The organism is Streptomyces sp. CCM_MD2014, assembly GCF_000772045.1.
GTDB lineage: Bacteria > Actinomycetota > Actinomycetes > Streptomycetales > Streptomycetaceae > Streptomyces > Streptomyces salinarius.
The window spans coordinates 2,342,824-2,400,494 of the sequence record NZ_CP009754.1; the positions used below are offsets into that span (position 1 = coordinate 2,342,824).

General features: G+C 70.1%; 41 protein-coding genes and 2 pseudogenes (2 of these 43 only partly in view). 12 read left to right on the forward strand and 31 right to left on the reverse strand.

The genetic code is table 11. The annotated features are described in order from the left end of the window. On the forward strand, positions 1-1,207 hold the 3' portion of the coding sequence (locus NI25_RS10120) for an ATP-binding protein (protein ID WP_078884580.1). The gene continues 536 nt to the left of window position 1, outside the view; only the last 1,207 of its 1,743 coding nucleotides appear in the window; its start codon lies beyond the left edge, outside the window; the stop codon is at positions 1,205-1,207. Then, complete coding sequence (locus NI25_RS10125) at positions 1,204-1,884, forward strand: response regulator (RefSeq protein ID WP_061442148.1); 681 nt, start codon at positions 1,204-1,206, stop codon at positions 1,882-1,884. Before NI25_RS10120 ends, NI25_RS10125 begins: the two co-directional genes overlap by 4 nt. Before the next feature lie 38 nt (positions 1,885-1,922). On the opposite strand, the gene NI25_RS10130 is transcribed toward NI25_RS10125, so the two are convergent. From NI25_RS10130 to NI25_RS10140, 3 genes are all read right to left on the reverse strand, one after another. Then, positions 1,923-3,515, reverse strand: coding sequence for a cation acetate symporter (locus NI25_RS10130; RefSeq protein WP_061442149.1), 1,593 nt, complete (start codon positions 3,513-3,515; stop codon positions 1,923-1,925). Then, entirely contained in the window at positions 3,512-4,105 is a 594-nt protein-coding gene (locus NI25_RS10135) for a DUF485 domain-containing protein (protein ID WP_061442150.1), read from the reverse strand. Before NI25_RS10135 ends, NI25_RS10130 begins: the two co-directional genes overlap by 4 nt. Before the next feature lie 143 nt (positions 4,106-4,248). Further along, complete coding sequence (locus NI25_RS10140; protein ID WP_061442151.1) at positions 4,249-6,372, reverse strand: DNA gyrase/topoisomerase IV subunit B; 2,124 nt, start codon at positions 6,370-6,372, stop codon at positions 4,249-4,251. 440 nt (positions 6,373-6,812) lie between these two features. Here NI25_RS10140 and NI25_RS10145 point away from each other — a divergent pair, with 440 nt between their 5' ends. Next, positions 6,813-7,043, forward strand: a complete 231-nt coding sequence (locus NI25_RS10145) for a DUF7455 domain-containing protein (protein ID WP_007445070.1) — start codon at positions 6,813-6,815, stop codon at positions 7,041-7,043. Positions 7,044-7,155: 112 nt separating this feature from the next. Here the strand turns inward: NI25_RS10145 and NI25_RS10150 are convergent, their stop codons facing one another. From NI25_RS10150 to NI25_RS38445, 6 genes and pseudogenes are all read right to left on the reverse strand, one after another. After that, entirely contained in the window at positions 7,156-8,013 is an 858-nt protein-coding gene (locus NI25_RS10150; RefSeq protein ID WP_061442152.1) for a S1 family peptidase, read from the reverse strand. Positions 8,014-8,166: 153 nt separating this feature from the next. After that, positions 8,167-9,699, reverse strand: coding sequence for an RNA polymerase sigma factor (locus NI25_RS10155; protein WP_061446853.1), 1,533 nt, complete (start codon positions 9,697-9,699; stop codon positions 8,167-8,169). A gap of 428 nt (positions 9,700-10,127) precedes the next feature. Beyond that, positions 10,128-11,015, reverse strand: coding sequence for a sporulation transcriptional regulator WhiH (gene whiH / locus NI25_RS10160; RefSeq protein WP_061442153.1), 888 nt, complete (start codon positions 11,013-11,015; stop codon positions 10,128-10,130). A 161-nt stretch (positions 11,016-11,176) separates the two neighbouring features. Next, positions 11,177-13,258: an ATP-binding cassette domain-containing protein gene (locus NI25_RS10165; RefSeq protein WP_061442154.1), complete on the reverse strand. Its 2,082-nt coding sequence runs from the start codon at positions 13,256-13,258 to the stop codon at positions 11,177-11,179. A 122-nt stretch (positions 13,259-13,380) separates the two neighbouring features. Continuing rightward, positions 13,381-14,139, reverse strand: coding sequence for an NUDIX hydrolase (locus NI25_RS10170; protein ID WP_061442155.1), 759 nt, complete (start codon positions 14,137-14,139; stop codon positions 13,381-13,383). Positions 14,140-14,642: 503 nt separating this feature from the next. Continuing rightward, a pseudogene (locus NI25_RS38445) lies at positions 14,643-15,248 on the reverse strand (transposase); the annotation flags it as partial. A 259-nt stretch (positions 15,249-15,507) separates the two neighbouring features. Here NI25_RS38445 and NI25_RS10180 point away from each other — a divergent pair. Both NI25_RS10180 and NI25_RS10185 read left to right on the forward strand, forming a co-directional pair. Next, complete coding sequence (locus NI25_RS10180) at positions 15,508-18,930, forward strand: type ISP restriction/modification enzyme (protein WP_158508437.1); 3,423 nt, start codon at positions 15,508-15,510, stop codon at positions 18,928-18,930. A gap of 319 nt (positions 18,931-19,249) precedes the next feature. Then, on the forward strand, positions 19,250-20,719 hold the full coding sequence (locus tag NI25_RS10185; RefSeq protein ID WP_148315118.1) for a hypothetical protein: 1,470 nt from the start codon (positions 19,250-19,252) through the stop codon (positions 20,717-20,719). On the opposite strand, the gene NI25_RS10190 is transcribed toward NI25_RS10185, so the two are convergent. After that, a complete protein-coding gene (locus NI25_RS10190; RefSeq protein WP_233520709.1) occupies positions 20,716-21,600 on the reverse strand; it encodes a hypothetical protein in 885 nt (294 codons plus the stop codon). The genes NI25_RS10185 and NI25_RS10190 overlap by 4 nt on opposite strands. 203 nt (positions 21,601-21,803) lie before the next feature. After that, the gene (locus tag NI25_RS10195; protein WP_078884582.1) at positions 21,804-22,109 is read right to left on the reverse strand and encodes a helix-turn-helix domain-containing protein; all 306 of its coding nucleotides are present in this window, start codon (positions 22,107-22,109) and stop codon (positions 21,804-21,806) included. Between the two features lie 85 nt (positions 22,110-22,194). Between NI25_RS10195 and NI25_RS40755 the strand changes: the two genes are divergently transcribed. Further along, on the forward strand, positions 22,195-22,509 hold the full coding sequence (locus tag NI25_RS40755) for a transposase (protein ID WP_420710810.1): 315 nt from the start codon (positions 22,195-22,197) through the stop codon (positions 22,507-22,509). Positions 22,510-22,760: 251 nt separating this feature from the next. On the opposite strand, the gene NI25_RS37495 is transcribed toward NI25_RS40755, so the two are convergent. The 5 genes and pseudogenes from NI25_RS37495 to NI25_RS10215 form a co-directional block, all read right to left on the reverse strand. Further along, positions 22,761-22,985, reverse strand: coding sequence for a hypothetical protein (locus tag NI25_RS37495; protein ID WP_233520710.1), 225 nt, complete (start codon positions 22,983-22,985; stop codon positions 22,761-22,763). Positions 22,986-23,345: 360 nt separating this feature from the next. Then, the gene (locus NI25_RS10200; RefSeq protein ID WP_233520711.1) at positions 23,346-25,793 is read right to left on the reverse strand and encodes a tyrosine-type recombinase/integrase; all 2,448 of its coding nucleotides are present in this window, start codon (positions 25,791-25,793) and stop codon (positions 23,346-23,348) included. After that, complete coding sequence (locus NI25_RS10205; RefSeq protein ID WP_324610070.1) at positions 25,780-26,748, reverse strand: tyrosine-type recombinase/integrase; 969 nt, start codon at positions 26,746-26,748, stop codon at positions 25,780-25,782. Before NI25_RS10205 ends, NI25_RS10200 begins: the two co-directional genes overlap by 14 nt. Before the next feature lie 290 nt (positions 26,749-27,038). Continuing rightward, positions 27,039-28,136: pseudogene (locus NI25_RS10210) on the reverse strand (DUF4192 domain-containing protein); the annotation flags it as partial. 87 nt (positions 28,137-28,223) lie between these two features. Beyond that, positions 28,224-30,383: a RecQ family ATP-dependent DNA helicase gene (locus tag NI25_RS10215; protein WP_061442160.1), complete on the reverse strand. Its 2,160-nt coding sequence runs from the start codon at positions 30,381-30,383 to the stop codon at positions 28,224-28,226. A 286-nt stretch (positions 30,384-30,669) separates the two neighbouring features. Here NI25_RS10215 and NI25_RS10220 point away from each other — a divergent pair, with 286 nt between their 5' ends. Beyond that, positions 30,670-31,284 (forward strand): hypothetical protein, encoded by a 615-nt coding sequence (locus NI25_RS10220; protein ID WP_061442161.1) that lies wholly within the window; start codon positions 30,670-30,672, stop codon positions 31,282-31,284. 305 nt (positions 31,285-31,589) lie between these two features. Here the strand turns inward: NI25_RS10220 and NI25_RS10225 are convergent, their stop codons facing one another. The 3 genes from NI25_RS10225 to NI25_RS10235 all read right to left on the reverse strand — a co-directional run bounded on the left by NI25_RS10225 (position 31,590) and on the right by NI25_RS10235 (position 33,703). Further along, positions 31,590-32,231: a hypothetical protein gene (locus NI25_RS10225; RefSeq protein ID WP_061442162.1), complete on the reverse strand. Its 642-nt coding sequence runs from the start codon at positions 32,229-32,231 to the stop codon at positions 31,590-31,592. A 68-nt stretch (positions 32,232-32,299) separates the two neighbouring features. Continuing rightward, positions 32,300-33,001, reverse strand: a complete 702-nt coding sequence (locus tag NI25_RS10230) for a ribonuclease HII (protein WP_061442163.1) — start codon at positions 32,999-33,001, stop codon at positions 32,300-32,302. 81 nt (positions 33,002-33,082) lie between these two features. Continuing rightward, on the reverse strand, positions 33,083-33,703 hold the full coding sequence (locus NI25_RS10235) for a TetR/AcrR family transcriptional regulator (protein WP_061442164.1): 621 nt from the start codon (positions 33,701-33,703) through the stop codon (positions 33,083-33,085). Between the two features lie 187 nt (positions 33,704-33,890). Between NI25_RS10235 and NI25_RS10240 the strand changes: the two genes are divergently transcribed. Further along, entirely contained in the window at positions 33,891-35,438 is a 1,548-nt protein-coding gene (locus NI25_RS10240) for an MFS transporter (protein WP_061442165.1), read from the forward strand. An 86-nt stretch (positions 35,439-35,524) separates the two neighbouring features. On the opposite strand, the gene NI25_RS10245 is transcribed toward NI25_RS10240, so the two are convergent. The 3 genes from NI25_RS10245 to NI25_RS10255 all read right to left on the reverse strand — a co-directional run bounded on the left by NI25_RS10245 (position 35,525) and on the right by NI25_RS10255 (position 37,834). Then, positions 35,525-36,430 carry an ADP-ribosylglycohydrolase family protein gene (locus tag NI25_RS10245; protein ID WP_061442166.1) on the reverse strand — a complete coding sequence of 302 codons (906 nt, stop codon included), beginning with the start codon at positions 36,428-36,430 and terminating at the stop codon, positions 35,525-35,527. Between the two features lie 12 nt (positions 36,431-36,442). Continuing rightward, positions 36,443-37,102: a histidine phosphatase family protein gene (locus NI25_RS10250; RefSeq protein ID WP_061442167.1), complete on the reverse strand. Its 660-nt coding sequence runs from the start codon at positions 37,100-37,102 to the stop codon at positions 36,443-36,445. A gap of 117 nt (positions 37,103-37,219) precedes the next feature. Further along, entirely contained in the window at positions 37,220-37,834 is a 615-nt protein-coding gene (locus tag NI25_RS10255) for a YdbC family protein (protein ID WP_061442168.1), read from the reverse strand. Positions 37,835-37,992: 158 nt separating this feature from the next. Between NI25_RS10255 and NI25_RS10260 the strand changes: the two genes are divergently transcribed. Beyond that, positions 37,993-38,529 (forward strand): TerD family protein, encoded by a 537-nt coding sequence (locus NI25_RS10260; protein ID WP_061442169.1) that lies wholly within the window; start codon positions 37,993-37,995, stop codon positions 38,527-38,529. A 76-nt stretch (positions 38,530-38,605) separates the two neighbouring features. Here NI25_RS10260 and NI25_RS10265 read toward each other — a convergent pair whose 3' ends face one another. Together NI25_RS10265 and nrdR are read right to left on the reverse strand one after the other, a co-directional pair. Continuing rightward, positions 38,606-41,503, reverse strand: a complete 2,898-nt coding sequence (locus NI25_RS10265; protein WP_061442170.1) for a vitamin B12-dependent ribonucleotide reductase — start codon at positions 41,501-41,503, stop codon at positions 38,606-38,608. Between the two features lie 165 nt (positions 41,504-41,668). Further along, positions 41,669-42,217 (reverse strand): transcriptional regulator NrdR, encoded by a 549-nt coding sequence (gene nrdR / locus NI25_RS10270; protein ID WP_061442171.1) that lies wholly within the window; start codon positions 42,215-42,217, stop codon positions 41,669-41,671. Positions 42,218-42,815: 598 nt separating this feature from the next. Here nrdR and lexA point away from each other — a divergent pair. After that, positions 42,816-43,595, forward strand: a complete 780-nt coding sequence (gene lexA / locus NI25_RS10275) for a transcriptional repressor LexA (RefSeq protein WP_061442172.1) — start codon at positions 42,816-42,818, stop codon at positions 43,593-43,595. A gap of 145 nt (positions 43,596-43,740) precedes the next feature. On the opposite strand, the gene NI25_RS10280 is transcribed toward lexA, so the two are convergent. From NI25_RS10280 to NI25_RS10295, 4 genes are all read right to left on the reverse strand, one after another. Continuing rightward, on the reverse strand, positions 43,741-45,735 hold the full coding sequence (locus tag NI25_RS10280) for an ATP-dependent DNA helicase (protein WP_061442173.1): 1,995 nt from the start codon (positions 45,733-45,735) through the stop codon (positions 43,741-43,743). Between the two features lie 166 nt (positions 45,736-45,901). After that, the gene (locus tag NI25_RS10285; protein ID WP_061442174.1) at positions 45,902-46,594 is read right to left on the reverse strand and encodes a GNAT family N-acetyltransferase; all 693 of its coding nucleotides are present in this window, start codon (positions 46,592-46,594) and stop codon (positions 45,902-45,904) included. Positions 46,595-46,655: 61 nt separating this feature from the next. Then, the gene (locus NI25_RS10290) at positions 46,656-48,554 is read right to left on the reverse strand and encodes an IucA/IucC family protein (RefSeq protein WP_061442175.1); all 1,899 of its coding nucleotides are present in this window, start codon (positions 48,552-48,554) and stop codon (positions 46,656-46,658) included. A gap of 92 nt (positions 48,555-48,646) precedes the next feature. Further along, positions 48,647-49,918 (reverse strand): aminotransferase class III-fold pyridoxal phosphate-dependent enzyme, encoded by a 1,272-nt coding sequence (locus tag NI25_RS10295; RefSeq protein WP_233520712.1) that lies wholly within the window; start codon positions 49,916-49,918, stop codon positions 48,647-48,649. A gap of 854 nt (positions 49,919-50,772) precedes the next feature. Between NI25_RS10295 and NI25_RS10300 the strand changes: the two genes are divergently transcribed. Both NI25_RS10300 and NI25_RS10305 read left to right on the forward strand, forming a co-directional pair. Further along, the gene (locus NI25_RS10300) at positions 50,773-52,002 is read left to right on the forward strand and encodes a trypsin-like serine peptidase (RefSeq protein ID WP_061442177.1); all 1,230 of its coding nucleotides are present in this window, start codon (positions 50,773-50,775) and stop codon (positions 52,000-52,002) included. 122 nt (positions 52,003-52,124) lie between these two features. After that, the gene (locus tag NI25_RS10305; protein WP_061442178.1) at positions 52,125-53,342 is read left to right on the forward strand and encodes a trypsin-like serine peptidase; all 1,218 of its coding nucleotides are present in this window, start codon (positions 52,125-52,127) and stop codon (positions 53,340-53,342) included. An 80-nt stretch (positions 53,343-53,422) separates the two neighbouring features. Here NI25_RS10305 and hflX read toward each other — a convergent pair whose 3' ends face one another. The 3 genes from hflX to NI25_RS10320 all read right to left on the reverse strand — a co-directional run. After that, entirely contained in the window at positions 53,423-54,916 is a 1,494-nt protein-coding gene (gene hflX, locus NI25_RS10310; RefSeq protein WP_061442179.1) for a GTPase HflX, read from the reverse strand. A gap of 146 nt (positions 54,917-55,062) precedes the next feature. Beyond that, positions 55,063-56,601, reverse strand: a complete 1,539-nt coding sequence (locus NI25_RS10315) for a M1 family metallopeptidase (protein ID WP_061442180.1) — start codon at positions 56,599-56,601, stop codon at positions 55,063-55,065. Between the two features lie 116 nt (positions 56,602-56,717). After that, a protein-coding gene (locus NI25_RS10320; protein ID WP_061442181.1) for a RelA/SpoT family protein crosses the window boundary here: on the reverse strand, positions 56,718-57,671 show its 3' end. The gene runs 1,224 nt beyond the window's last position; the window shows 954 of its 2,178 coding nt (coding positions 1,225-2,178); its start codon lies off the right edge, out of view — the gene reads right to left on this strand; its stop codon occupies positions 56,718-56,720.

Consider the following 57,671-nt stretch of genomic DNA (forward strand, 5'->3'; position numbering starts at 1 on the left):
CCACGCCATCCCCGGCCTGTTCGCGTACGCCGGGGGCGCGCTGGCCGTCGGTGCCCTGGCGTCCTGGATCATCTCGCGCCGGGTGCAGCGGCAGACCCGGGACCTGGCCTTCTCGGACATCGCGGGGCTGCTGGCGGAGCGCGAGGCCATGCTGCACGGCATCCGGGAGGGTGTCGTCGCCCTCGACCGCGGGGGCCGGGTCCGCCTGCTCAACGACGAGGCGCAGCGCCTCCTGGGCATCGGCGGCGAGGCCGTCGGCCGTTTCCCCGACGAGGCGCTCGGCCCGGGCCGTACGGCCGACGTCCTGGCCGGCCGGGTGACCGGTACCGACCTGCTGACCGTGCGCGGCCAGCGGGTCCTGGTCGCCAACCGGATGCCCACCGACGACGGCGGGGCCGTCGCCACGCTGCGCGACCGCACCGAGCTGGAGCAGCTCGGCCGGGAGCTGGACTCCACGCGCGGCCTGATCGACGCCCTGCGCGCACAGGACCACGAGCACGCCAACCGCATGCACACCCTGCTGGGGCTGCTGGAACTGGAGATGTACGACGACGCCGTGGAGTTCGTCGGCGAGGTGGTCGGCGACCACCGGGTCACCGCGGAACAGATCACCGAGCGGATCCGGGACCCCCTGCTCGCCGCCCTGCTGGTCGGCAAGGCGGCCGTCGCGGCCGAACGCGGAGTCGCCCTGTGGGTCTCTGACCGGTCGCGGCTGCCCGACCGCCTGGTCGATCCCGGGGGCCTCGTCACCATCGTCGGCAACCTGGTCGACAACGCCCTCGACGCCACCGCCGGGACCCCGCACGCGCGCGTGGAGGTCGAACTGCGCACCGAGGGACGCGCCGCCACGCTCACGGTGCGGGACACGGGGCCCGGCATACCGGCGGACCACCGTGAGCTGGTGTTCACGACGGGCTGGTCCACCAAGGAGGCGCCGGCCCACCGCGAGCGCGGCATCGGACTCCCGCTGGTGCGCCGCCTCGCCGAGCGGCAGGGTGGCAGTGCGACGGCCGGGGAGGCGAGCGGCGGGGGCGCGGAGTTCGTCGTAGCCCTGCCGGAGGCTCTGACGGAACCCGAACCGGAACCGGGACCCGAACCGGAACCGGGAGCGAAGCCGCAGCCGGTATCGGCACCGGCGCCGGGCCCGGGCCCGGAAGCCGCCCCCACCACCTCTGTGACCACCGCTGCCGAGAAGGAGTCCCGATGATCGAGGTCCTGGTCGTGGACGACGACACGCGGGTCGCGCGCGTCAACGCCGCGTACGTCGAGAAGGTGCCGGGCTTCCACGTCGCCGGCGAGGCGCACAGCGCACTGGAGGCGCTGGCCGCGGTGGAGCGGCTGCCCCGCCTGGACCTGATCCTGCTGGACCACTACCTGCCCGACCGGACCGGTCTGGAGGTCGTCGGGGAGATGCGTCGGAGAGGACTCCAGACCGACGTCATCATGGTGACGGCCGCCCGGGACGTGTCGACCGTCCAGGCGGCGATGCGCCAGGGCGCTCTCCAGTACCTGGTGAAACCGTTCGCCTTCGCCGGTCTGCGCGCCAAGCTGGAGGCGTACGCGCAGCTGCGCCGCACCCTCGACGGGGGCGGTGAGGCGGAACAGGCCGAGGTCGACCGGATCTTCGGCGCCCTGTCGGCACCGTCCGAGCCCGGACTGCCCAAGGGGCACTCCCCCACCACCGCCGAGCTGGTCCGCCAGTGCCTGCTGAAGGCCGACGGGCCGCTCTCCGCCCAGGAGATCGCCGAGCGGACCGGGGTGAGCCGCCAGACCGCGCAGCGCTATCTGAAGCTTCTGGAACGCACCGGGCGGGCCGTACTGACCCTCAAGTACGGCGAGGCGGGCCGCCCCGAGCACCGCTACGCGTGGGCGACGCGCGCCTGAACCACTGTCGAGCACCCGGGTCCTGGGGGTCGCCGCCCCTACACGGCCCCCGCCCCGGTCAGCGACCGCACCTCGGTCTCGGCGTGCCTGGCCTCGTCCGGGACCTCCGGCGAGGTGGCCGTGCCGAGCCAGCCGGCGAGGAAGCCCAGCGGGATCGAGACGAGACCGGGGTTCTGCAGCGGGAAGTACTGGAAGTCGAGGCCCGGGAAGAGTGACTGCGGGCTGCCGGAGACCACCGGGGACAGCAGTACGAGGACCACGGACGGCACCAGACCGCCGTAGACCGCCCACACCGCACCCCGGGTGGTGAAGCCGCGCCAGAACAGCGAATAGAGCAGCACCGGCAGATTGGCTGAGGCGGCCACGGCGAAGGCGAGGCCCACCAGGAAGGCGACGTTGAGGTCGCGGGCGAGCAGGCCCAGCCCGATCGCGACGGCGCCGATGCCGACGGCGGCGACCCGCGCCACGGCGACCTCGCTGCGCGGCTCGGAGCGGCGCCGCCGCAGGGAGGCGTACAGGTCGTGGGCGACGGACGCCGAGGAGGCCAGGGTGATGCCGGCGACCACCGCGAGGATGGTGGCGAACGCGACGGCGGCGACGACGGCGAACAGGACCGTGCCGCCGGTGGACTGCGCGCCGCCGCCCAGGTCCAGGGCGAGCAGCGGCACCGCCGTGTTCCCGGCGGCGTTCGACGCGCGGACGGCGTCGGAGCCGACCAGAGCGGCGGCACCGAATCCCAGCACGATCGTCATCAGGTAGAAGCCGCCGATGAGGCCGATCGACCAGACCACGGACCGCCGCGCCGCCCGTGCGGTGGGCACGGTGTAGAAGCGGGACAGGATGTGCGGCAGCCCGGCCGTGCCGAGCACCAGGGCGAGCCCCAGGCTGATGAAGTCGAAGCGGGAGACCCAGTCCCCGCCGTAGGCCAGGCCGGGCGCGAGGAACGCGTCGCCGTGGCCGCTGCGCTCGGCCGCCGTGCGCAGCAGCCGGTCGACGTCGCCGTGGAAGCGCACCAGGACGAGCGTGGTCAGCGTCACGGTGCCGCCCAGCAGCAGGACCGCCTTGACGATCTGGATCCAGGTGGTGGCCCGCATCCCGCCCAGCGACACGTAGATCACCATGAGGGCGCCGACGCCGATGACGGTCCACGTCCGCGCTGCCTCGCTCGTCCCGCCCAGGAGCAGTGCGACGAGACTGCCCGCGCCCACCATCTGCGCCACGAGGTACAGGACGGAGACGGTGACCGAGGACGTCCCCGCCGCGATGCGTACCGGCCGCTCCCTCATCCGGGCGGCCACGACGTCGGCGAGGGTGAACCGCCCGCAGTTGCGCACGAGTTCGGCGACGAGGAACAGGACGACGAGCCAGGCCACGAGGAAGCCCACCGAGTAGAGCATGCCGTCGTAGCCGTAGAGGGCGATGAGCCCCGAGATGCCGAGGAAGGAAGCGGCCGACATGTAGTCGCCCGAGATGGCAAAACCGTTCTCCATCGGAGAGAAGAGGCGGCCGCCCGCGTAGAACTCCTCCGCCGAGCCGTGCCGGTGGCGGCCCACCCAGGTGGTGATGGCGAGCGTGACGGCGACGAACGTGCTGAACAACAGCAGCGCCAGCGTCTGGTGATCACCCGTCACGACGCACCGCCCCGTGCACCGCGCGTCAGTTCCTGGGTGTCCCAGCGCAGTTCGAGCGCGGCGCGGTCCCTGCGCAGGCGGGCATGGCGGGTGTAGGCCCAGGTGAGCAGGAAAGTGGTGAGGAACTGGCCGAGGCCGGCGACCATCGCGACGTTCACCGCTCCGGCCACCGGCCGGGCCATCAGGGCGGGGGCCGTCGTGGCGGCCACCACGTAGGCGACGTACCACAGGAAGAAGGCGGCGACCGCCGGGACCACGAACCCGCGGTACCGGCTGCGGACCTCCCGGAAGGCCGCGCTGCGCTGGACCTCCAGGTACACGTCGGCCGCGGCCCGGGACGGCTCCGCCGCCGGTTCCCGGCGCATCGCCGGCACGGCCGGCTCGGGGGCTCCGGGGCCGGCCGACTCGCCCCAGCCGGAGGCGAGCGCGTCGTACCACGGGTCGTCGTACCGCAGATCCTCGTGCCGCGGCTCGGCGTACCGCGGGCCGGGGGCCGTCTCGACGTGGCCCCTGCCCGGCGCTGCGCGGTGGCCGGCCGCGCTTTCGGGACCGCCCCCGGCGCCGCGGGGCCGATCGTTGCTTGACTGCATGCCCAAGGATGGACAGAACGGGAAGATCCCCGGCTCCGCTTCCCCGGGCACTTCACCCCATCAGGTGATTCCCCCTGAGGGCTCCCTCTGGCCGGACCGGCCCCGGGTATCGCTCCCGGGCCCGGTCCGGCCATCGGGCGTGGTCACGCGTCGATGCGCGAGCGGTCCAGCGTCGCGGCCGAGCTGGAGATGAACTCCTTGCGGGGAGCGACGTCGTTGCCCATCAGCAGGTCGAAGACCTGCTCTGCGGAGTCGAGATCCGTGAGGTTGATCCGGCGCAGGGTGCGGCGCCGGGGGTCCATGGTCGTCTCCGCCAGCTGGTCGGCGTCCATCTCGCCGAGGCCCTTGTAGCGCTGGATGGAGTCCTTGTACCGGATGTTCTTGCTCTGGAACTCCATGAGCTTGTCGCGCAGCTCGCGGTCCGAGTACGTGTAGACGTACTTGTCCTGGCCCTTCTTCGGCTGGATCAGCTCGATGCGGTGCAGCGGCGGCACCGCGGCGAACACCCGGCCCGCCTCCACCATCGGCCGCATGTAGCGGTGGAACAGGGTCAGCAGCAGGGTGCGGATGTGGGAGCCGTCCACATCGGCGTCGGTCATCATGATGATCTTGCCGTAGCGGGCCGCGTCGATGTCGAAGGTACGGCCCGACCCGGCTCCTATGACCTGGATGATCGCCCCGCACTCGGCGTTCTTCAGCATGTCCGTCACGGACGACTTCTGGACGTTGAGGATCTTGCCCCGGATCGGCAGCAGCGCCTGGAACTCGGAGTTCCGGGCGAGCTTGGCCGTGCCCAGCGCGGAGTCGCCCTCGACGATGAACAGCTCGCTGCGGTCGACGTCGTCGCTGCGGCAGTCGGCGAGCTTCGCGGGCAGCGACGAGGACTCCAGGGCCGTCTTGCGACGCTGGGCGTCCTTGTGCTGGCGGGCGGCGATACGGGTGCGGGCCGCGGCGACGGCCTTCTCCATGACCGTCCGGGCCTGCTGGGCCGCGTCGCGCTTGGTCGAGGTCAGGAACGCCTTCAGTTCCTTGCTGATCACGTTGTTCACGATCCGGCGGGCCGCCGAGGTGCCGAGGACCTCCTTGGTCTGGCCCTCGAACTGCGGCTCGGCGAGCCGGACGGTGACGACCGCCGTCAGTCCCTCCAGGGCGTCGTCCTTGACGATGTCGTCCTCGGCGACGCGCAACATCTTCTTGGCGCGCAGCACCTCGTTCATCGTCTTGGCCACCGCCTGCTCGAAGCCGGCGACGTGGGTGCCGCCCTTCGGCGTGGCGATGATGTTGACGAACGACCTGAGCGTGGTGTCGTACCCGGTGCCCCAGCGCAGCGCGACGTCGACACCGAGGTCGCGGGTGACCTCGGTGGGCGTCATCTGCCCCTCCTCGTCCAGAACCGGGACCGTCTCCTTGAAGGAGCCCTGACCGCTGAAGCGGAGAGTGTCGCAGACGGGCCGGTCGCTGGCCAGGAACTCGCAGAACTCGCTGATGCCCCCGTCGAAGCGGAACGACTCCTCGCCCTTGCTGCCACCGTCGCCGAGGCCGAACTCGTCCCGCACGACGATGGTCAGCCCGGGCACCAGGAACGCGGTCTGGCGGGCCCGCTGGTGCAGCGTGTCCAGGGAGAGCTTGGCGTCCTTGAGGAAGATCTGCCGGTCCGCCCAGTACCGCACGCGCGTGCCGCTGCGGCTCTTGGGGATCTTCTTGACCTTGCGCAGCCCGTTCCCGGCGTCGAACTTGGCGTCCGGGCCCGTCTTGGCGAACGTGCCCGGCACCCCGCGGCGGAAACTGATCGCGTGGGTGTGCCCGCCGCGGTCCACCTCGATGTCCAGACGGGCGGACAGGGCGTTCACCACGGAGGCGCCCACGCCGTGCAGACCGCCGGAGGCGGCGTAGGAGCCGCCGCCGAACTTGCCGCCGGCGTGCAGCTTGGTCATGACGACCTCGACGCCGGACAGGCCGGTCTTGGGCTCGACGTCGACCGGGATGCCCCGGCCGTTGTCCCGGACCTCCACCGAGGCGTCGTCGTGGAGGATCACCTCGATGTGGTCGCAGTAACCGCCCAGGGCCTCGTCGACGGAGTTGTCGATGATCTCCCACAGGCAGTGCATCAGACCGCGGCTGTCGGTGGATCCGATGTACATGCCCGGACGCTTGCGCACGGCCTCGAGCCCCTCGAGGACGAGCAGGTGCCGCGCGGTGTAGTTGGATCCGTCCCGGTCTGCTCCTGCCAGCAGCGCAGTGGACGGCACGGATGTCTCGGCGGTCACGCGGTTCGCTCCTCGCTGAATTTCAGATGGGGCCCCGCTGGGTAAGGGCGTGGCTCGGTTCACCGGTCAGAGGGTACCGAGGCCTGGTAGAGCCGTTGTAACGCCACCCTCGTCACCGAACCACCCTAGTCCACGGTCGCATACATGTTCGATCCCTCGATGGGGTGAAGCACACATCACGTTCCCTTCGAGGCATGAACCATTTAGGCTCCGGGCACGTCCTCATGAACAAACCGGCAACCCAGCCGGCGGGACCGACACTGACCGACCGCGCGAACCCGTACGACACACAGACACGCAATACGGCACATTCGCCGCCAATCGGCAACAGCCGGCCCCTCGGAAAGTTTTTTCGAGGAAAAGCCACGAGCGGGAACGTTTTGGGGCTGGTTGGATGTTGACCCTGGTACGACAGCTCGTCGAGCTAGAGAAGAGGCGACGTGACTACTGTTCTGACTTCCGCAAGCCCGCTGACGGCCGCCGATCGCTGCGACCGCTGCGGCGCCCAGGCATACCTGCGCGTCGTCCTGCTGAGCGGCGGAGAACTGCTCTTCTGCGCCCACCACGGTCGCAAGTTCGAGCCGGAACTCAAGAAGATCGCCGCTGAGATACAGGACGAGACGGAGCGGCTGACGGCCGTTCCGGCTTCCTCCGCCGAGGAAGAGCGCTGAATCCAACGCGCCCGACGACGAGCCGAATCGGCACAGGCCGATGAGCGGGCGGCCGCCTCCGTACCCCGGAGGCGGCCGCCCGTACTCGTGTCCGGCGGGCTCTCAGCGGCCGTCAGACGCCCCCGCGCTGCTTTGCGGCCGCGCCGTCCCACCCCAGCGTCCGCAGTACGGAGGAGACGCGCGTATAGACCCCGGGGCTGCCCGGGCGCCCGCAGCCGCTCCCCCAGGACACCAGACCGATGAGCCTCCCCCGGCCGACCAGCGGCCCTCCGCTGTCCCCCTGGCAGGCGTCGCGGCCCCCGGCCTCCTGCCCGGCACAGAGCATGGTCTCCGGGAGATACCGCCCGTCGTCGTTCCCCGGATACGCCCGCTCGCAGGACGCGTCGGGAAGCACCCGCACCCGGGCCGCGTGCAGGCCGTTCGCGTAGTCACCGGCGCCCGAGGTGTCGCCCCATCCGTAGACGAGGGCATCCGTGTCGGGTGCGTACGCCGGGTCGCCTTCCGCCGCCATCCCTATGACCGAGTCGGCGGGCAGTGCCTCGGAGAGGGTGAGCACCGCGAAGTCGCCCGCGTTGCTTCGGTTGTCGTGCGCCGGGTTCACCCAGACGGAGCGGATCGGGATCTCCTGCCCCCGGTCCGACAGCAGATCGGTCCGGCCGGCGATGACCCGCAGGTCGTCCACCTGTTCCGGCGGCGACCCGAGAACCTCCTCCCCCAGGCAGTGGGCCGCCGTGAGCACGGTGGTCCGGCCGACGGCCACTCCGCCGCAGAACTGCCCCGCGCGCGTACCCCCGAACCGGTCACGACTGGACAGGGCGACGGTCCACGGGCTGTCGGACACCTCGACCGGAAAGCCTCCGACGACGATGCTGTCGGCGGCCGCGGGGGCGGCGGACCCCAGCGGTATCGCGGTCGCGGCGGCCGCCAGCACCAGCGGCCGGGCCAGTGTCCGGGCACAGAGACGACGCATGCGGGCTCCTCACTCCTAGGTGGTCATGAGACACCCAGCGTGATCCAGTGCACCGTCTCGCGCACCCGCTGCTCAGCACGGAGGCCCGGCTCCGCACCTGGCGGAACCGGGCCTCCGTCGCTCGTACCGTCCGCTCGGACGGCCTGCTGCGACCTAGTCGAGGTAGTCGCGCAGCACCTGGGAGCGCGACGGGTGACGCAGCTTCGACATGGTCTTCGACTCGATCTGGCGGATGCGCTCACGCGTGACGCCGTACACCTTGCCGATCTCGTCGAGGGTCTTCGGCTGACCGTCGGTGAGACCGAAACGCATGGAGACGACGCCCGCCTCGCGCTCGGACAGGGTGTCGAGCACGGAGTGCAGCTGCTCCTGCAGGAGGGTGAAGCTGACCGCGTCGGCCGGGACGACCGCCTCGGAGTCCTCGATGAGGTCACCGAACTCGCTGTCGCCGTCCTCGCCCAGCGGGGTGTGCAGCGAGATCGGCTCGCGCCCGTACTTCTGGACCTCGATGACCTTCTCCGGGGTCATGTCGAGTTCCTTGGCCAGCTCCTCCGGGGTGGGCTCGCGGCCCAGGTCCTGGAGCATCTGACGCTGCACGCGGGCGAGCTTGTTGATGACCTCGACCATGTGCACCGGGATACGGATGGTGCGGGCCTGGTCGGCCATCGCCCGGGTGATCGCCTGACGGATCCACCAGGTGGCGTACGTGGAGAACTTGTAGCCCTTGGTGTAGTCGAACTTCTCCACCGCGCGGATCAGACCGAGGTTGCCCTCCTGGATGAGGTCCAGGAAGAGCATGCCGCGGCCGGTGTAGCGCTTGGCCAGGGAGACCACCAGACGGAGGTTGGCCTCCAGCAGGTGGTTCTTGGCGCGGCGGCCGTCCTCGGCGATGATCTCCAGCTCGCGCTTGAGCTTGGGCGCCAGCTTGTCGGAGTTCGCCAGCTTGTCCTCGGCGAACAGACCGGCCTCGATGCGCTTGGCGAGCTCGACCTCCTGCTCGGCGTTGAGCAGGGGGACCTTGCCGATCTGCTTGAGGTAGTCCTTGACCGGGTCGGCCGTGGCACCGGCCGCGGCGACCTGCTGGGCCGGCGCGTCGTCCTCGTCCTCGTCGGACAGCACGAAGCCCGCGTTCTCGGTGCCCTCGGGCTCCTCCGCCGTGGCCTTCGGCTCGTCGGTCGCCTCGTCCTCGAGAAGCTCGCCGTCTTCCTTCTTGGCGGTCGTCTTCTTGGCCGCCGTCTTCTTGGCGGTCGCCTTCTTCGCCGTCGCCTTCTTGGCGGTCGTCTTCTTGGCCGCCGCCTTCTTGACGGGTGCCTCTTCCTCGACGGCGGGCTCGGCCGCGGGCGCCGCCGGGGCGGCGGGAGCGGTCGCCTTCCTGCTGGTCACCGTCTTCGCCGCGACCGTCTTCGTGGCGGTGCGCTTGGCGGGACTCTTCGCTGCGACGCTCTTTCGGGTGCGCTTGGGCTCTGCGGCACTGACCATCAGCGTCACACCCTCTTCCTCGAGGATCTGGTTGAGGCTGCGCAGTACGTTCTTCCACTGAGTGGCCGGAATCTGGTCAGCTTCGAAGGCCCGACGCACGTCATCGCCGGCGATCTGCCCCTCAGCCTTTCCCCGCTCAATGAGCGCCATGACAGAGACGGACTCGGCGATCTCCGGCGGGAGCGTACGGGATGTGCTGGCCGACACGAACAACCTCTCGGAACGTTGATAAACGGCTTCCGGCCCCGTCCACGGCGGACGGGAGCCGACCACCGGCTTGGGAATGGGCCGACGGTGCGGGCGGGCCGGGGAGATGCACAGCGCCGTGAACGGCGTCCGTATTCCTTCCGCGGCTGTCACCTCTTAGGTCATCGTGTTGTTCCCAAGAGCGTTACGCCCAATCCGCGTGGCCCGAGTCACACCCCGTAAGCGATCAAAACCGGTCAGATCCGGGCGAACAAGGTCACCAACTCGCGCGTACCGGCTCTGCCGGCACGGCTCATCCTCTCATTCGCACCGTCGGACCCCGGGAGCCACGAGAGGCTCCGCGGGGTCCGACGGTGACGGCGGCGTGCCGGCCACTGCCACAGGAGGGGTATGGCGTGCCCGGACCGCGCCGCTGCGGCGGAAGGCGGTCAGTGCTCGCGCGGGGCGGGCACGACGCGTTCCACCTCGGGGTGGACGGTCAGAAGTTGGCGCATGGCCGCCTCGGCCGCCGCGCCGTCGCCGGTGGCGAGGGCGTCGACGATCCTGCCGTGCTGCGCGAGCGACACGTCGTTCGGCCGGTCACAGCCGGTGACCGGACCGCCGGAGACATGGAGGGCGGCGGAGACGATCCCCGAGAGGTGGTCCAGCATCCGATTGCCCGCGACCTGGATGAGCAGGGTGTGGAACTCGGCATCGGCACGCGAGAAGGTGAGCGCGTCGCCCTGCCCCATGGCGTGCCCCATGATCCCCACCATGTCGGACAGCCGCTGCTGGACGTCCTCACGCCCGTGTCCGGCGGCCAGGCGCGCGGCGAGCGGCTCGATCGTCCAGCGCAGCTCGCTCAGCTCTCGGCGCTGGTCGTCGCGCTGCGGCCCGAAGGCGCGCCATTCGATGATGTCCGGATCGAGGAGATTCCAGTCACTCACGGGGCGCACGCGCGTGCCGACGTTCGGGCGGGCGCTGACCAGCCCTTTCGCCTCCAGCACGCGAAGGGACTCGCGCACCACGGTGCGGGAGACCTCGAAACGCTGCCCGATCTCCTCGGGCACCAGCGGGCGGTCGGCGCCCAGGTCTCCCGAAACGATCATCTGGCCCAGTTGCTGGACGAGTTGCCCGTGCAGCCCGCGGCCACGGTTGCCCGCGGTGCGCCGGCCCACGCGGCCCAGCTCGGGCTCCACCCCTTCCCAGGAGGGCGCTCCGACGCGGTCGACGGCAGGCGTCTCGGCGTACGGGTAGCGGTCGAGTTCGCCCGGGTTCGCGAGGCCGGAGTCGGCGGAACGGGCGGCGGTCATCATGGTGTGCGCAAGGGTACTCACGCATCCTTTGTCGGCGCTGACCCCAACTCCCTTGAGGTCTTTGGTGAAAAGCACACGAAAGGGTGATCGCTCACCCCGTCGCAATTGACGCCTTATCGGAAAGAAATGGGCTTTCCCCGGGGAGTTGCGCACACGGTCGGAACGGAAGGGAGAGACAGGCGTCACCGCACCCTGCTGCGCAGGGTCATGAGCAGATACGCGCAGAGCAGAGCGGTCAGGGACAACGTCATTGCGCCGCCCACGGGTTGGGCGATCAGACGCAGCACCTCCGCCACGTACCGCTCGCCCCCGAACGGCCACTGGGTCAGGAGGACCTCGCGCACCCGCATCGGAAAGCCGGCGGCGGTCCGTACGGACGGGCCCTCCCAGACCTTCTGTACGAGCGGTACGACGACGACCGGAACGGCGACCACGGCCGCCAGCCCGGCGCTGGTGGACCGGAAGACGCCCGCGGCGAGCACTCCGGACCACGCGCACCCGACGACGAGTCCGAGCCAACCGGCGCCCGGCGCGGACCAGTCGGCGGGGAACCCCGCGAGTTCGGAGCCGTAGAAGAGACGCAGCACCGCGGCGTCGCAGCCCACGGTCAGGGCGGCCAGGATCAGTGCGGTGGCCGCGGAGACGAGGAGTTTGGCGGTCAGCAGCCCCATGCGGCGGGGCACGGTGCCGCGGTCCGCGGCGAGGGCGGGGTGGCGGAACTCGTCGCCGAAGGCGAGCGCGCCGAGCAGCCCGGCGCCGAGTGCGGCGGGCGGCAGCGGGAGCTCCCGCGGCCACGCGGCCAGGAGCCGTGCCTGCGGGGTGTGTCCGATCCGGGCGAGGACCACGGCGGTGACGGCGGACACGAGGAGCACGACCGCGCCGGTGACGAAGCCGGTGCCGATGCCCACCGCACGGCGGAGTTCGTACCGCAGGGGCCGGAGGGGGCTGGGGGCGGAACGGACGGAGAGGGGAGGTGGAAGCGGGACGGCCGTGTCCGGGGCCTTCGCCGCACCGGGCGTGAGGGCGCTGAAGGTGCGCGGTGCGCGGTGCGGGGTGAGGTCGGGTGCGGCCGGCCCCGGGGCTTCCGGGGCGCCGTCGGGGGCGCCGTCGGGGGCGCTGTCCGGGACGAGGGCCTGACGGGGCCCGGGGGTCCTGCGGCGGGCCGTCCCGGACGCGGGTCCGTCCGTGTCTGCGTCCGGGGCGGGCGCCCGGCCGGGGCCGGCGGGGGGCTGGGCTTCACGGCGGTGGGCCCGCGCGGCACCGGAAGGAGCGGAGGAGGGGCCGGCGGGCGCGGTGCGGGACGTGCTCGGCGCCCCGGTGACCTGCGCGCGATCGCCCTCACTCTCCTGCCGGTCCCGGTGCCGTGCTGCGGGAACCGCACCGGCTCCGGCTCCCATGTCCCCCACCTCGTCGGCGAGTTGGTGAACGAGGATGCCGTGCCGGAAGGCGGTCTCTCCGATGTCGGCGCACGTACTGCCGTACACCGCGAGCCGGTTGCCGCCCTCGCACACCACCTCGACGGAACGGCGGGCCGTGCGTGCCTCCTTGGTCACCAGGGCGGCAAGGCGTGCGGCGTGCGGAGTGCGGACGGCGACACGGGGACGCAACCGGGTCCGGGAGAACTCCGCGGCCTCCTGGTCGGCCACGACTCTGCCCCGCTCCAGCGTGACGACGTGGTCGGCGTTGCGCGCGGCCTCCTTGGGGTCCGCCGTGCTGAACAGGACGGTGCCGCCCTGGGCGGCGTGGGCGCGCAGCGCGCCGTGCAGCCGTCGGGCGTCGGGGGCGGACAGTGCGCCGGCGGGGTCGTCGAAGACCAGGGTGTGCGGGTCGGGAACGAGCGCGCAGGCCAGGCCGAGCCGTCGGTCCATGCCCCGGGAGAGGGTGCCGAGGCGTTCGTCGCGCAGCCCCTCGAGGCCAACGGATTCCAGGACCTCGTCGGCCCTGCGGGCGGGGACGCCGGCGGCCGCGCACAGCATGCGGAGATGGCCGCGCACCGTACGGGCCGGGTGCCCCGGGACGTCGCCCAGCAGCACGCCGACCTCGTGGGAGGGGTGGGCGATGCGGTGCAGGGGGCGGCCTCTGAAGTAGGTGAGACCCCGGCCGTGCTGGAGCTCGAGCATGAGTCTGAGTGCCGTCGTCTTGCCGGCGCCCGCTGCTCCGAGCAGCGCGGTGACGCGGCCCGCGGGTGCCTCGAACGAGACGTCGTCGACGGCGGGCGGAAGCTCCTTGCGGGGGTTGCTGGTCAGTCCGAAGGCCTGGATCACCCGTAGCAAGATAGCGTGCGATATCCGGTTTTTCGGGCATCGCACGGTCTACCGGCACGGGCACGGCCCCGCAGTCTCGCCCCCTCGTACGCCACGCGCGCGGGTCCGGCCCGGACTCGGCGTCAGACCTCGGGACGGAGCATCGGGGGGTTGAGGAGGGTCGCACCGCCGACCCGGAAGAGCTGGGCGGGACGGCCGCCCTGGCGGGTGGTCGTGCCGCCGGTGGGCACGAGGAACCCCGGCGTGCCCGTCACCTTGCGGTGGAAGTTGCGGGGGTCGAGCACCACGCTCCACACCGCCTCGTAGACACGGCGCAGCTCGCCGACGGTGAACTCGGGCGGGCAGAAGGCGGTGGCCAGCGACGAGTACTCGATCTTGGAACGGGCTCGCTCCACCCCGTCCGCCAGGATCCGGGCGTGGTCGAAGGCGAGCGGCGCGACCGCCTCGCCGGCGTGACCGTAGCCGCTCTGCTCCAGCAGTTCCTCCACCGGCGCCCAGCGGGCGTTGCTGGCGTCACCGCCCGCCCGTGGTGCGGGCAGGTCGGGGGCGAGTGCGAGGTGGGCGACGCTGACCACGCGCATCCGGGGATCGCGGTCGGGGTCGCCGTACGTCGCGAGCTGCTCCAGATGGGCACCGTTGTCCTGGGCCGGCTCGGCCGGGTCGTGGGCGCACAGCCCGGTCTCCTCGGCCAGTTCCCGCGCCGCCGCCTGCGCCAGGTCCTCCCCGTCCCGCACGAACCCGCCGGGCAGAGCCCAACGGCCCTGGAACGGCGGCTCGCCCCTGCGCACCGCCAGCGCGCACAGGGAGTGGCGGCGCACGGTCAGCACGACCAGGTCCACAGTGACGGCGAAGGGCGGAAAGGCTGACGGGTCGTAGGGCATGCGGCGATCATAGTCGTCTTCCTGACGATAAACACTCCCTTCGCCAACCGCTTCGACCACTGATCCACTCCCTGCCGACCGGCGCCCCGCCGTCCGCCCCGGACGGCCGTACGAGGAGACGTCGCGCCAGGTCAAGCCCGTGAGGAAGGGCCGCGACCCCCCGCTTCGGCAGCACTCGCCGCCCTGCCGGCCCCGCGCTCTCCCCCGCTCGTCACCCGGGGGCGCACGATCGCGGCGCTCGGCTCGTGGGCGCGCGCCCTCCTGCGGCGGCGGACGCCATGCGCCGAGGACAGGGTGCGTGAGCGGCGCCGACGGCCGGGCGGCACGCTGGACGCGGGCTCGGCCGGCTCGCGCTCCGCTGGTGTCTGGCCCCGTCCGTCGTCGTCCGGAGCACCGTCTCCCGAGTCCGCGCCACCTTTCCTGCCCTCGCGCAGGCACCGGCGGATCGACTCGGGGTCGAGGCCCTCGTTGCACGCCTGGTGCAGCAGGCGGGCGAAGAGGTAGTCGGGATCCGCACCGAGGGCCATGGCCAGTGCTTCCCGTGCCTCCAGCTCGTCACCGGTGGACCTTCTCTGCACTAAGTCTCGGGGCGAGGCTGGGCGGTTAGGGCATCTGGAATCCCACCTCAGCGAGCAGCTCGCGGGTGGTGAGGACTTCGATCCCTCGCTCTCGCGATCGGTCAGGTGCTTGGCCATCGCGCTGACCTGGGACTTCGACAGCTGGGTGACACCGAGGGACTCGGCGAGTTTCTCCACTCGGCGGGTGGAGACGCCCAGGAGGTAGGCGGTGGTGACCACCGAGATCAGGGCCTGCTCGGCCCGGCGTCGCCGTCCGAGGAACCAGTGCGGAAAGCAGCTGCCCTGCCTCAGCTTGGGAACGGCCAGCTCGACCGTGCCGGCCCGGGTGCCCCACTCGTGCGGACGACAGCCGTTGCGGTGGTTGACCCTCTCCTCGCTGACCTGCCCGTATTCGGGGTTGCAGAGGGCGTCGGCCTCGGACATGAGGGCGTCGGCGAACGTCTTGATCATCGCGCGCAGCAGATCGGGACTCGCCGCGGCGAGGTTCTCCTCGGTGAGGGCGTGCAGGGGCAGACTGTCGGGTGCGGTCATCGTGCTGATCTCCTTCGAGCTTCGACATCTCGAAGATCAGCCAGTGGCCGCTCTCATATCCGGGCCCTCACTCCGACGCCGGGCCAAACGCCCGGATCAGGCGGGAACCGGTACACCACTTCTCAGGACACAACCCCTGGCTGCCGCTGTGCGGGTCAGTCCGCGCCTGTTCAAGCGGGTTTCCGCTCGGAGCGTTACCCCAAGGACGGGATCCCTAAGTCCTAACACGAGGCGTGCAGATAGCCATACGATGCTTTCCGTGGTCACTCTACGCACTTACCTCGAACGACTGCAGGCCATCAACTCGACCGGGGAGGCAGTCCCAGAGACCTCCTACTACGGGCAGCTTGAAGCGCTCCTCAACGAGGTCGGCAAGACCCTCTCGCCAGCGGTCACCTGCGTGTTGACCACGAAGAACCGCGGAGCTGGTGTACCCGACGGTGGTCTGTTCGTCGCCCGACAGGCGGTAGCAGAGGCTGGCGACACCGCTCTGCTTTCGCGAGCGCCCGAGCGCGGGGCCATGGAGGTCAAAGGAGCAGCGCAGGATGTTGTTCGAGTCGCACGTTCCGCTCAGGTCAAGCGGTATCTGGAGCGCTACGGCAAGATTCTGGTGTGCACCTACCGCGACTTCCTTGTCGTTCGCCTGGACTCAAACGGCGAACCTCAGACCGGTGAGCGCTTCACCCTCGCACAGGACGAAGCCTCCTTTTGGGCACTCAACCCCAACGAGACTGAGAAGGCACGCGGAGTCGACTTCGTCGACTATCTCAAGCGCGCGCTGCAGGGTGACGCGCCGCTAAGTGATCCCGCTGACCTTGCCTGGTTCTTGGCTGCCTACGCCCGCACCGCGCTGGCCCGGGTTGAGGAAGTCGGTGACGTCAATACCCTCGCCACTCTGCGCAGCGCCCTAGAGGAGGCCCTGGGTCTGCGCTTTGAAGGCGAGGATGGTGACCACTTCTTTCGCTCGGCGCTCGTACAGACGCTGTTCTACGGTGTGTTCGCATCGTGGGCCTACTGGTCAGAGCAACAGCCGGAGCAGAGTACCCACCGCTTCACCTGGCGCCAGGCTCAGTGGACACTTTCCGTCCCGATGGTTCGCGTGCTCTTCCAGCAGCTGGCCACGCCAGCGAACCTTCCGGTGGGGCTTGACGAAGTACTCGACTGGACCGACGACGTCCTCGCTCGCGTAGATCGCAAGCTGTTCTTCCAGCGCTTCGAGGCGGCTGAGGCGGTGCAGTACTTCTACGAACCTTTCCTGCAGGCTTACGATCCCGCGCTCCGTCGCGAACTCGGTGTTTGGTACACGCCTTCTGAGGTCGTGCACTACATGGTCGACCGCGTCGATGATGCGCTGCGCACGCAGATGGGTCTACCTCTGGGTCTCGCCGACCCGAAGGTCCACGTGCTCGATCCATGCACAGGTACCGGGTCCTACTTGACCGCTGTGCTCGACAAGATCGTGGCCACCTTGAAGGAGCAAAGCGGCGACGGGCTAGTCGCTGCGGAGGCCAAGCAAGCAGCGCTGTCACGTATCCATGGCTTCGAGCTGTTGCCGGCGCCGTTTGTCATCGCGCACCTCAGGCTTGGGATCGCACTGCAGCGCCTCGGCGTGCCGCTCGACCTCAAAGCTGGGGAGCGCGCAAGTGTTTACCTAACCAACGCATTGACCGGGTGGGTGGACGACAGCGACCACCCAGTACTCCCGTTCCCCGAGTTCGTCGCCGAGCGAGAAGCGGCTCACGCTATAAAACGGGACCAGCGCATCCTGGTCGTCCTTGGCAACCCTCCCTACAACGGCTTTGCTGGTGTATCAGGACGCGAGGAAGGCGGCCTCGTCGAGCCCTACAAAGTCGGATTGACCCAGAAGTGGGACGTAACCAAGAACAAGCTCGACGATCTCTACATTCGCTTTTTCCGCGTCGCTGAGCGGCGCATCGCTGAGCAAACGGGTAAGGGCATCATCTGTTTCGTAACCAACTCGTCCTGGCTAGGCGACCCGTCATCCGTTGTCATGCGGGAACGGCTACTGGCCGAGTTCGACGACATCACGGTCGACCACCTCAACGGCGATAGCCGCGAGACCGGCAAGAAAACACCTGATGGGGCCCCTGACCCTTCCATCTTCAGCACGCGCTTGAACCCGGCTGGCATCACACGAGGCGTGGCCATCGGCATGCTTGTCCGGGCTGCCGATCACAGTGCTGCGTCGACGAACGTCCGCTACCGTGACTTTTGGGGACAGAACAAGCGCGAGCAGCTTGCTGCTGCTACGAATGACCCCGGTAGTGGACCTCAGTACGAATCCCTCGCACCAGACCAGTCCAACTGGTTTCGTCTGCTCCGCTGGACTCCACGTCAGGGGTACGCTGGCTGGCCGGCCATCAACGAGTTGTGCGCCGAGGACCCGATGCTCGGCTTGAACGAGAATCGCCAATTCGCCTTGGTCGACAACGACCGGGATGCCCTGGCTGCTCGGATGAAGACCTACCTGGACCCTAAGGTTCCCATCTCGCAGGTCGACCCTCGGCTCGCTCGGAAGTTCTCTCGCTTCGACCCCGATAAGGTTCGTAAGCGCCTGCTAGAACAGCGCCCGTTCGACGAGCAACGTATCCAGAGGTTCCAGTTTCGACCGCTCGACAACCGCTACGCGTATGTCGAGACCGAGGCCAAACTCTGGAACGAATCACGGTCAACGCTAGTCGCTGCTGCGGAAACATCATCCCGGTTCCTGCTAGTACGCCGACGTGCCCCGCGCGCGCTCGACGGTGCGGCCGTTCACCTTTCAGACTGTCTCGTGGATCAAAAGGTTCTGTTCACCGATGCTTACGCCATCCCCTTTTGGCTTTCGGTCCGAAAGGCGGACGACACCACCCCATCGTTGTTCGATCTCGATACCGAGCAGTCGAGTGCTGCTTGGCGACCGAATCTCTCTGACATGGCACTGGACTACTTGCAGCAGATCGACATCGAGGACGCAGAGGTCAACCAGGATGCCGCGACGCTTATCTGGCTGCATGCGCTCGCGATCGGGACTTCTCCGCTCTACGTAGAGCAAAACGGTGAGGCAGTACGTTCTGACTGGCCCCGCGTCCCGTTGCCCAGCACCAAGCAGGGCCTCCTAAAGTCGGCCGCCCTTGGCGAAAAAGTGGCTGCTCTGCTCAACCCCGACGCAGTCACCTCAGCGCCCGGCCCCCGCGACTCGCGCCTACAAACCGTCGCGACCATCGAACGAACCGATGGCAATCCCTTGAACCCTGGGCATGGAGACCTTGCCGTCACCGCAGGCTGGGGCATCGTCCAACCGGGCAAGGTTATGCCGGGCGCTGGCAAGTACGACGTGCGCGGACGGACCGTTGCTGACAATGAAGGGCTTACAGGCGAGGAGCGGGACGCCCTTGGCGCCCAGGTGCTTGATATCTACCTAAACGATGACGTGCGGTGGCGTGGGGTACCTGGGGCGGCTTGGGACTACAAGATCGGTGGCTTCCAGGTGCTGCGTAAGTGGCTGAGTTATCGCGACAAGCGCGCGCTAGGCCGCGACCTAACTGCGGCAGAGGCCCGAACTTTCACAACGATCGCGCGCAGGCTCACCGCTCTCGTGCTGCTCGGGCAAGAGCTCGACGCGAACTACTTGAGGGTCGTTGACTCGGCGCATGTCATCCAACCCGTCAATAAGAAGTGACCTACCTACATGGGCCCAACACCCGCAAGTTGACTCATAGGCAAGCTTCTTGACCCTTCGAGTCGATGGTTAGGCCCTTAGCGGGGAGCGTCGTTGCCTCCTACCTTCTTCGTAGCTCCGTATGGGGTCTACGGCCTTCGGGTCCGGCATGGCTTCCTCCTTGTTGTTGATGATCCGGGGGTTGTTGCCGGACCCGAGGCATCGGCGGACCGCTGATGAGGGGCTTGAGCACCGGCTTCACCCGGCCTTGGACACACTTCCTGCAGCCCCGTCTACTCTGCAGGCCGCCAACTCCAGTCCTCGCGGCTAGAGTTACGTCATGGCCTCTACAGATGAAGATTCCCGGCTCCTCCCACAGTCAGTGCGCGAGAAGCTTGAGGCGATCGTGTTCGATGCCAATTCCTTCCCTCACGGAGCGCTTCGCCTGAACACGCTTAAGGAATGGGAGCGATGGGCACACTTGGTGGACCTTGAGGTCTGGCTTCCCGAGCCGGTCGTCTGGGAGCTTGCCGAACATGCGGCCAGTGCATGGACGGAGTTCGACGCGATCACGAAGAAGGCCAGCAAGGCCCTGACCAATGCTGGCGTCGAGGTGCAAGCGCGTTCTGCCCACACAACAAGAGAAGAAGTCATCCGCAAGGTTGAGACGGAGATTCGCGCACTCGGACCATCATTGCGAGTCCTACAACTGGACGGCGATGTCGCCATCGAGGCACTAAAGGACCAGGTGCTGCAGCGTAAGCCGGCCAAGGTCAGGGACAAAGTCAAGACTGGAGCCTCTGATAGCGCATGGCTCCGACAGGTACTGAAGACGGCAAACAACGACCCCGGCAAGTTCGTCATCGTCGGTAGCGACGCCGACGTGTACAAGGCGTTCGAGACGTGGGGGCTCGCCAAGCCCACGATGGTTCCTCTGCGGAATCTCCAAGGGGCGTTGTTCGTTCTCAGTGAGCCGGACGCCGACCTCGTAGAGAAGATCTCCGGGTTCCTCCGCGCCACCGTGGGCTCGCCACTTGAAGGAGGACGAACCCCGGACCGCGATCTCGTTCTCGGGGACATCAAAGACCCGGCCGCTCTCGTCGACAACCCGTTGGTCGACCAGATCAGTGATGTCGACTTGGTGCACCTGGAGGCCGTCGTCGGACTCAATCAGATCAAGATTAACCACTTGACAGGCGTGGTCAGCGCGCAAGTCTTTCTCTCCCCGGCGGTCGAGTACAGCGGCTTGCATATTGAAGAGAATGGCACTGTCTGGCCCCAGTCAGGGGCTATCCCGGGTGTCGTGATCCGCGACGTCATCAACTTCACACTTAGCGGCGGCTCAGTCATCAAGGCGGAGTCGCAATCAGGTGAAGCCGTGGCGTTCGGTGAGCAGGACAAAGCGTTCGAAGAACCGGAGAACGCATTTCAGGAGTTCCTTGAGGCGTTGCTGCTCGTACCTGGGATAGCCCTGGCACCAGGCATGAGTGAAGCGGTGACGGATCTTGAAGTTGGGGGCGAGCTCACAGTCTTTCTCGGTGATCACACACTGAACGTGTCGACGTCCGACACGGGCGACGGAGGATGGAGCGCCAGCCTCACACTTACCGCGGACGGTTGGTCCGACTCGATGAACCTGTGGTGTGAGTGGGATGCCACTAAGAACCCGTCCGAGATCCCGGACATGTTCCCAGCCTGGATCATCTGCACTGACCTCGCTAGCACTTGGCGTGTTCCCGGCGAGTGGGCGGCTCCGACGTGGATCATTCAGGCTTTGATTCCGAAAGAAGAGGGCCAGTCACCCTACTAGATGTAGTCATGAGGGTCGGCGCTCAAGAAGATACCCCGAGGCAGGTCGCCCAAGTGCACGAGAAGCTTGGCCCCCACTTCGAGGCCGCACGCTGCGCAGGAAAACTCATGCGGGTTGAGGAACACCTCCTTCGGGTCGACCACCATCTGGTCGCCGTCTTGGACGTAGACGGCCTCCGCTTCACCAGCCATCCACCCCTGAGAGCCGCAGGCCGGGCACTCCACTGGTGCTTCTCGGCTCATCGCGATCGTCGGCTTGCTGGTGATTGCGGCCAGAACTACGTCACGCTCTTCGGGTGACATGTGACCGAAGCGCTGCTTAAACAGCGAGCGGGCTTTGACCAGCAGAGCTTCCGCCGCGACGCGCTCTTGTCGCACCTGTTCATCGACTAGTTTGTCGTGCAGGATCAAGTAAGGACCCCAGTAGTTGGCCGGTTCAAGTTTCAGTTCTTTGAGAACCGGATCGACCAAGCGCAGACAGGTCGTAAACACTTGTTCGGAGTCTGTTGGGTCGTGTATCGCGCTGTGAGCAACTCCGTTGCGGGCGTCCGCTAGGGGTTCGAGGTCCTCTTTGCTGATCGGAATCTTTCTGGGAAGAAGCTTGGCCACCCGCAGGTAGGCGTCAACAAGGCCGATGGTCTTGACCTTAGTCAGTGGGCCTGCATGGGAGCCCAGGCCCGTGGCATGGAGCAACGAGTCGAAGTGCTTACCGTCGACAATCAGCGCAGGATGCATCCCGACGAGGTAGGCCTTGAGTAGGTGCTCCGTAGCGACCCCAGCATGGTGAACGGCGAAGTCGTGGCTCTCGGGGCCCTCAACAAAGGCCGCCAGTGCGGCGTTCATCCATCTGCGGGATGAACCCTTCAACTGCTCTGCATCCATGGCTGAACGATAGGACCATTGGATGATCAAGCGCTCGGATTTTCTCCAGCGTCCGCCGTACGGTCAGCTCGGGGTGAGGTCGGTCGTAAAGTTGTGCGGCGTATCGAGCCCAGTTGCCTCCGGACTTGCAAGCGGCGACCAAGAGTCCGTGAGGACCGCCGGCAGCAGCTGGGAGATGCCGAGTTCGATCAGCCCCAAGCAGTTCAGTCGCCACTCCAGTCGTCACTGTCGAAGACTGCGACTAGCGTGGATGGCTCGGTCTGCAAGCCATGGGCAAGCTTGATCAAGGTGGTCAAGCTTGGGTTGCGACGTCCGTGCTCGATGTAGACCACTCCGCGGAAGCTCATGCCACTTCTGCTGGCGAGCTCCTCAAGAGTGAACCCACGAGCCTCACGCAACCGGCGCACATGCATGCCGAAGGTGTGGAGTTGAGGGTCAGGCGGATCAAGGTGAGGCACGAACTTGACTTGACATCTGCGCCCATTTGACTGCCATGAACAGCTGTGCATAATCAGCGCTGAGTGCTGCGCTCCAGGCTTGTTGAGTCAAGAAGTGGCCGGCGATGAAGCCAGGACTCTTGGAGAGGACGCCTTTATGCCAGCCCCGAGGAAGTACCCACCAGAATTGATTGAGAAGGCAGTCCGCATGGTGATTGAGATGAGGACAATGAACCCCGGACGCTCTGGCATCATGCGACAGGTGGGGGAACTTTTAGACGTCCACCCAGAGGTACTTCGACACTGGGTCAAAAAATCGGATGCGGAATCTGGTCGAAATGCGGAATGCGCTATGAGCGCCACCGCTCGAGTTCGTCAGCTTGAGAAGGAGAATGCTGACTTGCGCCGCCTCAATAGGATCCTTAAGGCGGCTGCCGTCCTGTTCGCGGCGGAACTGGAACCCAGACAATGAAAGGCTGTGCCGCCAGCCTTCACCGTCGCACATCGACTTCGGGTAACAACGGAACAGCCTTAATCACTGGCAAAATGATCTTGTTTCGCGATGACTCCGCCACGGTCGTCTCTCGCCCTCCCAGTGGTCACGTCGTTGCCGTCTCCGTCAACGGGTTCACGGGAGGAAGCCAGGGCGGCCGTCGGCGGCGGTGAAGTTGTAGGTGGTGGCTTCGGCAAGGACACCGAGAGGCGGATCGCCGTTCTCGATGATCACAGCCTGGCCGGGAAGGCGAGCATGTCCTCGTAGAACCGGTCTACGACGGTGGATGTGATGCGCACGTCGGGTAGGTCAGGGTCCGCTGAGGTGTTCTTCACCTGCTGGCGGTAAGTGACCACAGGGGAGTCCAGGACAACGAAGCCCAGATGAGGAAGATCTCGTTCAATGCAGAAGCGGGCCAGGGAGGTGGTGAAGGCCGAATGCAGTACGGAACGCACGCCCTTGCCACGACCGGCGCTGGATAGTTGAGAATGAGTGACGGACCACCTGCCCGGTCATCTGTCGCCTGCGGGCTCTGACTCGGATTCAACATCCCCCCTTGCAGCGCCACCACTTGGCACCGATGGACCTACTAGAAATGTCACCGGAAGGTCGTTCACAAGAAGACCACAACCAAGCGGACAGGGCCCAGGGACCGGCATGCCCAACGGTGGACGGTAGTGTCGAATGTGGGTCGGTAATTCGTCGGAGGGGCCGGCTCTCGCTGCCGGACGGTTGACCGTCCGGCAGCGAGGTGAGGTCCGTGGCAGTCGGCTGAACAGCATGTACCTCACCGGCGAGACCCCACGCGATGCTGATCACCGATCTGTGAGCCGGGGCCTTTGATGAGGAAGTCCCAGGTCAACGATGCCGCTGCGCTGGAGTCGCTGGGCTTGCGCACGTTTTCCGCGCAGGAACGTGAGCGTCAGATCGATGCCCTCGATCTCACCCTGCCAGCCCTCGGCGACCGCCCGGGTGCGGCGGTCGACCAGGTCCTGCTCCAGCTCGTCCAGACGGGACAGCATCTTGGGATCAATGCTCAGCATCGGGCAGCGGATGCAGGCGTGTTCGTGCGCGCAGGACGTCCCGTAGGGCCGGCCGCAGGACCCCAGCTCGACCCGACGCTTATCGAAATGCTGCTGGAAGTCGCTCCACTCCTCGCCACTGGGCTCGCGGTATTCATCCTTGGGCCGCTCAGCTCGGCGCCGAGCAAGGAACTGCTGGTACTGACTGATCACGTCCTCGTCGAACACCGCGACGTAACCGCGGGTAGTGCGGATATCGAGATGTCCGAGCAGGGCGGCACCGATGTGGATCGGCAGGCCGTTGTTCACGAGCTCCGTGGCGAACAGTCTCCGGAAGTCATGAGGCGCGAACCTCACCCCCGCAAACTGCGGATGTGTGACCGCGAGGGTGTCGCAGGCCCGTTTGATCATGCGCCAGACGGTCGTCGTGGACATGCCGCGCTGGACGCCGCCGTGGAAGGTCTGGAACAGGTAGGGAAGTTCCTCGCTCCAGACCTTTTCGTGCAGGTCGTAACGGGCGCAGACCGGGACAGTGCCGTGGTGGTTGCGGTGGCGTCGGATGATTTGCGCGATCACGTGGAACAGCTCGGCCGACATAGGGATGACCCGTTCCCGGTCACTCTTGGACGGGGAGACGACGAGCAGGGCCACGACTTCACCGCTGGATCGCTGGTATTGCCGGACGCTGAGGTGGGTCAGCTCGGTCAGTTCCTCGGCCCGCAGGCCCGCGAGCCGCAGCGTCTCGACGACGGCCCACTGCCAGAAGACGGTGTTCTCGTCCCTGGAGAGGTGGACGAGTTCACCGGTGGCGCGGTTCACCGCCCGGACCGGCGGGCGGTTGTGCCGCTGGTCCTTGGTCGAGACCCGCAGCCAGACAGTGCCGTCGACGGTGAACTCTTCGCCGTTCTGGACCTGCCGGGCGGCATCAAGCATTGTCCGCAGCCGGTGCCAGGTGTCGTTGACGTACTGGGACAGGACCGGCAGGAGGGGCTGGCGGTCGCGGGTGCGGTTGGCCATGCGTTCTTGTAGCCGACGCCTGCGCAGGTGGAACCAGCGCAGGTCAGCGTCGCGGACCGGACAGGGGGCGGACCATTTCGACCAGCGCTCCGGCTCGGCGACGGCCCAGGTCTGAAGGTCCAGGTAGAGGGCGCGGACGGCCATCAGCGGCCCGTCGACGTCCAGCCGCGGCTTGCCGTTGGGCAGAACTAGCAGCCATTCCTTCCAGCTGGTAAAGGTCTCTTCCGACAGCCGCAGGTCCTGTTGATCCGGGTTAATCTCCTCGATCTGCTTCCAGAACACCCTGACCAGCAGGTTGGTCAGCTGTCGCAGCGTGGAGTAGTCCAGCCCGGCGGAGCGTCGGCGGATGTACTCGACCAGGACGTCACGGACCTCCCGGTTGCGCAGGCGGTGACGGTCGACGGCCTCCTCGACGGAGATCTGCCCGCGAGTCACGGCCGCCCGGAAACTGCGGGGCGTGGAGGCAGGGAACTGCCCCATGTCGTGCAGGATCGGCCAGGCTAGAGTCCCGGCAAAGGTGCCCGATTCCGAGTTCTCGCCGGCGAGGCCGTGGGCGCGGGACTCGACGGCGTAGTGCATCAGAGCCTCGGGGGTCAGGTCCTTCAGATCGATACCGAAGACGGTCAGCGCGCAGCAGACGTCGAATTTCGCCTTGGTGCGGCGGGCCTGTGCCATCGGCAGCTGGTCGGCCCGGACGCAAAATTCTTCCAGCCACGGGTCCTTCGCAACACTGCGGAACCACGGTGCGTAGCGGAAGAAGCGGTTGCAGCGAAAACCCAGCAGGGTGGGGCGGACCAGCCGCATGGAGAAGGCGTAGCCGGCCGCGAGGTTCAGGCGGTTGCGCAACTGCTTGTTGTCACCCGCGGCGTCTGCGACCGGTCGGCCTTGGTCGTGCCCGGACGCTTCCCATCGCTCTTGCCAGGTCGTCCCAGGAAACGTGGCGAGGTGGGCAAGGAAGTCCCGCATGGAACCCCGCTGTCTCCACTTCCATGGTTCGGACTGCGAGAAGTGATCGGCGGTGACCTCGATGATCTCCTCGGCCGGTGCGGTGCTGAAGTCACCCAGTGAACGGGGCGGCCGGGCCGGGGGCGGAGGCGGCGCTGGGGTGATCGCGGTCGGCGCGAAGTTGTCGACCTGGATAGTGCCGTCGAGTTGGTGGCGGCGGACCCGGTTGGTCGTCGGTCCCTGTAGCCGCAGGCTGTTTCCGACCTTATTGCCCGCCACCGAACACCGCCTCAATGTCGTCTGCGGCGTACTGGGTGGGCCAGGACGTCGGCTGAACGGGCCGAGAGTAGTGGGCCGCGAGCTTGTCGACCAGGTCGTCCAGGCCGACGACCGTGTAGAGCTCGGTGGTGCTGATATGCGCGTGTCGCAAGATCGTCTGTACTTCCACGAGCGTGAGTTCCGGGTCTCGGGCCATGCGGGTGGCGGCAGTGTGCCGCAGGTCGTGCAGGGTCCAGTTCAAGTCGAGCTTCTCGACCGCCCGCTGGATGATCCGGCGGGCCGCCCAGTAGGTCAGCGGCCGAGGTTCCCCCCGCCGGGTTCTCCAGATGGGGACCCCGTCCGCTGGCAGGCCCGTCTCGTCCAGGTAGGTAGCGAGGTGGGCCAGGGCCTCCGGGGAGGCCGGGACGGGCTGCCGGGCTCGGGTGCCCTTGGTGATCACCCATAGCTGGCCCTTGGTCCAGTCGACGTCGCCGAGTTCGACGCCCAACAGTTCCGAGGCGCGGGCGCCAGAAGAGACGTAACAGGACAGCAGAGCCCGGTCCCGAGTGCATCTCATCTGCTCGAACAGCTCCTGCCACTGCTGATCAGACATGGCCCGCGGTTGTCGAGCGGACAGTTTCGGCCTTAACCGACCCCGTCGGTGTTCGGCCCGGGTCTTCAGCGGCGACCGGTGAGACAGCGCAGCCCTGCGAGCGTGATTCTCCGGTACGGGGTTGAGTACCGGTCCGCGGCCGAAGTGCATGTGGAAGGCGTAGAAGCCGTGGACTACGGTCAGGTTGTGCGCGATCGTCGCAGGTGCGTATCCGGCCCGCAGCCTGGGTTTTCCGGTTTCCGGGTTCACCGATCCGGCCTGAGGGCTGCCGGGGCGCCGGCGCTGCCGCTGAGGGTTGCGGGCGTGGCGAAACCAGCCCACCAGGGCGACGGCTTCCGCCTCGGTGACCTGTTCCCATCCCACGTCCAGGGCCCACAGAACCCGAAACCACCGGAGCAGGTCGTATGCGTAGCTCCGGCAAGTCTTAGGGCTGGCGTCGCCTAGCATCCGGTCTCGCAGGTACCTGCTGACCGGCTCGACCTCCCGGTCTGCGGCATCCACCACGAACCAAGGCAGCGATGGCGTGGTACCCACCGCTACGGCCCCAATACGGGGCAGCCGTAACCGCCCGTCAATCAGATCGCGATGAAGCGAAGGAGTCTCATGCATCCCCGCATGCTCACCACTCATGGCCCTTGAGACCAGCAGTTCCACTCGATAGTGCAGTTAACAGACCAGGCGACCCAGCCGGCGAGGGTGAGGGGCGCGGCCGCGTGTTCGGCGTACGGCCCGGCGCAGCGGCGGGCCAGGGCTCGCCACAGGCGCATCGCGGGGGCGGCCTCGTCGCCCTCCATCCACGCGGCCGCGCGGTCACGTGTCGTACGGTCCTGAAGTCCGAGGATCAGCACCGCCGCCTCTTCGTGTCCGAGCAGGTGGTCGTCGCGCAGGTCTTCGGCCGCCACCCCGGAGACGGGCGGGGCCCCGGCGAGGCGTCGCATCACCCGCTCCGCCGTGTCCAGCGTCTGCTCGGCCACCTCCGCGCGGCCGTCGGCGTCCAGGATCCGGGAGACCAGCGTCGCGGCGGCCGCGTCCAGGGCCGCCGCCTGCTCGCCCGCCGCCGCGTCCTCCCGGGGAAGCATCCTGGCCCGCAGCTCACGGAGGGAGCCGCGCACCTGGATGCCCGCGTAGGTGGCCGCCGCGGCCAGCACCGACGTGCCCGGCAGTCCCATGGGGAGGCCCTCCGCCGGGCAGCAGGTCTCTTCGTCGCAGCAGTACGACCAGAAGCGTCCGGCCGAGATGCACAGCGCTTCGACGACGGGGACGTCGAGGGCTCCGCACTCGACGCGCAGCTTCTGGGCCAGCGGTCGCAGTCGCTCCATCACGTCCCGTCCGGTCTCCCCCCGGCCCGGTTCCTGGCAGAGATAGGCGACCATCTGCTCGGGCCGCACCCCGCGCCGCTCGCTTCCGGTCACGAGGCCGTGAACCAGTTGCCCGGCCGCGCCCGCCCAGTCGTCCGGGTTCGCCGGGATGCCGAGTCGGGCGCGACCGCCGAAGCGGCCCCGCCCGTCCCTGTCCCGCAGGGCGGCCAGGACGATGCTGTCCTCGGGGCGGTACCCGAGCAGGTACGGCAGGGCGTCGGCGAGTTCGGCGGGGGTGCGCAGGGTGACCTGCTGTTCGTCCCCGGGGTTCTCGTGCCCGGAGTTCTCGTGCCCGGGGTGCTCGTGCCGGGCGCGCTCCGCCCGGCCCGGCTCCGCGGCATCCGGGATGTCGCCGTTCTCGAAGGATCCAGTCGTTTCGCTGTGGTTCGTCATGGCTCGACGATCTCGCGGATCGACAGGTTCCGCTTTTGCCTGTGGACAACTCTCGACAGGGACACATCACCCCATCCCGGGGGTGCCCTATCCGGCCAGGGCGAGGACCAGCGGGAGCACCTGGTCGGCACCGGCCTGGCGCAGGAGGCGTGCGCCCACGGCCAGCGTCCAGCCGGAGTCGGTGAAGTCGTCGACGAGCAGGACCGGGCCGGAGACGCCGGCCAGGGCCGTGGCGAGCTCGTCCGGCACGGTGAACGAATCCGCCAGGGCGCGCAGCCGCTGGGCGGAGTTGCTGCGGTGGGCGGCGTGCTCGCCGGCGTGGGAGGTGTGGGCGAGGCTGCCCAGCAGCGGGAGCCTGCCGACCCGTGCCACTCCGCCGGCCAGTGAGGAGACCAGCCGGGGACGGGTGCGGGAGGGCATGGCGACGACGCCCACGGGCCGCGCCAGGGCGTCGGGAGAGCCCCCGGCCCAGCCGCCCGGGGAGCGGGCCCAGTCGGCCAGCACCGTCACGACGGCGTCCAGCACGTCGTCCGGGACCGGTCCGTCCGCCGCCTGCGCCGACAGGAGCGGGCGCAGCCGGTTGCCCCAGCCGATGTCCGACAGCCTCCCCAGCGCCCGGCCGGTGAGCGCCTGCTGACCCACCGGGATCCGGCCCTTGAGGTCCATGCCCACCGCGGCGAGCCCGGTCGGCCACATCTTGCGCGGCTCGACCTCCACACCGGGGCGGTCCAGCTCGCCCGTCGCGGCCGCGAGGGCCGCGGACGGGACGGCCGGGTCGAGCCAGGGCCCGGCGCAGGTGTCGCAGCGACCGCACGGGGCCGCCTTCTCGTCGTCCAGTTGTCGCTGCAGGAACTCCATCCGGCATCCGGTGGTCGCGACGTAGTCCCGCATGGCCTGCTGCTCCGCCTGCCGCTGCCGGGCCACCCACGCGTACCGCTCCGCGTCGTACGTCCACGGCCGGCCCGTGGCGGTCCAGCCGCCCTTCACCCGCTTGACCGCGCCGTCCACGTCCAGGACCTTGAGCATCGTCTCCAGCCGCGACCGCCGGAGATCCACCAACGGTTCGAGCGCCGGGAGCGACATCGGCCGCCCGGCGTCCTCCAGCACCGCCAGCGTGCGCCGCACCTGCTCCTCGGGCGGGAAGCCCACCGAGGCGAAGTACGCCCAGATCGCCTCGTCCTCCCGCCCCGGCAGCAGCAGGACGTCCGCATGGTCCACGCCGCGTCCCGCACGCCCGACCTGCTGGTAGTACGCGATGGGCGACGAGGGCGACCCCAGGTGCACGACGAACCCCAGGTCGGGCTTGTCGAAGCCCATGCCGAGCGCCGAGGTCGCCACGAGCGCCTTCACCCGGTTCGCCAGCAGGTCCTCCTCCGCCTGCAACCGGTCGGCGTTCTCCGTCTTCCCCGTGTAGGAGGCCACCGGATGTCCGCGCTGCCGCAGGAACGACGCGACCTCCTCGGCCGCCGCCACGGTCAGCGTGTAGATGATCCCGGAGCCGGGCAGGTCCCCCAGCCGCTCCCCCAGCCACGCCAGCCGGTGCGCCGCGTCCGGCAGCTCGAGCACGCCCAGCCGCAGGCTCTCCCGGTCGAGCGGCCCGCGCAGCACCAGGGCGTCGCCGCCGCCCGTGCCCAGCTGCTCCGCGACATCGGCCGTGACCCGGGCGTTGGCGGTCGCCGTGGTGGCCAGCACCGGCACCCCGGCCGGCAGCTCGGCCAGCATGGTGCGCAGCCGGCGGTAGTCGGGGCGGAAGTCGTGGCCCCAGTCGGAGATGCAGTGCGCCTCGTCCACCACGAGCAGACCGGTCGTGGCCGCGAGCCTCGGCAGTACCTGATCCCGGAAGTCCACGGAATTGAGGCGCTCCGGGCTCACGAGGAGGACGTCGGTCTCGCCCCGCTCGACCTCCCCGTAGATCGTTTCCCACTCCTCCGAGTTGGCCGAGTTGATCGTGCGCGCCCGGATCCCCGCCCGCGCGGCCGACTCGACCTGGTTGCGCATCAGCGCCAGCAGCGGCGAGACGATCACCGTGGGACCCACGCCACGCCGGCGGAGCAGCGCGGTGGCTACGAAGTACACGGCCGACTTTCCCCAGCCGGTGCGCTGCACCACGAGAGCGCGCCGGTGCTCCTCCACCAGGGCCGCCACGGCCTGCCACTGGTCCTCCCGCAGCCGTGCCGAGCCCTCGCGATCGCCGACCAGTTCGGCGAGGACGGCGTCGGCTTCGGTACGGAGTTCCTCGTGGTCCATGCCCCCATGCAACCCGATGGCACCGACAATCGGCGAATCGGAGACGGGCACGGCGCGTGCCGCGTCCCATGCGTCGCCCGGCGGCGCTCCGGGTAGGGATATAGAGCGCACATCGTCCGATATGGGGCCGCGGTCTCAATTGCTCGTTGCCGCATCCCAGTTCGACAGGAAGAATTGAAGTCCGCTCCCCGCACGGCCCTCCGTGATCCGACAGGGCTTCGCTGCGGTGCGCGCTCCCCGAATCCGACCCTGCCCGCAGTGTGGGCGCGTAGCCGAAGGGAGGAACGTGACCTTCGGATTCGCTCCGTCCTCGGCGGCCTCGTTTTCGTCGTCCGCCGTTTCCGCCACTCGCATGCTCGAACCGGCGGAGTGGGCCGCCGCCGGAATCCCGCTGCTGCGCAATCCTCGGGAGGTCGTCAGCGGGCTGCACTCACGGCACCGGCCGGAACCGGCGACGGCGGTCGTGGCCGTGCTCGACCCGGACGAACGACTGCGCGCCAGCGCCTCGTTCACCAGCCGCCGCTCCCCCGCCGACGGTTGGATGTTCCGCAACGCGCTGCTCTCCCAGTTGCGCCGCGTCATCCCGCACGATCTGCGGCGCCGCACGCCGGTGCGGACCGCCGTACTGCTCTACTGCCGTGAGGGCGACGCGCGTTGGACACAGGAGGACGGCGCGTGGATGTGGGGACTGCGGGACGCGTGCACGCTGCACGGGCTGCGCTGCGGCGCGTACATCACGCTGACCCGGGACGGCTGGCAGGTGCTCGGCGAGGGCCGCGGCGGTCGCCGGCCCAACGCGGCGTCGGTGCCGGAGCCCTTCGCCACGGCGGAAGCGCCGCCTCCGCCACCACGCACCGGCGGTGTCGCCTCGGACGTGCTGCGCCGCGCCGCGGCCCGCTGAGCACCACGACCGCGAGGAGCACGGAGGACACGACGGGCCCGCCCGAGAGGTGACGCGGCTCGCCTCGGCCCGGTCTGCGTGCGACCGGCGGTCCGGTGCACGCCGAGACCGGTGGCACCCGCACGCCGCCCATGCCGCGGCTGCCGGAGGCGCCTCCATCGGTTCCGCTCGCCGGGCCGAGCCGGTGCGAGCACGGAGGGACGTCAGGTGTGCCGGCCCGCAGGAACCGCCGCCGTGCGGGGGCTCCTGCGGGCCGGCACTCTCCGTGTCGTACCGCCCCGTCCGCCGCGTTCGCCGGAACGGGCTCAGACGCCCGCGCCCAGCACCGAGTTGATCCGCTGCGGGTCACCGCAGACGATCAGCAGGGCTCCGGCCCGGGAGTGTGCCACGGTCAGGGCGGTGACGGCGGCGGCCTCGGGGCCGCCGTTGAGTGCGACCACGACGACGGCCCGCGACGCGGCACGGTCCGCGACGGCGGCGTCGGCGTAGAAGACGTCGTCGCCCGCGTCGTGCTGCGCCCAGTAGGCGGCATCGCCGAAGGACAGTTCGTGGGCCGCCCACGGGTGGGGGTCGCCGGTGGTGATCACCAGCACGTCACCGGGGGTGCGCCCCGAGTCCAGCAGCAGGTCCACGGCCTCCTCGGCGGCGTCGAGCGCGCCGTCGGGCGTGGCCGGGATCAGCTGGATCTGCGGAGTGGCCGGGGCGGCGGCGGGAGTGGCCGGGGAAGCCGGACCCGCGGGTCCGGGTTTGGCCGCGGCCGTGTCACGCGACGTGCGTTGCGCCGGCGGAGCCGGGCGCGCCGGGCCGGGGCGGCCGGGGCGCGGCGGGGCCGCGGGACGGGGGCCGGGTACGGGGCGGGGGGTCGGCGCGGTGCGGCCACTGGCCGGAGTGGCGCGGGGACCCTGGGCCTTCTCGTGAATCTGAGGCTCCTCGGGAATGAGAGGCATGAGCTGATATTTATCAAACGTTGGTGCGGCTCGCGTCGGCGGGTGGCACATGCCTGCGAGCCGAACCGTCAGAAATCGAAGCCGAGCTGACCCTCGATTTCCGGAGCGCTTCCGTCCACCCAACTGCGGACCTTCTTGAGGTGCCGCCACTGGGGCAGCGCATCAAGATACGCCCACGACAACCGGTGGTGCGGGGTGGGGCCCCGCTCCTCCAGTGCGGCCTTGTGCACGGGCGACGGATACCCGGCGTTGTCCGCAAAACCGAAGTCTGCATGGTCGACACCCAGTTCGGCCATCATTTTGTCGCGCTGGACCTTGGCGAGCACCGAGGCCGCCGCGACGGCGACGCAGGACTGATCGCCCTTGATCACCGTACGGACCTGCCAAGGGGCCCCGAGATAGTCGTGCTTGCCGTCGAGGATGACGGCTTCGGGGCGGACCGGCAGGGTCTCCAGGGCCCGCACCGCGGCCAGTCGCAGTGCGGCCGTCATGCCGAGCGCGTCGATCTCCTCCGGAGAGGCGTGCCCCAGGGCGTACGACGTGACCCAGGTACGCAACTCCACGGCGAGCTCGGTGCGTCGCTTGACGGTGAGCAGCTTGGAGTCGGTCAGACCGGCCGGGGGTCGGCGCAGGCCCGTGACCGCGGCGCAGACGGTGACCGGACCGGCCCAAGCGCCGCGCCCCACCTCGTCGACACCGGCAATGATCTTCGCTCCGGTCGTGGCGCGAAGGGAGCGCTCGACGGTGTGAGTAGGTGGTTCGTACGGCATGGCGCCCCTAGCCTACGCCGCTGCGACGCACGGACGACACCCCGGTTCCCCGAACGACTCCCGCCGCCTCGGCGGCCCGGTTCAGGGAGCGTCGGGCCGCAGCAGCGGCACCATCAACTGGTCGATCATTTCCTCGAGCTCGCGGTCCGTCCATTCACTTGCACAAATCTTCGAGCGGTACATCATCATCGCCGGGATGGCGTCGAAGACGTATCCGTTGGCCGCGTCGCGACGGACCTCCCCCCGCTCCATTCCACGGGTGATGACCTCGCGGATCATCGCGAGGGTCGGCTCCACCACACCCTTGATGATCACCGCGTGGAAGCGTTCGGCCTGCACGCTGTCGCATTCGTGAATCACCGAACGCAATGCGAAGCCCGGGCGGGAGTACATCGCGTCGCGCGCCCTGCGGCACAGCTCCAGCAGATCCTCGCGCACGCCCCCGAGGTCGGGAACCGTGTCGAAGTCCGGCAGCCCGGACAGCAGCGCGTCCGCGACGAGATCCTCCTTGGAGGGCCAGCGCCGATATACGGCCGCCTTGCCGGTCTGCGCACCGGCGGCCACGCCTTCCATCGTCAGGCCGTTCCAGCCGACGGTGCCGAGCTGGTCCAGCGCGGCATCGAGGATGGCGCGCTCCAGGACCGCGCCACGCCGACGGGAGGGCGGCTGGGCGGAGGCGGCCGCCCAGTGCGAAGCAACCATGTCGGAGGTCTCCAAAAAGCGGTGAAAACGGGTATTCGGGGACAAGGCGCGTCTCGCGCGGCCGCAACGGGGGATCGGACGCGCGACACCTCGGCAAGTGAACGGTTGCGTTCACTGTCGCCGGGTCACTAACGTTGAAGCAACAGTGAACGCGAGCGTTCACTAAGTCATTCGTGGGGGACACATAGTGACAACCTCTTCCCTGATCAAAGACCAGAAGCCGGGAGCGGCCCGCCGGGAGGGACACCCCGGCATCGCACTCGCCGTCATCGCGGCCTGCCAACTCATGGTCGTACTCGACGCGACGATTGTGAACATCGCGCTCCCGCACATTCAAAACGCGCTCGAGTTCAGCACCACCGATCTCACCTGGGTCGTCAGCGCCTACACGCTCACCTTCGGCGGCCTGCTCCTGCTCGGCGGCCGAGCCGGTGACATCCTCGGCAGGCGCCGGGTCTTCATGACCGGCATCCTGCTGTTCACCTTCGCGTCGCTGCTCGGCGGCTTCGCCCAGGAACCCTGGCAGCTATTGGCGGCGCGCGTCCTGCAAGGCATGGGAGGCGCGATCGCGTCGCCCACATCGCTGGCCCTCATCACCACCACCTTCCCCGAGGGACCGGAACGCAACCGGGCCTTCGGCGTCTTCGCCGCCGTCTCGGCGGGCGGCGGCGCCATCGGCCTGCTGGCGGGCGGCATGCTCACCGAGTGGCTCGACTGGCGTTGGGTGCTCTTCGTCAACGTGCCGATCGGTGTGCTGATCGCCGTGCTCGCGCCGCTCTACATCAGCGAGTCCGAACGGCACTCCGGCCGCTTCGACATCGCCGGAGCGGTGACCTCCACCGCGGGTATGGCCTTGCTCGTCTACGGCTTCATCCGGGCCGCGGACGAAGGCTGGCGGGACAACCTGACCATCGGCTCCTTCGCGGCCGCCGCGGTCCTGCTGCTGGCCTTCGTCCTCATCGAACAGCGGGCCAAGGAACCGATCACCCCGCTGAAGATGTTCGCCGACCGCAACCGCTCCGGCACGTACGTGATCATGCTGAGCCTGGCCGCGGCGATGTTCGGCATGTTCTTCTACATCGTGCTGTTCGTGCAGAACGTGCTCGGCTACACGCCCATCGAGGCCGGCCTGGCCTTCCTGCCGGTCACGGTCGTGATCGCGCTCGGCGCGGGCCTGTCGCAGCGGTTCCTCCCCGTCTTCGGCCCGAAGCCGTTCATGATCGCCGGTTCCACGCTCGCCGCGGTCGGGCTCGGCTGGCAGGCCCTCATCAGTGCCGACAGCTCGTACGTCGGCGGCGTTCTGGGGCCGATGCTGATCTTCGGCTTCGGCATGGGCCTGAACTTCGTGACGCTGACGCTGACCGCGGTCTCCGGGGTCGCCCAGCACGAGGCGGGCGCGGCGTCGGGGCTGCTCAACGCGATGCAGCAGGTGGGCGGATCGATCGGTCTCGCCATCCTGACGACGGTCTTCGGCACGGCCAGCAAGGACGAGGCGGAGAAGCAGGTGCCGGACTTCCTCACCAACGGATCACCGGAACAGAAGGCGGAGTTCGCCCAGACGCACCAGCTGCCCGCGCCGTGGTCGCACGACGTGCTGGCGCAGGGCATCTCGGCCGCCTTCATCCCGGCCGCCGCCATGGCCGTACTCGCCCTGGCCACGGCGTGGCTGGTGATCCGGGTACGGAAGAGCGACCTGGAGGCGCTGTCCGGCTCGGCCGGGCCGGGCATGGGCTGATCCCTCGGCACCGCAGGCCGGGTGGAAACCACCGGCGGGCGCCCTGCACGCCCGCCGGGGCCGGCCCCGGCGGGTCGCGGTTCCGGTCAGGCGCCCGCCGTCATCCAGGCCGGCAGCGCCTCGACCCGTCCCGCCCACTCGGCGGGGGGCGCCCCGCCCTTGCCCGCCGCGACCACCCCGCCCACGATGGCGCAGGTCGTGTCCACGTCTCCGCCGACCTGTGCGGTCGTCCAGAACGCGGTCTCGTACTCCCCGAGGGCGCGGGCCGCGGACCAGAGGGCGAAGGGGACCGTGTCGTGCGCGGTCGTACGCCGGCCGCAGCCCAGGACCGCCGCGACCGTGGCGGCGTCGCTGTAGTCGAGCATGTCCCGGGCACGACGCAGTCCGGCGCCCACCGCGCTCTTCGGTACGAGCGCGATCACCCCGTCGAGGAGCGCGTGCGCCGGGGGCGGGCCGGCCGGATCGGCGGCCAGGGCCGCGGCCGCCGCGACGGCCATGGCCCCGACCACCGCCTCACGGTGCTGGTGCGTCGGATAGGCGGAGATCTCCGCCTGGTGGGTCGCCTGTTCCGGGTCGTCCGCGTACCAGGCACCCAGCGGCGCGATGCGCATGGCGGCGCCGTTGCCCCAGGAGCCCTGGCCGTTGAACAGCGCCGCGGCCAGCTCGCGCCAGTCGCCGCCTTCCCGGACCAGCCGCAGCAGCCGGTTGACCGCGGGGCCGTAACCCCGGTCGAAGTCGTGGTGGTGGGCGAAGGAGAGCGCCAGCGCGTCCTGGTCGATGCGGTGGTGGGCGGCCAGGACGGAGACCACGGAACAGGCCATTTCCGTGTCGTCCGTCCACTGCCAGGTGCCGGGCGGCAGCTCGCGGCGCCCCAGCAGCGGATAGTTCACGGGAACGAAGAACTGTGAGCCCAGCGCGTCCCCCACCGACAGTCCGCGCAGGCTGGAAAGGGCGCGGTCCAGGCGCCCGTCGGAAGAAGAATGAGCGGTCATCGCCCTGCCACTCTATCCGGTGATCCCGTACGGTTCCGGATCTCGCCAGCGTTCGAAGGGCCGGTCAAGGGTGTACTTGCCGTCCTCCCCGAGAACGAGCATCCGCATCTCGGCGTTCCCGGGGTTGGACAGCGACTCGAACTCCGCGACCGTCCAGTGGAACCACCTCATGCAGAACAGCCGCATGGCGAGCCCGTGGGTCACCAGGAGCACGTTCGGCGGGTGGTCGGGGTCCTCGAAGCTGCGGAACAGGCTCTCCAGGAAGTTGCCGACGCGGTCGTACACGTCGGCGCCGGACTCGCCCTGGGCGAAGCGGTAGAAGAAGTGCCCGTAGGCGTCGCGGTAGGCCTTCTGGAGCCGGACGTCGTCGCGGTCCTGCCAGTTGCCCCAGTCCTGTTCGCGCAGCCGGGGCTCCTCGCGGATCCGTATCAGGTCCGGGTCGAGGCGGAAGGCCCGGAGGGTCTCGTGGGTACGGCGGTACGGCGAGACGTACACGCTGATCCGCTCGCGGCCGAACACCTCGCGCAGCCCCTTGCCGGTCTCCTCGGCCTGTGCCCTGCCCCGGTCGGTGAGGGCCAGCGCGTGGTCGGGTTCGCGCTCGTACACGGTGTCATCGACGTTGCCGGTCGACTCGCCGTGCCGGACAAGGACGATGCGCCGTGGTCGTGCCATGCCAGAACCCTAGATCGAGCCGGCCGGAAACCAAGCACTCGTACGGCCCCGTACGGCGTACATCACACACACCACACAGCCTCCGCGCCTGGGCGAGAGGCCGTGCGGGTCCGGCACTCAAACGGTCCAGGAGGGTTCCAGCTGCACGATGTCGCCGGTCAGGGCCGCGATATCGGCCTCCGTCCGGGCGCGCAGGGCGAGCCGCTCGATTCGCTCGGTGCGGTACTTCCCGTGTTCGGCGGCCGACAGCCACATGGACAGCACGAGGTACTCGTTGTAACTCTCTCCGGGGGCTTCGCCGAACAGCCCGCGGATCATGCCCGGCGAGCCGGCCATCGCCGGGTTCCAGACCTTCTCCTGCATGAGGACGTAGTGCTCGGCCCGTTCCTCGTGGACCCGGCACAGAGCCACCCGCAGCACGTCGGCGTCGGTGAAGCGCGGCTCGAATCCGGTCTTCACGTCGAACCGGTGGTCGAAGAGCCTGACCTGGGCGTCCTTGAAGGTGCCGGCCTGGGCCGAGGCCAGCCTGTCGTGGGAGCGGGCCATGAAGGAGTCGTAGAAGGCACGGCTCTCCCAGAAGGCGAAGACGTGCGCCACGTCCGGGCGCGCCCGGCTCCAGCCACCCCCCTGTCCCCGAAAACCCGGCTCCCCCGGAAGCCCCGCCCACTTCCGCTGCCCCCGTTCGAAACCGCGGCGGTCCACCACGGTGCAGCGAATCCACTTGACCAGCACCGCGCCATGGTAAGGCCAGGGAACGCGGCACCGGTCGCTCTCCGCGGGACCGCTTGCCCGCACCCCCGTCCCGGTGCGTGGCAGGATGGACAACCGGCCGTCACCGCCCGGCAGTTCGGAGGGCCGGGCAGGGCGGGGGACCTGGGAAGGGGAAGTCTGTGAACGGCCTCAGCAAGGGCATGCGCAAGGTCGAGGTCGCGCTGCGGTGGGACCCGAGTCCGGCGGGGCGGCCGGCCGCCGACCTGGACCTGGTCGCCGGGACCTACACGGTGGACGATCCGTACGGCGCGCCGGCCTATCTGGTGCACTTCGACAGCCGCTCGCCCGACGGCACGATCTATCTCAACCGGGACAGCAAGGACGGCAAGGGCTTCGGGTTCGACGAGGTCATGACGCTGGAGCTGGAGCGGCTCGACGCCCGGTACACGCGCGTGGTGGTCGGCGTCGCCATCCAGCAGCACACCGAGGAGCGGACCTTCGACGACGTCGCGAACCCGGGCCTGCGCATCCGCGAGGGGTACACGGACCTGGCCTCGGAGGACTTCGCCGGCGTCCCGGACGCCACGGCGGCGACGGTCGCCGAGTTCGCCCGGGACGAGACGGGGGCGTGGGAGTTCCGGGCCGGCGTCCACGGCTTCGAGGGCGAGGACCTGACGGCCTTCACCCGTGTGATGGGCGCCCCGCGCAGGCCTTGACGGTGCCGTGCATGAGTAAGGGGCGACCGCCACGGCGGTCGCCCCTTGCTCATGAGCCCCTACGAGCGGCTACGCGTCAGCTGCACCCGCTGGTCGAACCGCAGCCCTCGCAGATGTAGCAGGATCCGGCGCGCTGCATCTTCGTGCCGCAGGAGAAGCACAGCGGGGCGTCGGCCTGGATGCCCAGCTGCATCTCCACCAGCTCGGCGCTGGTGTGCGCCTGCTGCGGAGCGGGCTTGGCGGACTCGGCCTCGGCCTTCGGCGTGGCGACGGCCTTCACCTGGGCGAGCGGCGCCGACTGGGCCAGGCCCTCGACGTCCAGCTCGTCGTCGGACGGCTCGTACGAACCCGTCTCCAGGTGGCGCTGGCGCTCCTCGGCGGAGTGGATGCCGAGCGCGGAGCGCGTCTCGAAGGGCAGGAAGTCCAGTGCCAGGCGGCGGAAGATGTAGTCGACGATCGACTGCGCCATCCGCACGTCCGGGTCGTCCGTCATGCCGGCCGGCTCGAAGCGCATGTTGGTGAACTTCGAGACGTACGTCTCCAGCGGCACGCCGTACTGGAGCCCGACGGAGACCGCGATGGAGAAGGCGTCCATCATGCCCGCGAGGGTCGAGCCCTGCTTGGACATCTTGAGGAAGACCTCGCCGAGACCGTCGTCCGGGTAGGAGTTGGCGGTCATGTAGCCCTCGGCGCCGCCGACGGTGAAGGACGTGGTGATGCCGGGGCGTCCCTTCGGGAGGCGCTTGCGGACCGGGCGGTACTCGACGACCTTCTCGACCGTCTCGCGGATGGCCGCCTCGGTCTTCTCGGTGATCTCCGCCTTCTCGTCCTTGGCCGACTTGGTCTTCGCGGAGAGGGGCTGGCCGACCTTGCAGTTGTCGCGGTAGATGGCGAGCGCCTTGACGCCCATCTTCCACGCCTCGAAGTAGACCTCCTCGACGTCCTCGACGGTCGCCGACTCCGGCAGGTTGACCGTCTTGGACAGGGCGCCGGAAATCCAGGGCTGGATGGCGGCCATCATGCGGACGTGGCCCATCGCGGAGATGGAGCGCTCGCCCATCGCGCAGTCGAACACCTCGTAGTGCTCGTGCTTGAGACCGGGCGCGTCGACCACGTTGCCGTGCTCGGCGATGTGGGCGACGATCGCCTCGATCTGCTCCTCCTGGTAGCCCAGGCGGCGCAGGGCCTGCGGGACGGTGCCGTTGACGATCTGCATCGAGCCGCCGCCGACCAGCTTCTTGAACTTGACCAGGGCGAGGTCGGGCTCGAGGCCGGTGGTGTCGCAGGACATCGCGAGACCGATGGTGCCGGTCGGGGCGATGACGGACGCCTGGGAGTTGCGGAAGCCGTTCTTCTCGCCGAGGCGCAGCACGTCCTGCCAGGCCTCCGTGGCGGCGGCCCAGATCGGCGTGTCGAGGTCGTCCATGCGGACGGCCTTGGCGTTCTCGTCGGAGTGCTGCTTCATGACCCGCAGGTGCGGCTTGGCGTTGCGGGCGTAGCCGTCGTAGGGGCCGACGATCGCGGCGAGCTCGGCGGAGCGGCGGTACGACGTGCCGGTCATCAGGGAGGTGATGGCGCCGGCCAGGGCGCGGCCGCCGTCGGAGTCGTAGGCGTGGCCGGTCGCCATCAGCAGTGCGCCGAGGTTGGCGTAGCCGATGCCGAGCTGGCGGAAGGCGCGGGTGTTCTCGCCGATCTTCTGGGTCGGGAAGTCGGCGAAGCAGATGGAGATGTCCATCGCGGTGATGACGAGCTCGACGACCTTCGAGAAGCGCTCGGCGTCGAAGGACTGGTTGCCCTTGCCGTCGTCCTTCAGGAACTTCATCAGGTTCAGCGAGGCGAGGTTGCAGGACGTGTTGTCCAGGTGCATGTACTCGCTGCACGGGTTCGAGCCGTTGATGCGGCCGGACTCCGGGCAGGTGTGCCAGGCGTTGATGGTGTCGTCGTACTGGATGCCCGGGTCGGCGCAGGCCCAGGCGGCCTCGGCCATCTTGCGGAAGAGCGCCTTGGCGTCGACCTCCTCGATGACCTCGCCGGTCATGCGGGACGTCAGGCCGAACTTGCCGCCGTCCTGCACGGCCTTCATGAACGTGTCGTTCACGCGGACCGAGTTGTTGGCGTTCTGGTACTGGACGGACGTGATGTCGTCGCCGCCCAGGTCCATGTCGAAGCCCGCGTCGCGCAGGGCGCGGATCTTCTCCTCCTCCTTGACCTTGGTCTCGATGAAGTCCTCGATGTCGGGGTGGTCGACGTCGAGGATGACCATCTTGGCCGCGCGCCGGGTGGCACCGCCGGACTTGATGGTGCCGGCGGAGGCGTCGGCGCCGCGCATGAAGGAGACCGGTCCCGAGGCGTTGCCGCCGGAGGAGAGCAGCTCCTTGGAGGAGCGGATCCGGGAGAGGTTCAGGCCGGCGCCCGAGCCGCCCTTGAAGATCATGCCCTCTTCCTTGTACCAGTCGAGGATCGACTCCATGGAGTCGTCGACGGACAGGATGAAGCAGGCGGAGACCTGCTGCGGCTGGGGCGTGCCGACGTTGAACCACACCGGGCTGTTGAAGCTGAAGATCTGGTGCAGGAGGGCGTAGGCCAGCTCGTGCTCGAAGATCTCGGCGTCGGCGGGCGAGGCGAAGTACTTGTTGTCCTCACCGGCCTTCCGGTACGTCTTCACGATGCGGTCGATGAGCTGCTTGAGGCTCACCTCGCGCTGCGGGGTGCCCACGGCGCCCCGGAAGTACTTGCTGGTGACGATGTTGACCGCGTTCACCGACCAGAACTCGGGGAACTCGACGCCACGCTGCTCGAAGTTGACCGAGCCGTCGCGCCAGTTGGTCATGACGACGTCACGACGCTCCCAGGCCACCTCGTCGTAGGGGTGGACGCCGGGAGTGGTGTGGACGCGCTCGACGCGGAGTCCCTTGCCCGCCTTGGTGCCCTTGGCGCGGGAACTCCGTGCCGGACCGCTCGCCGTCTCTGTCATGCCGCCTCCCTGTACGGGCGAAAACGCCCTGAAGTGCCCCGATTGTTCCCGTGGGCACGGTGTTCTGTCTGGTGTTGCGGGCATCTCTCGCTGCGCCCGCAACAGGTCTCTGTTCGCCGCCGTCCGGCCGGGCCCGGGCGCCGAAGTCCGGGTCCGGCCCGCCGGTCAGTCGGCGGCGCCTGCGGGTTCGGGGACCTGTCCCGCCCCCGTGGGCCCGCGGTCGTTCTCCTGGCTCCCCGCGCCGGTGCCGTCGTCTCCGCCGGGACGCCCCGTCGTCTCCCTCAGTTCCGCGATCGCGGCCTCGAAGTCCTCGAGCGAGTCGAACGCCCGGTAGACCGAGGCGAACCGCAGATAGGCGACGAGGTCGAGTTCCTGCAACGGGCCGAGGATGGCCAGTCCCACGTCGTGGGTGGTCAGCTCGGCGCTTCCGGTGGCCCGCACCGCCTCCTCGACCCGCTGGCCGAGCTGCGCGAGCGCGTCCTCGGTGACGGGCCGGCCCTGGCAGGCCTTGCGCACCCCGTTGATCACCTTGGTCCGGCTGAACGGTTCGGTGACCCCGGACCGCTTCACCACCATGAGCGAGCACGTCTCCACGGTCGTGAACCGACGGGAGCAGTCAGGGCACTGGCGGCGCCTGCGGATCGACGTGCCGTCGTCGGTCGTACGGCTGTCGACGACACGGCTGTCGGGGTGCCTGCAGAAGGGGCAGTGCATGGACTCCGAACCCTCCTCACAGCAGACTCAACGGCCTCGAAAGGCCCTTCAGGCCCCTCGAAGCAGCCCCCAGCATAGGCGATCGCGGCGGGCTCGAAGACCCGGGGGACCACAACTTGTGGGCTGCTGATGCAATCCAACCACTAGATGTGGGGATTGGCTCATACATACACGCCGTGCACGCGTGTCGCGCCTGTGCGTACGCACCCCCGTCCCGCCGAGGCCCGCCGCGCCCACGCGCGCACCGAACGCGCCTGCGGGCGCGCGCGGGCACACGCACGGCCGTACCGCCCGGAAGCATGCGGAGATACCGTGGGCGCCGCGGGGAGGGGACGTGGGACTACCGCAACAGATGGGAGACCCGCCCCGTCGAACGGGATGCCGGATGGCAGACTGGAGCGACCTCCCGGGGGTTGTCGCCACGGCGGTGAAGAGTACAGCAATAAGCCCTTTTGCCCGCCGGGCGCAACGGTAGCCATACACCCAGACATGCAATACGGACGAGGGAATCGCGGTTTTTCACTCGAACGTGTGTTTGGCGCAACCTTTCGAAAGCTACTACCGTTGTGCAACAGGGAGACCATCGAGAGGGGCCGACGTGACCACCACCGCCGACAGTGCCACCATCACTGCCCAGGAACGCCCCCAGGGCCGACCTGAGCCGGTGCACGCGATGAGCGACGCCACGAATCCCGAGGGGCACAAGCGCTCCCTGCCGGGGCGACCTCCCGGCATCCGGGCGGACAGCTCGGGACTCACCGACCGCCAGCGCCGGGTGATCGAGGTCATCCGCGACTCCGTGCAGCGACGCGGGTACCCGCCGTCGATGCGGGAGATCGGCCAGGCCGTCGGCCTCTCCAGCACCTCGTCCGTGGCACACCAGCTGATGGCACTGGAGCGCAAGGGCTTCCTGCGCCGGGACCCGCACCGCCCGCGCGCCTACGAGGTGCGTGGCTCCGACCAGGCCGCGTCGGTGCAGCCCACGGACACCGCCGGAAAGCCGGCCGCGTCGTACGTGCCGCTCGTCGGGCGCATCGCCGCCGGTGGCCCGATCCTCGCCGAGGAGTCCGTCGAGGACGTCTTCCCGCTCCCCCGGCAGCTGGTCGGCGACGGTGAGCTGTTCGTGCTGAAGGTCGTCGGCGACTCGATGATCGAGGCCGCGATCTGCGACGGGGACTGGGTCACGGTCCGCCGTCAGCCGGTCGCCGAGAACGGCGACATCGTGGCCGCGATGCTCGACGGCGAGGCCACCGTCAAGCGCTTCAAGCGCGAGGACGGCCACGTCTGGCTCCTCCCGCACAACGCGGCCTACGAGCCGATCCCCGGTGACGACGCGACCATCCTCGGCAAGGTGGTGGCCGTACTGCGCCGCGTCTGAGCGCCACGGCGGGCGGGTGCGCGCGACCGCGCCCGCCGACCCGACCGGGCCCCGGGACCTCTGCGCCGGTTCCGGGGCCCCGCGCTGTCCCGGGGACGGGCCGGGCCCCCTCCGGGGGACGGCCCGTCCGGTGCGTGGGCCTTCCTCAGCCGCCCTCGGTTTGCTCGGCGCCCTCGGTCTCCCTGGCCTTCGCGTCGATCGCGGCGAGCGACCTGCGGACCTGGTTGCGGTCCGTGGTGAACCAGAAGTCGGGCAGGGACGCCTTCAAATAGCTTCCGTACCGGGCCGTCGCCAGCCGCTGGTCCAGTACGGCGACCACCCCGCGGTCGCCGGACGCCCGGACGAGCCGGCCCGCGCCCTGGGCCATCAGGAGCGCGGCGTGCGTCGCGGCGACCGCCATGAAGCCGTTGCCCCCGGCCTCCTCCACCGCCTTCTGGCGGGCGCTCATCAGAGGGTCGTCCGGCCGCGGGAACGGGATCTTGTCCATGACGACCAGCTGACAGCTCGGTCCGGGTACGTCGACGCCCTGCCACAGCGACAGGGTGCCGAAGAGACAGGTCCGCGGGTCGGCGGCGAAGTTCTTGATCAGCTCGCCGAGGGTCTCCTCGCCCTGGAGGAGGATCGGGTACTCCGGGATGCGCGAGCGCAGTTCCTCGGCGGCCAGCTGGGCGGCGCGCATCGAGGAGAACAGCCCCAGCGTGCGGCCGCCCGCGGCCTGGATCAGCTCGGTCAGCTCGTCGAGCATGTCACCGCGGTCGCCGTCCCGGGCCGGGCGGGCCAGGTGCTTGGCGACGTAGAGGATGCCCTGCTTGCGGTAGTCGAAGGGCGAGCCGACGTCGACGCCCTTCCACTGCGGCACGTCGTCGCCCTCGGTGCCCTCGGGGGCGAGGCCGAGCGACGCCCCGACGCCGTTGAAGTCGCCGCCCAGCTTCAGGGTCGCGGAGGTCAGGACCACGGAGCGGTCGGTGAAGAGCTTCTCCCGCAGCAGCCCGGAGACGGACATCGGAGCAACGCGCAGTGAGGCCCCGAACCGGTCGTGGCGCTCGTACCAGACGACGTCCCACTCGGAGCCGTTGGTGATCCGCTCGGCGACGTCGTGCACGGACTCCACGGAGGCCAGCGCCTGCTTGCGGACCGCGTCCTCGTCCTGCACGGACTTGTCACGGGTGGTGCCGATGGCCGAGATGACCGTACGGCAGGCGTCCCGCAGCGCCATCAGCGCGTAGCCCAGGTCCTCCGGGATCTCCTCGAGGCGGCCCGGCAGCGCCAGCTCCATCAGCCGCTCGAAGCCCTCGGCGGCGGTCTGGAGCTGGTCGGCGGCCTTCTCGTTGACCAGCTTCGCGGCGCGGCGCACCGCACGGTTGACCTGGCCGGGGGTCAGCTCGCCGGTGGCCACCCCGGTGACCCGGGACACCAGCTCGTGCGCCTCGTCGACGATCAGCACCTCGTGCTGGGGCAGGACGGGCGCGCCCTCGATGGCATCGATCGCGAGCAGTGCGTGGTTGGTGACGACGACCTCGGAGAGCTTGGCCCGCTCCCGGGCCGTCTCGGCGAAGCACTCGGCGCCGTAGGCGCACTTCGACGCGCCCAGGCACTCCCGCGAGGACACCGACACCTGGGACCATGCCCGGTCGGAGACGCCCGGCGTGAGGTCGTCGCGGTCGCCGGTCTCGGTCTCGTCGGCCCAGTCGCGCATCCGCAGCAGGTCCTGGCCCAGTTTGCTGGTGGGCGCGGCGGCCTCGAACTGGTCGAAGAGGCCCTCCTCCTCGTCCTGCGGCACGCCCTCGTGCAGCCGGTGCAGGCACAGGTAGTTCGACCTGCCCTTGAGCATCGCGAACTCCGGGCGGCGGCGCAGCAGTGGATGGAGCGCGTCGACCGTGCGGGGCAGGTCCCGCTCGACCAGCTGGCGCTGCAGGGCCAGCGTCGCCGTGGCCACGACCACCCGCTCCCCGTGGGCCAGGGCGGGCACCAGGTAGCCCAGCGACTTTCCGGTGCCGGTGCCGGCCTGGACCAGCAGATGGGAGCCGCCGTCGATTGCTTCCTCGACGGCTTCGGCCATGGCCACCTGGCCGGGACGCTCCGTGCCGCCGACGGCGGTGACGGCGGCGTGCAGGAGTTCGGGGAGTGAGGGCTTCGTCATAGCGCGACCACCCTACGGCCCGGCACTGACAAACGGGGCGGCAAGGCGGGTACGAGGGGTGAGGGACTGCCGGGGTCGTGCGTGCTACGGCGGTGCGGGGGCTGTGGGGACGGCCGGTGCAAGAGTGGCTCCTGGACGGACGGGACGGGACGGAGGGCGGCGCGGGTCACGGGGAATCGGGCGCCGTCCGTTCCCGGACCAGGAGGGCGGCTCGCTTGCCGGGCAGGTCGATCTCGGCGTGGAAGCGGAAACCCGCGCCGAGGAACGCCGCGACGGAAGGTGCGTTGCGGACGTCCGGTTCGGCGAGCACCCGCGTGCACGCGGGCCGGGCGGCGAGGGCGAGGTCGCTCACGGTCCTGATCAGCGCGGTCCCGATGCCCTGCCCGCGATCGGCGCCGTCGCCGATCAGGACGTGGATGCCGGTGTCGTGCGGGCGGACGGGACAGTACCGGGCCAGCGGGTCGAGGTCGGCCCGGTAGATCTCCCAGTAGCTCATCGGCACCCCGTCCAGCATCCCGACGCACGGGACGCTGCGGCCGTCGCCGGTGAGCTGGGCGCGCACGTGGTCCTCGGTCACGCTCCGCGGCCCGGCCAGCTGCCAGTACGCGGCGACGGCCGGGTCGTTCATCCAGCGTGCGACCAGCGGAACATGCCGTTCGACTTCGACGGGCGCCAGGTGGAAGGCGCCCACGGGGGTGCCGATCGGCCCCCAGTCGGCGACGCGGTCGAGGAGATCCTCACGCGCGTGTGGCGCCCCCGTCTCGGCGGGGCCGTCCCCCGCGCTCCGGAAACGCGCGACGAACTCCCCGGGCAGGTGCAGGTCCAGGGTGTCGTCGGCACTCGCGTCGGTGGAAGTCATGGGGTCGCTCTTTCGGGGAGGGGCAGGGTGCCCGAGGGGACGGGTCGGGGCGGCGGACCGGTCAGGCGCGCAGCGGGTTGGCGATGGTGACGTAGACGGACTGGGTGTCCACCGGCCCCACGAGTTCGTCGAGACCGTGCAGGCGGGTCAGCAGGTTGGCCTTGCACCGCAGGACGGGTGAGTCGAGGAGGTGTGCCGGGAGCCGTCCGCCCCCCGGGGCCGGGCCGGAGGCGAGTTCGCCGAGGAAGCGGCGGAAGACGGCGAGCAGCAGCCGTTCGTCGGCGAGGCCCTGGGCGCCGAAGGCGCCGATGAGGCCGAACACGTTGTTGACGGCGAGGTAGTAGGCGAAGCGTTCGTCGGCGACCTCGTCGGCCACGAAGGTGTCGCTGTGCGCTCCGATCCCCGGCAGCCGGGCGTCGAGTTCCGTGCGCCTCGACTCCCGGAAGTAGTAGCCCTGGTTGTCGCGGTAGCGGCCGCCGGCGGGCCAGCCGTCGGCGTCCAGCAGGACGAGCGTGTTCTGCTGGTGCGCTTCCAGGGCGATGCCCGCGTGGGCGTCCAGCCACAGGACGGGACGTACCACGTGGTGGAGGTAGCGCAGGAACCACTCGGTGGCGACGGCGCCCGCCGGGCGGCCCGTCCGCCCGGCGAGCCCGGTGACGACCTCGGCCAGCCGGGAGCGTGGGGCGGGAGCGTCGCCGGTGCGCGCGTCGGAGCGGTCCGCCCGCGTGTGCGGCCACGGCGCGGCGAGGCCGGCCACGCAGGAGACGTCGTCCGAGGGCAGGAACGGGTTGTGACGGATGACGACGTCCAGCCCGCGCACCGGATCGCCGTCCGGTCCGTCGACGGCGAGCCAGGCCGGGTCGCGGACGATGTCGAAGGCCGGGTGGGCGGCCTGCCACCGGCGCGAGAGTCCGCGGCGCAGCAGGCGGTGGACCTCGACGCCGCGGTGGAGTTCCTTGCGGAGGTTCTCGCGGCGGGAGTTGGTGATGTGCAGCGCCAGCGAGAGCTTGAGCATGGCGGGGGCGCCGGTGCGGTGGACGGTCCGCAGGGAGGAGGTGGGATGCCACGGGGCGCCGCGGGAGCCGAGGTCCCTGAGCAGTCCGTCCTCCAGCAGTGCGGCGACCTCGGGCCGGTGGGTGACGGCGCGGAACTGCCAGGGGTGCAGCGGAAGGAGCGCGTATCCGTCCGGCGGGGCCGGCCCGTCCGCGGCGAGGCGGGCGGTCAGCCGAGGTGCGGTGACCGGGCGGCCGCGCTCGGTCCAGGCCGAGTCGGTGGCGAGTACGGACGGGGCGACGGCCATCCAGTGCAGGGGGAAGGAGCCGCGCAGTTCGGGTGAGTACCGCCGGGTCTCCGCGTCGGTGAGGCCCTCACGGCTCTTGGGGGTGGGGTGCAGGGGGTGCCCGAGGAGGAGTGCCTGCTCGGCGGCGAGGAACAGGTCGGGAGGTGCGGGAGCCGGACGGCCGGTGGCACCGTCGGTGTGTTCCGCGCGGTCGCGGAGGAATACGGCGGTACGGCGGACGGAGTCGGCCACGCGCGCGACGAGGTCGGGCCCGGCGGGCCCCGGGACGCCGGGGGCCTCCCGTCCGAGCAGCGCGGCGAGCGTGAGGGCGTCCACGGGCGGCGCCGAGGCGGGGGCGCCGGCCAGCCGGGGAACGCCGAAGCGGTGCAGCCCGGTCGGGGACCAGTAGGGCACGGGGACGGCCAGGGCGGTGCCGCAGGCCGGGAGCAGCAGGTGCAGGACGCCGTTGTCGGGCGCGGGCACGTCGGCCTCGCGGACCCAGCAACGGAGCAGGTTCTCGGCGGCCGCGGCCTGCGCCACGCCGTAGGCGTCGAAGCGGTCGCCGGTGTGTGGGCTGTCTTGGGAGGCGCGGGGACCGGGGTGGTCCGAGAAGACGGTGGCGGCCGGCCGCGGCCCGGGCGGCTCGGCGGACGGCGGCTCATGTGTGGGGGTGGTGTGCAACTCGGTCCTCGTGACGTGCGGGAGGGGGGCGGGGAGCGTCGGCGATGTCAGTGCGAGACGTGTGCCCGGTGGGGCGGGAAGCGTCGGCGATGTCAGTGCGAGACGTGCGCCCGGTGGGGCGGGGCGTGGCCGTCGCGGCGCCGGTCCACCGCCTGCACCGCGTCGGCCAGGCGGTCCAGGACCGCCGACGTCTGCTCCTCGGTGACGATCAGGGGCGGCAGCAGTCGCACGACGTTCCCGGCCGGTCCGGTGAGATCCACGATCAGGCCGCGGTGCAGACACTCCCGTTGGACGGCGGCGGCGAGTTCGCTCCCGGTGCGGGGCCGGTCCGGGTCGGCGGGGGCGCCGTCGTGAGCACCGTCCGGCGGCGCCAGCTCCATGCCGATCATCAGGCCGCGGCCGCGCACGTCCGCGACGCAGGCGAACTCCGCGGCCAAGTCGCGCAGTCGGGACAGTATGCGGCCACCGAGGGCGGCGGCGTGCTCGGCGAGGCCCTGCTCGCGGACGTGGGCCAGGGTCGCCGCGCCGGCGGCCAGGGCGAGTTGGTTGCCGCGGAAGGTACCGGCGCCGGACGCTCCGGCACCGTGCCGGGGGAAGCCGGTGCGGTGGTCGTCGGAGTCGTACCGGTGACCGTCGAGGGGGTCGCCGAGGGCGTCGTGGTGGACCACCGCGTCGAGCGGCAGGCTGCCGCCGATCGCCTTGGCGAGGATCAGCACGTCGGGAGTGACTCCGCTGTGTTCGACCGCCCAGAAGGCGCCGGTCCGGCCGACCCCCGTCTCGGTCTCGTCGGCGATGAGCGGCACGGACCGTTCGGCCGTGATCCGCCGCAGGTCGCGCAGCCAGGCGTCCGGCACGGTCAGTACGCCGTCCGCGCCGCGTACCGGTTCCAGGAGTACTCCGGCGGGCGGTTCTCCCCCGTTGGCCGGGCAGCATGCCTCGGCGGCCGCACGGTGGTGGGCGCCGGTGACGGTGACGACCGGGGCCCGCCCGGTGGCGGCGCGGACCAGGGCGACCGCGGTGTCGACCGGGTCGGTGCCGCCGGGTCCGCAGAACCGCACGCGCGCGTGGGCGGAGAGCCGGGGCGCGAGGGTGCGCAGGAGTTCGGTGACGAACGCGTCCTCCACCGGGGTCGTGAGGCCCATGGCATGCAGCGGGGCCCCGGAGTCGAGAACCCTGCGGATCGCCTCCAGCACGACCGGGTGGTTGTGCCCCAGGGCAAGGGCTCCCGATCCGGAGGCACAGTCCAGGTAGCGGCGGCCGGCGGCGTCCTCGACGGTCAGCCCCCGGGCCCGGACCGGGACGACCGGCAGGGCGCGCGGGTAGGTGCGCGCCGCGGTCTCCCGCGTCGGCTGACGCCTCGGCACGCTCCTCCGCCCGGCGCCCCGCGGCCGCCCGGCGTCGTCCTCGGACCGGCCGTTCACGGGCCGGACCCGCCCGAGCTCGACGCCCTCGGAGCCGGCTGCCTCCCGGCCAGGGCGTCCGGGGCGGCCACGGCGGCCGGGGCTCCCCCACCCCGTGCTCCGGGGTGCGGCGATCTCTCCGTCGCCGCCCGCAAGCCCCTCGTACGCGGATCCCGCCACGGCTTCTCGACCTCCCGCTGTCCCGGCACGACGCGTCGTGGCGGGCCCGTCCTCGGCACGGAGGACCGCGTCGCGACAGCGGACCCCCCACCGCTAGCAACCGCGGCGCGCGCGGTGGGTTACGGGTTGCCCGAAGATCCTTGCCGCGGGCAGGCGGCCCCCGCGCCCGGGCGGTGCGCTCGCGGCGGGCCGCCCTGGCTCACCGGGCGAACGCCTCCGGCGAGAGGCCCGGCCCCGGTCAGCGGCCCGACCGGCGCGGCCGCTCCCGGCTCGATGCCGTGCTGCCCGGCCGCACCGGCGCCCGGCGGCGCGGCCGGGCCGTTCTCGGCGCCCCCTCCGAGCCGTGGTGCGGGACGCCGTACGGCACACGGTGGTCCGGCGAAGGGCCTCAACGCCTTCATGAACCGCCCGTGGTCTCCTCGCCGGCGCGCCGGCGCCGCCGCCGAGCAGCGCCGGTCGGACGGCTGTGTCCGAACCGTTGCCGTTCCGTCGGAAGTCCCCCACAGCGGGCGCATAGTGTGTGGTGCCGTTCCAGGTCGCAGCCGCTGCGCGGACCCGGGCCCCGGAAGACCGGGCCGGATCCGCCGGGCGGCGCGGCCACTGCACCACGTTCGTTCACAGCAGGGGGAGTCAACACCATGCGATCCATACGGCCGTCGTTCAGCACGCGCGGAAACAGACGCGGGCGGCGCGGGACCTCCTCCGCGGCCGCCGCCGTGGCGCTCGTCTCGGCGCTCGCGCTCACCGCCACGGCGTGCGAGGACGGCGACCCCGAGGCGGGCGGCGACGCCTCGGCCTCCGCTTCCGCGGTCGACGACGGCAACGGCGGCATCCGGATCCCGGACCACATCAAGGACAAGCTCAAGGAACACGGGATCGACGTCGACGACTGGAAGAACGGCGCCTGGAAGAACTGGAACAAGGACGACTGGCTGCGCGAGGCGCAGGACTTCGTCAACCCGATCATCGAGGGCCTGTGGGACCCGGACCGGATGCGGGACGCCGAGGAGCCGGACCAGGAGGTCGACGACAACGACATCTCCGGTGACCAGGGCGTCACCGACCCGGAGCCGGCGCCCGTCGAGGCGGCGGCCGTACCGGCCAAGTACCACGACAGCGCCGCCACGGCCGGCAAGCTCCTCTTCGACTCCCCCAAGGGTTCGATGGTGTGCTCGGCGACGGTCGTGAAGGACCCGGCCCACCCCGGCAAGTCCAACATGGTCTGGACGGCCGGTCACTGCGTGCACGCCGGCAAGAGCGGCGGCTGGTACCGCAACATCGCCTTCGTGCCGTCGTACAACGATGCCGACATGTCGACGGAGGAACTGCAGAAGGCCACCAAGGAGGAGCTCGCTCCCTACGGTGTCTGGTGGGGCGACTGGGCGCAGACCTCGGACCAGTGGATCGAGCAGGGCGGTGCCACCGGCGGTGACGGCGCCTCGTACGACTTCGCCGTGATCCACGTGACGCCGGAGAAGGGCAGCGGCGGCAAGTCGCTGGAGGAGACGGTCGGCGCCGCGATGCCGGTGGACTTCGACGCGCCCGCCGTGCCGGAGATCGAGAGCATGAAGGCGATCGGCTACCCGGCCGCGCCCCCGTACGACGGCCAGAAGCTGTACCAGTGCCAGGACAAGCCCGGGCGGCTGTCGATCAACGCCGCCGACCCGACGATGTACCGCATCGGCTGCACCATGACCGGCGGTTCGTCCGGCGGCGGCTGGATCGCCGCGGGCTCCGACGGCAAGCCCGCGCTGGTCTCCAACACGTCGATCGGCCCGGTGACGGCCGGCTGGCTGGCCGGTCCGCGCCTGGGCAAGGAGGCCAAGGGCGTGTTCGACGCGGTGAGCGGCAAGTTCGCCGGTCAGTGAGCGGGCGTCGCCTGCGCTGAGCCGGCCGGACGGTGGGGTGTGTCGGGCCGAGGCCGGCACCCCACCGCGCATCCATGACAGACAATCACGCATTCACACGTCTCAACGGGGGTCCCCGCACCATGCGTTCCACACGTACGTCCGCCGCGCCACGGCGCGGCCGGCGCACCGCTGTCACCGCGGCCGGCCTGGTCGCCGCGCTGACGCTCACCGCGACCGCCTGCGGCGGATCGGAGCAGGACGAGGCCGATGCCGCACCCGGCGGCGGCACCTCCCAGGCCGCCGACGCCGGTGACACCGGCGGCGGCGAGGGCGGTCTGCCGGCCGGCCTCGCGGACCGGCTCGAGGAGCACGGCATCGACGTCGACCAGTGGAAGGACGGCGGCTGGAAGAACTGGGACAAGGACAAGTGGCTCAGTGAGGCCAAGGACTTCGTCAACCCGGTGATCGAGGGCCTGTGGCAGCCGGACCGGATGAAGTCCGCGAAGGAGGCCGACAAGACCGTCACCACCAAGGACGCGGCCGCCGACCAGGGCGCCACCGACCCGGAGCCGGCGCCCGTCGAGGCCGTGGCCGAGAAGAAGCCGTACCACGAGAACGCCGCCCCGGTGGGCAAGGTCTTCTTCGACTCCCCCGAGGGCTCGATGGTCTGCTCCGGCACGGTGATCAAGGACGTGAACCACCCCGGCAAGTCCAACCTGGTGTGGACGGCGGGCCACTGCGTGCACGCCGGGGGCAGCGGCGGCTGGTACCGCAACATCGCCTTCGTCCCGTCGTACAACGACTACGGAAAGTCCGAGGCGGAGCTGGCGAACGCGACGACCACCGAGATGGCGCCGTACGGCACCTGGTGGGCCGACTGGGCGTCGACCTCGGACCAGTGGATCAAGGGCGGTTCGGAGAGCGGCGGCGACGGGGCCGCGTACGACTACTCGGTGCTGCACGTGAAGCCCGAGCGGGGCGACAAGTCGCTGGAGGAGACCGTCGGCGCCGCGCTGGAGGTGGACTTCTCCGCCCCGTCGGCGACGGAGGTGTCCAGCATGGGCGCCTGGGGCTACCCGGCGGCCCCGCCCTACAACGGCCTGGAGATGTTCAAGTGCGTCGACCGGCCCGGCCGGCTGTCGCTGAGCCCGTCGCTGCCGACGATGTACCGCATCGGCTGCACGATGACCGGCGGTTCGTCCGGCGGCGGCTGGTTCCGGGTGGTGGACGGGGAGACCAAGCTGGTCTCGAACACCTCGATCGGCCCGCTGGAGAACACCTGGCTGGCGGGGCCGCAGCTGGGCCGGGCTGCCGAGGCGATGTACCAGAACATGAGCAAGACGTACGGCGGTCGGTGAGCCGCACCTGACGAGGGCCCGTCCCCTGCCGTGGCAGGGGACGGGCCCTCGGTCGTCGCCCGCTGTACGCCGCGCGCGTCTCAGGCGAGCGGCGCCGGGACGTACGGCGTCAGCTCCGCCGCCAGTTCCTCGTGCACCCGGACCTTGAGCAGGGTGCCCTCCGGGGTGTGCTCCTCGGAGATCACCTCGCCCTCGTCGTGGGCGCGGGCCACCAGCTTGCCCTGGGTGTACGGCACGAGGGCCTCGATCTCGACCGAGGGACGCGGCAGCTCGTTGTCGATGAGCGCGAGCAGCTGGTCGATGTTCTGACCGGTGCGCGCCGAGACCGCGATGGACCGCTTCTCGACCCGCAGCAGCCGCTGGAGCACCAGCGGGTCGGCCATGTCGGCCTTGTTGATGACGACGATCTCGGGCACGTCGGTGGCGCCGACGTCCCTGATCACCTCGCGCACGGCGGCCAGCTGCTCCTCCGGGACGGGGTGCGAACCGTCGACCACGTGCAGGATCAGGTCGGAGTCGCCGACCTCCTCCATCGTGGAGCGGAACGCCTCGACCAGGTGGTGCGGCAGGTGCCGGACGAAGCCGACGGTGTCGGCCAGGGTGTACAGGCGGCCGCTCGGCGTCTCCGCGCGGCGCACGGTCGGGTCGAGGGTGGCGAACAGCGCGTTCTCCACCAGGACGCCCGCGCCCGTGAGACGGTTGAGCAGCGAGGACTTGCCCGCGTTGGTGTAGCCCGCGATGGCGACGGAGGGCACCTTGTGGCGCTTGCGTTCCTGGCGCTTGATCTCGCGGCCGGTCTTCATCTCCGCGATCTCACGGCGCATCTTCGCCATCTTCTCGCGGATCCGTCGCCGGTCCGTCTCGATCTTGGTCTCACCCGGGCCACGGGTGGCGAGGCCGCCGCCCTTGCCGCCGCCCATCTGCCGGGACAGCGACTGTCCCCAGCCGCGCAGCCTGGGCAGCATGTACTGCATCTGCGCGAGCGCGACCTGCGCCTTGCCCTCTCGGGACTTGGCGTGCTGGGCGAAGATGTCCAGGATCAGGGCCGTGCGGTCGATGACCTTGACCTTGACGACGTCCTCGAGGTGGATCAGCTGGCCCGGGCTCAGCTCACCGTCGCAGATGACGGTGTCCGCCCCGGTCTCGAGCACGACGTCCCGCAGTTCCTGGGCCTTGCCGGAGCCGATGTAGGTGGCGGCGTCGGGCTTGTCGCGGCGCTGGATCACGCCGTCGAGCACGAGGGCGCCCGCGGTCTCGGCGAGGGCGGCGAGCTCCGCGAGGGAGTTCTCCGCGTCCTGCACGGTGCCCGAGGTCCACACGCCGACGAGGACGACCCGCTCCAGGCGGAGCTGGCGGTACTCGACCTCGGTGACGTCCTCGAGCTCGGTGGAGAGGCCCGCCACGCGGCGCAGGGCCGCGCGGTCGGAGCGGTCGAACTGCTCGCCGTCCCACTGGGAGTCGGTCTCGTGGCTCCAGGCGACGTCCTCTTCCATCAGGGCATCGGCCCGGAGGCCCTCGGGATAGGTCTGCGCGAGACGCTTGGTGTCCTGGGAGGGGGAAGAAGAGGAGGTCATTGGTTCCTTACGCAGTTCGGAAACGGTGGGCGCGGCACACGAGCCGCGACACGGTGTACAACGTGCGAACCGCCTGGGAGATTCCCGGGGCCCGCACCGCGCCGTCCCGAAGATGGTCGCACGGCACGGGCCGTCTCGTCACCGGCTTATTCCGCGTGCGTCCTGTGGGCCGCCTTGGCGGGGGCCTTCTCGGGAGTCTTCGCGGCGGGGGTCTGCTTCCAGTCCGGGTGGCCGGGCATCGGCGGGGTCTTCTCCCCGTACAGCCAGGCCTGGAAGAAGCCGCCCAGGTCGCGGCCGGCGATCCCGGAGGCGAGCCGGACGAAGTCGGCGGTCGTCGCCGTGCCGTCCTGGTTGCGGGCGACCCACGCGCGCTCGACGCGTTCGAAGGCGGGGCGGCCGATCTCCTCGCGCAGGGCGTAGAGCACGAGCGCGGCCCCGTCGTAGACGTTGGAGCGGAAGATCCCGGTCTTGCTGCCGTTCTTCGGCGGCTTCGGAGCCGCCGGGGGGCCGCCCGCCGTGCGCCAGCGGTCGGAGGCGCCGTAGGCGGCCTTCATGCGGGCCTCCATGGGCCTGTCCGCGGTCTCCTCCGCGTACAGCGCCTCGTACCAGGTGGCGTGTCCCTCGTTGAGCCACAGGTCGGACCAGGTGGCCGGGCTGACGCTGTTGCCGAACCACGAGTGGGCCAGCTCGTGCACCATGATCGACTCGACGTACCACTTCGGGTAGGCCGGCTCGGTGAACAGCTCCCGCTCGAAGAGGGTGAGCGTCTGGGTCTCGAGCTCGAAGCCGGTGGTGGCGTCGGCCATGAGCAGGCCGTAGGTCTCGAAGGGGTAGCGCCCGACCTTCTCCTCCATCCACGCGATCTGGCCGGGGGTCTTCTCCAGCCACGGTTCGAGCACCGCGCGGTGCTGCGTCGGCACGACGTCCCTCACCGGCAGTCCGTGCGGGCCCGTGCGGTGCAGCACGGTGGAGCGGCCGATGGACACCTGGGCCAGCTCGGTGGCCATGGGGTGCCCGGTCCGGTAGGTCCAGGTGGTCGAGCCGCCGGCACGGTCCACGTCCGCCGGCAGGCCGTTCGCGACGGCCGTGAGCCCGTCGGGGGCCGTGATGCGGAAGGTGAACCGCGCCTTGTCGGAGGGGTGGTCGTTGCAGGGGAACACCAGGTGGGCGACGTCCGCCTGGTTGGCCATGGCGAGTCCGTCGGCGGTGCGCACCCAGCCGCCCGGGCGGTCCTCGGGGTACACGGGGTCGCTGCTGTGCCGCACCGTGATCCGCGTCCGATCGCCCTCGTCGAGCTCGTCCTCGGGCGTGACGACGAGGTCCTCGCCGGCGGTGGCGAAGCCGGCGGGCTCCCCGTCGACCTCGACGGAGTCGACCTTTCCGTGGGCGAAGTCGAGGTTGATCCGGTCCAGGTCGGCGGTGGTCCGGGCGTCGATGGTGGTGACGGCCTTCAGCGGCTTGCCGTTGTCGCCGGAGTAGGTGAAGGAGAGGTCGTACGCCGTCACGTCGTAGCCGGGGTTGCCCAGCTGCGGGAAGAGGCGGTCGCCGACGCCCAGCGGGGTCGGCGGTGCGCTCGCGGCGATCAGGCAGACGGAGACGGCGGAGGCGAGCAGCGCCGCGGCCCTGAGCCGGCGCCGGGAGCGTGCGCGGGGTCGCGGAGTCGGGGCGTGAGGGGTGTGCAGCATCCCCCACGGCTATCAGCGCGCGCGTGCGGTGCGGCGACGGCGCGCGCCCACGGCACCCGAACGGGTCCCCGCGCGGTGTGCCGGCTCAGACGGCTGTTCAGAGGCGGGGGGCCGGTTCAGGCGCCCGTCGGCTGGGGTTGGGCACGGCTGACGTCGTACACGCCGGCCACGTCGCGCATGGCGCGCATCAGGGCGGGCAGCCGGGCCGCGTCCGGGAGGACGACGGTGTAGCTGTGCCGGACACGCTGACGGTCCGGGGGCTCGACGGTCGCGGAGACGATTTCGGCGCCTTCGAGGGCCATGGCCTCGGTGAGGTCGGCCAGGAGGTGCGGGCGGCCGAACGATTCGGCGAGCAGGGTCACCCGGCAGCCGGTGCTCTCTCCCCAGCGCACCCCGATCTCCGCGCGGCCGGCGTTCTTCATGCGCGTCACCACGGCGCACTGCGCGCGGTGCACGGTCACCACTCCCCCGCGCACGGCGAACCCGGTGATCTCGTCCGGCGGTACGGGGGTGCAGCAGCCCGCCAGCCGCACGGTGGCGCCCGGGGGGTCGACGAGGACGTCGGCCGAGGCCGGGCGTGCGGGCGGGGTCTCCGCGGCCGGCCTCGACGCGCCGGGGTGGGCGTGGGCCCCGGGTGCGGCGGGGCCGCGTGCCGGGCCCTCCGCCTCGGGCTCCGGTTCCGGGTGGGCCGCGAGCCTGCGCTGGATGGCGATCCGCGCGGCGGGCGTGTGGGCGTGCTCCAGCCACTGTCTGGCGGGCTCGGAGGCGGGGTCCTGGCCCATCAGGAGCTGCACGGTGTCACCGTCCCGCAGCACCGTGCTCATGGGCGCCAGCCGGCCGTTGACCCGGGCGCCGATGGTGGCGTGCGCGTCCTCGCCGTACTGGGCGTAGGCGGCGTCGACGCAGGTCGCGCCGTCGGGGAGACCGAGGGTGCCGCCGTCGGGGCGGAAGACGGTGATCTCGCGGTCCTGGGCGAGGTCCTCGCGGAGGGTGGACCAGAAGGTGTCGGGGTCCGGGGCGCCGCGCTGCCAGTCGAGCAGCCGGGAGAGCCAGCCCGGGCGGGTGGGGTC

What these genes read in the sequence shown, in the direction of transcription:
- NI25_RS10125 (WP_061442148.1), top strand. Translation starts at nt 1,204, where the DNA reads ATGATCGAGGTCCTGGTCGTGGACGACGACACGCGGGTCGCGCGCGTC.
- NI25_RS10135 (WP_061442150.1), bottom strand. Translation starts at nt 4,105, where the DNA reads ATGCAGTCAAGCAACGATCGGCCCCGCGGCGCCGGGGGCGGTCCCGAA.
- NI25_RS10150 (WP_061442152.1), bottom strand. Translation starts at nt 8,013, where the DNA reads ATGCGTCGTCTCTGTGCCCGGACACTGGCCCGGCCGCTGGTGCTGGCG.
- NI25_RS10170 (WP_061442155.1), bottom strand. Translation starts at nt 14,139, where the DNA reads ATGCCCTACGACCCGTCAGCCTTTCCGCCCTTCGCCGTCACTGTGGAC.
- NI25_RS10185 (WP_148315118.1), top strand. Translation starts at nt 19,250, where the DNA reads ATGGCCTCTACAGATGAAGATTCCCGGCTCCTCCCACAGTCAGTGCGC.
- NI25_RS10190 (WP_233520709.1), bottom strand. Translation starts at nt 21,600, where the DNA reads ATGGATGCAGAGCAGTTGAAGGGTTCATCCCGCAGATGGATGAACGCC.
- NI25_RS10195 (WP_078884582.1), bottom strand. Translation starts at nt 22,109, where the DNA reads ATGCACAGCTGTTCATGGCAGTCAAATGGGCGCAGATGTCAAGTCAAG.
- NI25_RS40755 (WP_420710810.1), top strand. Translation starts at nt 22,195, where the DNA reads ATGCCAGCCCCGAGGAAGTACCCACCAGAATTGATTGAGAAGGCAGTC.
- NI25_RS10215 (WP_061442160.1), bottom strand. Translation starts at nt 30,383, where the DNA reads ATGGACCACGAGGAACTCCGTACCGAAGCCGACGCCGTCCTCGCCGAA.
- NI25_RS10225 (WP_061442162.1), bottom strand. Translation starts at nt 32,231, where the DNA reads ATGCCTCTCATTCCCGAGGAGCCTCAGATTCACGAGAAGGCCCAGGGT.
- NI25_RS10230 (WP_061442163.1), bottom strand. Translation starts at nt 33,001, where the DNA reads ATGCCGTACGAACCACCTACTCACACCGTCGAGCGCTCCCTTCGCGCC.
- NI25_RS10235 (WP_061442164.1), bottom strand. Translation starts at nt 33,703, where the DNA reads ATGGTTGCTTCGCACTGGGCGGCCGCCTCCGCCCAGCCGCCCTCCCGT.
- NI25_RS10245 (WP_061442166.1), bottom strand. Translation starts at nt 36,430, where the DNA reads ATGACCGCTCATTCTTCTTCCGACGGGCGCCTGGACCGCGCCCTTTCC.
- NI25_RS10250 (WP_061442167.1), bottom strand. Translation starts at nt 37,102, where the DNA reads ATGGCACGACCACGGCGCATCGTCCTTGTCCGGCACGGCGAGTCGACC.
- NI25_RS10265 (WP_061442170.1), bottom strand. Translation starts at nt 41,503, where the DNA reads ATGACAGAGACGGCGAGCGGTCCGGCACGGAGTTCCCGCGCCAAGGGC.
- nrdR (WP_061442171.1), bottom strand. Translation starts at nt 42,217, where the DNA reads ATGCACTGCCCCTTCTGCAGGCACCCCGACAGCCGTGTCGTCGACAGC.
- NI25_RS10280 (WP_061442173.1), bottom strand. Translation starts at nt 45,735, where the DNA reads ATGACGAAGCCCTCACTCCCCGAACTCCTGCACGCCGCCGTCACCGCC.
- NI25_RS10285 (WP_061442174.1), bottom strand. Translation starts at nt 46,594, where the DNA reads ATGACTTCCACCGACGCGAGTGCCGACGACACCCTGGACCTGCACCTG.
- NI25_RS10300 (WP_061442177.1), top strand. Translation starts at nt 50,773, where the DNA reads ATGCGATCCATACGGCCGTCGTTCAGCACGCGCGGAAACAGACGCGGG.
- NI25_RS10305 (WP_061442178.1), top strand. Translation starts at nt 52,125, where the DNA reads ATGCGTTCCACACGTACGTCCGCCGCGCCACGGCGCGGCCGGCGCACC.
- hflX (WP_061442179.1), bottom strand. Translation starts at nt 54,916, where the DNA reads ATGACCTCCTCTTCTTCCCCCTCCCAGGACACCAAGCGTCTCGCGCAG.
- NI25_RS10315 (WP_061442180.1), bottom strand. Translation starts at nt 56,601, where the DNA reads ATGCTGCACACCCCTCACGCCCCGACTCCGCGACCCCGCGCACGCTCC.